General features: G+C 33.6%; 66 protein-coding genes and 2 other annotated features (1 of these 68 running past the window's edge). Of the genes, 10 read left to right on the forward strand and 56 right to left on the reverse strand.

What is annotated here, in order from left to right; translation table 11 throughout:
* Positions 1-233: 233 nt before the first annotated feature.
* The 12 genes from lysS to pth all read right to left on the reverse strand — a co-directional run bounded on the left by lysS (position 234) and on the right by pth (position 14984).
* Positions 234-1721 (reverse strand): lysine--tRNA ligase, encoded by a 1488-nt coding sequence (gene lysS, locus FC55_RS03195; protein ID WP_003701392.1) that lies wholly within the window; start codon positions 1719-1721, stop codon positions 234-236.
* Between the two features lie 93 nt (positions 1722-1814).
* Positions 1815-2807: a tRNA dihydrouridine synthase DusB gene (gene dusB, locus FC55_RS03200; protein ID WP_003701390.1), complete on the reverse strand. Its 993-nt coding sequence runs from the start codon at positions 2805-2807 to the stop codon at positions 1815-1817.
* Between the two features lie 17 nt (positions 2808-2824).
* A complete protein-coding gene (hslO, locus tag FC55_RS03205) occupies positions 2825-3715 on the reverse strand; it encodes an Hsp33 family molecular chaperone HslO (RefSeq protein ID WP_003709730.1) in 891 nt (296 codons plus the stop codon).
* Between the two features lie 132 nt (positions 3716-3847).
* Positions 3848-5926: an ATP-dependent zinc metalloprotease FtsH gene (ftsH, locus tag FC55_RS03210; protein ID WP_003701388.1), complete on the reverse strand. Its 2079-nt coding sequence runs from the start codon at positions 5924-5926 to the stop codon at positions 3848-3850.
* A 140-nt stretch (positions 5927-6066) separates the two neighbouring features.
* On the reverse strand, positions 6067-6606 hold the full coding sequence (hpt, locus tag FC55_RS03215; RefSeq protein WP_003701387.1) for a hypoxanthine phosphoribosyltransferase: 540 nt from the start codon (positions 6604-6606) through the stop codon (positions 6067-6069).
* 16 nt (positions 6607-6622) lie between these two features.
* On the reverse strand, positions 6623-7981 hold the full coding sequence (gene tilS / locus FC55_RS03220; RefSeq protein WP_035150266.1) for a tRNA lysidine(34) synthetase TilS: 1359 nt from the start codon (positions 7979-7981) through the stop codon (positions 6623-6625).
* Positions 7982-8037: 56 nt separating this feature from the next.
* On the reverse strand, positions 8038-8502 hold the full coding sequence (locus FC55_RS03225) for a S1 domain-containing RNA-binding protein (RefSeq protein WP_003701385.1): 465 nt from the start codon (positions 8500-8502) through the stop codon (positions 8038-8040).
* A gap of 88 nt (positions 8503-8590) precedes the next feature.
* Positions 8591-8986 (reverse strand): FtsB family cell division protein, encoded by a 396-nt coding sequence (locus FC55_RS03230; RefSeq protein ID WP_034997743.1) that lies wholly within the window; start codon positions 8984-8986, stop codon positions 8591-8593.
* Positions 8987-9024: 38 nt separating this feature from the next.
* Positions 9025-9294: an RNA-binding S4 domain-containing protein gene (locus FC55_RS03235; RefSeq protein ID WP_003701377.1), complete on the reverse strand. Its 270-nt coding sequence runs from the start codon at positions 9292-9294 to the stop codon at positions 9025-9027.
* A complete protein-coding gene (locus tag FC55_RS03240; protein ID WP_035150216.1) occupies positions 9294-10871 on the reverse strand; it encodes a putative polysaccharide biosynthesis protein in 1578 nt (525 codons plus the stop codon). Before FC55_RS03240 ends, FC55_RS03235 begins: the two co-directional genes overlap by 1 nt.
* A gap of 9 nt (positions 10872-10880) precedes the next feature.
* Complete coding sequence (gene mfd, locus FC55_RS03245) at positions 10881-14405, reverse strand: transcription-repair coupling factor (protein WP_003701375.1); 3525 nt, start codon at positions 14403-14405, stop codon at positions 10881-10883.
* Between the two features lie 21 nt (positions 14406-14426).
* Positions 14427-14984, reverse strand: coding sequence for an aminoacyl-tRNA hydrolase (gene pth / locus FC55_RS03250; RefSeq protein WP_003703198.1), 558 nt, complete (start codon positions 14982-14984; stop codon positions 14427-14429).
* A 248-nt stretch (positions 14985-15232) separates the two neighbouring features.
* On the opposite strand from pth, the gene FC55_RS03255 reads away from it, so the two are divergent.
* From FC55_RS03255 to FC55_RS03265, 3 genes are all read left to right on the forward strand, one after another.
* Positions 15233-16201: an L-lactate dehydrogenase gene (locus FC55_RS03255; RefSeq protein WP_003701372.1), complete on the forward strand. Its 969-nt coding sequence runs from the start codon at positions 15233-15235 to the stop codon at positions 16199-16201.
* A gap of 196 nt (positions 16202-16397) precedes the next feature.
* Positions 16398-17036: a cyclic di-AMP binding protein CbpA gene (gene cbpA / locus FC55_RS03260; protein WP_003701371.1), complete on the forward strand. Its 639-nt coding sequence runs from the start codon at positions 16398-16400 to the stop codon at positions 17034-17036.
* Between the two features lie 104 nt (positions 17037-17140).
* Positions 17141-17375: a binding site (T-box leader), on the forward strand.
* A gap of 66 nt (positions 17376-17441) precedes the next feature.
* Complete coding sequence (locus FC55_RS03265) at positions 17442-18404, forward strand: ketopantoate reductase family protein (protein WP_003701369.1); 963 nt, start codon at positions 17442-17444, stop codon at positions 18402-18404.
* Between the two features lie 62 nt (positions 18405-18466).
* Here FC55_RS03265 and tyrS read toward each other — a convergent pair whose 3' ends face one another.
* The 5 genes from tyrS to FC55_RS03290 form a co-directional block, all read right to left on the reverse strand.
* Complete coding sequence (gene tyrS, locus FC55_RS03270) at positions 18467-19717, reverse strand: tyrosine--tRNA ligase (protein WP_003701368.1); 1251 nt, start codon at positions 19715-19717, stop codon at positions 18467-18469.
* Between the two features lie 53 nt (positions 19718-19770).
* Positions 19771-19958, reverse strand: a binding site (T-box leader).
* 41 nt (positions 19959-19999) lie between these two features.
* A complete protein-coding gene (locus FC55_RS03275) occupies positions 20000-20443 on the reverse strand; it encodes a Fur family transcriptional regulator (RefSeq protein ID WP_003701366.1) in 444 nt (147 codons plus the stop codon).
* Positions 20444-20544: 101 nt separating this feature from the next.
* The gene (locus FC55_RS03280; RefSeq protein ID WP_003701365.1) at positions 20545-21132 is read right to left on the reverse strand and encodes a metal-dependent hydrolase; all 588 of its coding nucleotides are present in this window, start codon (positions 21130-21132) and stop codon (positions 20545-20547) included.
* A gap of 27 nt (positions 21133-21159) precedes the next feature.
* Entirely contained in the window at positions 21160-24261 is a 3102-nt protein-coding gene (locus tag FC55_RS03285) for an AAA family ATPase (protein ID WP_003701364.1), read from the reverse strand.
* A complete protein-coding gene (locus tag FC55_RS03290) occupies positions 24258-25373 on the reverse strand; it encodes an exonuclease SbcCD subunit D (RefSeq protein ID WP_003701362.1) in 1116 nt (371 codons plus the stop codon). The genes FC55_RS03285 and FC55_RS03290 overlap by 4 nt, the downstream gene beginning before the upstream one ends.
* Positions 25374-25856: 483 nt before the next feature.
* On the opposite strand from FC55_RS03290, the gene apf reads away from it, so the two are divergent.
* Positions 25857-26426, forward strand: a complete 570-nt coding sequence (gene apf, locus FC55_RS03295) for an aggregation-promoting factor (protein WP_003701360.1) — start codon at positions 25857-25859, stop codon at positions 26424-26426.
* Positions 26427-26600: 174 nt separating this feature from the next.
* Here the strand turns inward: apf and spxB are convergent, their stop codons facing one another.
* Together spxB and FC55_RS03305 are read right to left on the reverse strand one after the other, a co-directional pair.
* Positions 26601-28409, reverse strand: coding sequence for a pyruvate oxidase (spxB, locus tag FC55_RS03300; protein WP_035150213.1), 1809 nt, complete (start codon positions 28407-28409; stop codon positions 26601-26603).
* Between the two features lie 114 nt (positions 28410-28523).
* The gene (locus FC55_RS03305; RefSeq protein ID WP_003701357.1) at positions 28524-29087 is read right to left on the reverse strand and encodes a M15 family metallopeptidase; all 564 of its coding nucleotides are present in this window, start codon (positions 29085-29087) and stop codon (positions 28524-28526) included.
* A 170-nt stretch (positions 29088-29257) separates the two neighbouring features.
* Here FC55_RS03305 and FC55_RS03310 point away from each other — a divergent pair, with 170 nt between their 5' ends.
* The 4 genes from FC55_RS03310 to FC55_RS03325 all read left to right on the forward strand — a co-directional run bounded on the left by FC55_RS03310 (position 29258) and on the right by FC55_RS03325 (position 32376).
* Positions 29258-29764: a TetR/AcrR family transcriptional regulator gene (locus FC55_RS03310; RefSeq protein ID WP_003701355.1), complete on the forward strand. Its 507-nt coding sequence runs from the start codon at positions 29258-29260 to the stop codon at positions 29762-29764.
* A 15-nt stretch (positions 29765-29779) separates the two neighbouring features.
* Positions 29780-30841, forward strand: coding sequence for an ABC transporter permease (locus FC55_RS03315; protein WP_003701354.1), 1062 nt, complete (start codon positions 29780-29782; stop codon positions 30839-30841).
* A 3-nt stretch (positions 30842-30844) separates the two neighbouring features.
* A complete protein-coding gene (locus tag FC55_RS03320) occupies positions 30845-31519 on the forward strand; it encodes an ABC transporter ATP-binding protein (protein ID WP_003701352.1) in 675 nt (224 codons plus the stop codon).
* 98 nt (positions 31520-31617) lie between these two features.
* Positions 31618-32376, forward strand: coding sequence for an NADPH-dependent oxidoreductase (locus FC55_RS03325; protein WP_003701351.1), 759 nt, complete (start codon positions 31618-31620; stop codon positions 32374-32376).
* Positions 32377-32431: 55 nt separating this feature from the next.
* Here the strand turns inward: FC55_RS03325 and helD are convergent, their stop codons facing one another.
* On the reverse strand, positions 32432-34723 hold the full coding sequence (gene helD, locus FC55_RS03330; protein WP_003701349.1) for an RNA polymerase recycling motor HelD: 2292 nt from the start codon (positions 34721-34723) through the stop codon (positions 32432-32434).
* A gap of 284 nt (positions 34724-35007) precedes the next feature.
* Between helD and FC55_RS03335 the strand changes: the two genes are divergently transcribed.
* Positions 35008-36864: a monovalent cation:proton antiporter family protein gene (locus FC55_RS03335; protein ID WP_003705295.1), complete on the forward strand. Its 1857-nt coding sequence runs from the start codon at positions 35008-35010 to the stop codon at positions 36862-36864.
* Positions 36865-36962: 98 nt separating this feature from the next.
* Here the strand turns inward: FC55_RS03335 and FC55_RS03340 are convergent, their stop codons facing one another.
* The 36 genes from FC55_RS03340 to rpsJ form a co-directional block, all read right to left on the reverse strand.
* A complete protein-coding gene (locus tag FC55_RS03340; protein WP_003701347.1) occupies positions 36963-37556 on the reverse strand; it encodes an alpha/beta hydrolase in 594 nt (197 codons plus the stop codon).
* A gap of 129 nt (positions 37557-37685) precedes the next feature.
* Positions 37686-38078 (reverse strand): 30S ribosomal protein S9, encoded by a 393-nt coding sequence (rpsI, locus tag FC55_RS03345; protein ID WP_003701345.1) that lies wholly within the window; start codon positions 38076-38078, stop codon positions 37686-37688.
* A gap of 13 nt (positions 38079-38091) precedes the next feature.
* Positions 38092-38535, reverse strand: coding sequence for a 50S ribosomal protein L13 (gene rplM, locus FC55_RS03350; RefSeq protein ID WP_014568676.1), 444 nt, complete (start codon positions 38533-38535; stop codon positions 38092-38094).
* Between the two features lie 134 nt (positions 38536-38669).
* A complete protein-coding gene (gene truA / locus FC55_RS03355; RefSeq protein ID WP_003701342.1) occupies positions 38670-39440 on the reverse strand; it encodes a tRNA pseudouridine(38-40) synthase TruA in 771 nt (256 codons plus the stop codon).
* Between the two features lie 15 nt (positions 39441-39455).
* The gene (locus FC55_RS03360) at positions 39456-40250 is read right to left on the reverse strand and encodes an energy-coupling factor transporter transmembrane component T family protein (protein WP_003701341.1); all 795 of its coding nucleotides are present in this window, start codon (positions 40248-40250) and stop codon (positions 39456-39458) included.
* On the reverse strand, positions 40243-41112 hold the full coding sequence (locus tag FC55_RS03365) for an energy-coupling factor ABC transporter ATP-binding protein (protein ID WP_003701340.1): 870 nt from the start codon (positions 41110-41112) through the stop codon (positions 40243-40245). The genes FC55_RS03360 and FC55_RS03365 overlap by 8 nt, the downstream gene beginning before the upstream one ends.
* A complete protein-coding gene (locus tag FC55_RS03370) occupies positions 41088-41936 on the reverse strand; it encodes an energy-coupling factor ABC transporter ATP-binding protein (RefSeq protein ID WP_003701339.1) in 849 nt (282 codons plus the stop codon). Before FC55_RS03370 ends, FC55_RS03365 begins: the two co-directional genes overlap by 25 nt.
* A 314-nt stretch (positions 41937-42250) precedes the next feature.
* Complete coding sequence (gene rplQ / locus FC55_RS03375) at positions 42251-42634, reverse strand: 50S ribosomal protein L17 (protein WP_003701337.1); 384 nt, start codon at positions 42632-42634, stop codon at positions 42251-42253.
* A gap of 33 nt (positions 42635-42667) precedes the next feature.
* A complete protein-coding gene (locus FC55_RS03380; RefSeq protein ID WP_003701335.1) occupies positions 42668-43612 on the reverse strand; it encodes a DNA-directed RNA polymerase subunit alpha in 945 nt (314 codons plus the stop codon).
* Between the two features lie 84 nt (positions 43613-43696).
* Complete coding sequence (gene rpsK, locus FC55_RS03385) at positions 43697-44083, reverse strand: 30S ribosomal protein S11 (protein ID WP_003701334.1); 387 nt, start codon at positions 44081-44083, stop codon at positions 43697-43699.
* Positions 44084-44110: 27 nt separating this feature from the next.
* On the reverse strand, positions 44111-44476 hold the full coding sequence (gene rpsM, locus FC55_RS03390) for a 30S ribosomal protein S13 (RefSeq protein WP_003701333.1): 366 nt from the start codon (positions 44474-44476) through the stop codon (positions 44111-44113).
* A gap of 25 nt (positions 44477-44501) precedes the next feature.
* Positions 44502-44615 (reverse strand): 50S ribosomal protein L36, encoded by a 114-nt coding sequence (rpmJ, locus tag FC55_RS03395; protein WP_003689393.1) that lies wholly within the window; start codon positions 44613-44615, stop codon positions 44502-44504.
* A 35-nt stretch (positions 44616-44650) separates the two neighbouring features.
* Positions 44651-44869: a translation initiation factor IF-1 gene (infA, locus tag FC55_RS03400; protein ID WP_003689399.1), complete on the reverse strand. Its 219-nt coding sequence runs from the start codon at positions 44867-44869 to the stop codon at positions 44651-44653.
* 214 nt (positions 44870-45083) lie between these two features.
* Positions 45084-45743 carry an adenylate kinase gene (locus tag FC55_RS03405; RefSeq protein ID WP_003701331.1) on the reverse strand — a complete coding sequence of 220 codons (660 nt, stop codon included), beginning with the start codon at positions 45741-45743 and terminating at the stop codon, positions 45084-45086.
* 99 nt (positions 45744-45842) lie between these two features.
* On the reverse strand, positions 45843-47141 hold the full coding sequence (gene secY, locus FC55_RS03410; protein WP_003701329.1) for a preprotein translocase subunit SecY: 1299 nt from the start codon (positions 47139-47141) through the stop codon (positions 45843-45845).
* 2 nt (positions 47142-47143) lie between these two features.
* A complete protein-coding gene (gene rplO / locus FC55_RS03415; RefSeq protein ID WP_003701328.1) occupies positions 47144-47578 on the reverse strand; it encodes a 50S ribosomal protein L15 in 435 nt (144 codons plus the stop codon).
* Positions 47579-47613: 35 nt separating this feature from the next.
* Positions 47614-47796, reverse strand: a complete 183-nt coding sequence (rpmD, locus tag FC55_RS03420) for a 50S ribosomal protein L30 (protein ID WP_003701327.1) — start codon at positions 47794-47796, stop codon at positions 47614-47616.
* Positions 47797-47809: 13 nt separating this feature from the next.
* Positions 47810-48310, reverse strand: a complete 501-nt coding sequence (rpsE, locus tag FC55_RS03425) for a 30S ribosomal protein S5 (protein ID WP_003701326.1) — start codon at positions 48308-48310, stop codon at positions 47810-47812.
* 21 nt (positions 48311-48331) lie between these two features.
* A complete protein-coding gene (gene rplR, locus FC55_RS03430) occupies positions 48332-48697 on the reverse strand; it encodes a 50S ribosomal protein L18 (RefSeq protein ID WP_003701325.1) in 366 nt (121 codons plus the stop codon).
* A 35-nt stretch (positions 48698-48732) separates the two neighbouring features.
* Positions 48733-49269 (reverse strand): 50S ribosomal protein L6, encoded by a 537-nt coding sequence (gene rplF, locus FC55_RS03435; protein WP_003701323.1) that lies wholly within the window; start codon positions 49267-49269, stop codon positions 48733-48735.
* Positions 49270-49301: 32 nt separating this feature from the next.
* Complete coding sequence (gene rpsH, locus FC55_RS03440) at positions 49302-49700, reverse strand: 30S ribosomal protein S8 (RefSeq protein WP_003701322.1); 399 nt, start codon at positions 49698-49700, stop codon at positions 49302-49304.
* Between the two features lie 34 nt (positions 49701-49734).
* The gene (locus FC55_RS03445; protein ID WP_003701320.1) at positions 49735-49920 is read right to left on the reverse strand and encodes a type Z 30S ribosomal protein S14; all 186 of its coding nucleotides are present in this window, start codon (positions 49918-49920) and stop codon (positions 49735-49737) included.
* A gap of 12 nt (positions 49921-49932) precedes the next feature.
* A complete protein-coding gene (rplE, locus tag FC55_RS03450; protein ID WP_003701318.1) occupies positions 49933-50475 on the reverse strand; it encodes a 50S ribosomal protein L5 in 543 nt (180 codons plus the stop codon).
* Between the two features lie 24 nt (positions 50476-50499).
* Positions 50500-50805 (reverse strand): 50S ribosomal protein L24, encoded by a 306-nt coding sequence (rplX, locus tag FC55_RS03455; RefSeq protein WP_003701316.1) that lies wholly within the window; start codon positions 50803-50805, stop codon positions 50500-50502.
* 34 nt (positions 50806-50839) lie between these two features.
* Positions 50840-51208 (reverse strand): 50S ribosomal protein L14, encoded by a 369-nt coding sequence (gene rplN / locus FC55_RS03460; RefSeq protein WP_003701315.1) that lies wholly within the window; start codon positions 51206-51208, stop codon positions 50840-50842.
* Positions 51209-51266: 58 nt separating this feature from the next.
* Positions 51267-51533, reverse strand: a complete 267-nt coding sequence (gene rpsQ, locus FC55_RS03465; RefSeq protein ID WP_003701314.1) for a 30S ribosomal protein S17 — start codon at positions 51531-51533, stop codon at positions 51267-51269.
* Positions 51534-51559: 26 nt separating this feature from the next.
* Positions 51560-51754 (reverse strand): 50S ribosomal protein L29, encoded by a 195-nt coding sequence (rpmC, locus tag FC55_RS03470; RefSeq protein ID WP_003701313.1) that lies wholly within the window; start codon positions 51752-51754, stop codon positions 51560-51562.
* Complete coding sequence (gene rplP, locus FC55_RS03475) at positions 51744-52178, reverse strand: 50S ribosomal protein L16 (protein ID WP_003701312.1); 435 nt, start codon at positions 52176-52178, stop codon at positions 51744-51746. Before rplP ends, rpmC begins: the two co-directional genes overlap by 11 nt.
* A 3-nt stretch (positions 52179-52181) precedes the next feature.
* The gene (gene rpsC / locus FC55_RS03480) at positions 52182-52838 is read right to left on the reverse strand and encodes a 30S ribosomal protein S3 (RefSeq protein WP_003701310.1); all 657 of its coding nucleotides are present in this window, start codon (positions 52836-52838) and stop codon (positions 52182-52184) included.
* A gap of 13 nt (positions 52839-52851) precedes the next feature.
* Positions 52852-53199: a 50S ribosomal protein L22 gene (gene rplV / locus FC55_RS03485; RefSeq protein ID WP_003701308.1), complete on the reverse strand. Its 348-nt coding sequence runs from the start codon at positions 53197-53199 to the stop codon at positions 52852-52854.
* Between the two features lie 17 nt (positions 53200-53216).
* Positions 53217-53498 (reverse strand): 30S ribosomal protein S19, encoded by a 282-nt coding sequence (gene rpsS / locus FC55_RS03490; protein ID WP_003705314.1) that lies wholly within the window; start codon positions 53496-53498, stop codon positions 53217-53219.
* A gap of 47 nt (positions 53499-53545) precedes the next feature.
* Complete coding sequence (rplB, locus tag FC55_RS03495) at positions 53546-54379, reverse strand: 50S ribosomal protein L2 (RefSeq protein ID WP_003701306.1); 834 nt, start codon at positions 54377-54379, stop codon at positions 53546-53548.
* Positions 54380-54404: 25 nt separating this feature from the next.
* The gene (gene rplW, locus FC55_RS03500) at positions 54405-54689 is read right to left on the reverse strand and encodes a 50S ribosomal protein L23 (protein WP_003701304.1); all 285 of its coding nucleotides are present in this window, start codon (positions 54687-54689) and stop codon (positions 54405-54407) included.
* A complete protein-coding gene (rplD, locus tag FC55_RS03505) occupies positions 54689-55312 on the reverse strand; it encodes a 50S ribosomal protein L4 (protein ID WP_003701303.1) in 624 nt (207 codons plus the stop codon). Before rplD ends, rplW begins: the two co-directional genes overlap by 1 nt.
* 24 nt (positions 55313-55336) lie before the next feature.
* Entirely contained in the window at positions 55337-55960 is a 624-nt protein-coding gene (gene rplC, locus FC55_RS03510; RefSeq protein WP_003701302.1) for a 50S ribosomal protein L3, read from the reverse strand.
* A gap of 43 nt (positions 55961-56003) precedes the next feature.
* Positions 56004-56312 carry a 30S ribosomal protein S10 gene (gene rpsJ / locus FC55_RS03515; protein ID WP_004563872.1) on the reverse strand — a complete coding sequence of 103 codons (309 nt, stop codon included), beginning with the start codon at positions 56310-56312 and terminating at the stop codon, positions 56004-56006.
* 289 nt (positions 56313-56601) lie between these two features.
* Here rpsJ and hflX point away from each other — a divergent pair, with 289 nt between their 5' ends.
* A protein-coding gene (gene hflX / locus FC55_RS03520) for a GTPase HflX (RefSeq protein WP_003701299.1) crosses the window boundary here: on the forward strand, positions 56602-57671 show its 5' portion. It continues 190 nt past the right edge of the window; only the first 1070 of its 1260 coding nucleotides appear in the window; the start codon lies at positions 56602-56604; its stop codon lies beyond the right edge, outside the window.

The raw sequence follows: 57671 nt of genomic DNA on the forward strand, positions 1-57671 counted from the left end.
CTTTGTTTAGTTTTCAAAGATCATATAACATTCTCATGCAACTATTTAATTATATCACAGTTAAAAAATATGTCAATAAAAAAATTATCAACTTCATAACCTGCAACTTCTTAAGTAGCAGCAACATTTAAATAATATACACGAGTTACATCTCTACGTCAACACTTTTTTTAATAAAATCTAAAAAAAATCAGTTTGCTTATTTACAAACTGATTTTTTATCTTATTTTCTATTATTCTGGTCTCAAAGTTGGGAATAGGAGTACATCACGAATTGATGGTGCATCTGTTAGAAGCATTACCAATCTATCAATTCCTATACCTAATCCCCCTGTTGGAGGCATTCCGTATTCCATAGCTTCAATATAATCTTCATCGATACCTTCAGCTTCATCATTACCAGCTTGACGTTCAGCAACTTGTGCTTCAAAGCGTTGACGTTGGTCAATTGGATCATTCAATTCAGTAAAGGCATTTGCATATTCATTTCCTAAAATGAATAATTCAAAACGATCTGTGAAACGTGGATCATCAGCGTTTTTCTTAGCTAATGGTGAAATTTCTACAGGATGACCATAAACAAAAGTTGGATCAACAATTGTATCTTCACAGAATTGTTCAAAGAATTCATTAATAATATGACCTACTTGCCAGTATGGTTCGTAATGAACTTTATGCTCATCTGCTATCTTTCTAGCTTCTTCAAGAGACATTTCTTTCCAGAAATCTACTCCCGTCTTTTCCTTGATTAAATCTACCATGTGAACACGTTTGAATTCTTTATTAAAATCAACGTCCGTTCCTTGATAGTTAATCTTTCCATCAGATGTTACAACTTTAGCAGCTGCTTTAAAGATACCTTCTGTTTCATCCATAACGTCTTTAAAGTCAAAGTATGCTGCATAAGTTTCAAGCATTGTAAATTCTGGATTGTGCTTAGTATCAATTCCTTCATTACGGAAAACTCTACCGATTTCATAAACACGTTCCATTCCACCAACAATCAAACGTTTGAGGTGTAATTCTAAAGCGATTCGTAAGTAAAGTTGAATATCCAATGCATTATGATGTGTAATAAATGGACGTGCAGCTGCACCACCAGCTTGATTATGTAATACAGGTGTCTCAACTTCTAAAAATCCATTACTATCTAAATAATTACGAACAGCTGTAACAATCTTGCTACGGTTTACAAAACGATTGTAACTTTCACGGTTAGTAATTAAGTCTAAGTAACGTTGACGATAAATTTGTTCTACGTTTTGAAGACCGTGGAATTTATCTGGCAATGGTCTTAGAGCCTTGGATAAGAAAGTAAGTTTAGTTACTTTAATTGTAAGCTCACCCATATCAGTCTTGATAACATCACCAGTTACACCTAAGAAATCTCCTAAATCTGAACGTTTAAAGATATGGTACATTTCTTCGCCAACTTCATCTTTACGAATGTAAAGTTGCATTCTACCTGTCTTATCTTGTAAATCAGCAAAGCCTACCTTACCTTTACCACGCTTTGCTACCATACGTCCTGCGATTGTAGCCTTAACATCTAAGTCAATTAATTCTTCTTTTGTCTTATCTTCAAATTTGTCGTGTAATTCTTTGTTTAAGAAATCACGCTCAAATCTATGACCGAATGGATCAACGCCTTCATCGCGCAATTCTTGCATCTTTTGACGACGAACTCTTAACTGATCATTCATTGATTGTTGATTAGCCATTTAAAATCCTCACTTTCTCAATAATTTATACACTGCTCTTTATTATATCATAGTCAACTGGACATATTAATTACAATATTAACAAAATATCCACTAAACAGCTTGACGTGCTAATGTATCTGCTAAGAAATTATCAAAAATATCGATCATTTCTGCTTCTGTATCTGCAGAATTTAAAGCCGCTTTAGTACGTGCGGAACGTGGGATTCCTTTCAAATAATATGCAGCTTGAGAACGGAATTCCTTTGGCCCAATAACTTCACCTTTAGCTTTAACTAAACGATGTAAATGTTCCTTAGCAACTTTAATCTTTTCTGCAGGTGTAGGTTCTTCCAAAATTTCTCCTGTTTCAAGGTAATGTGTTGTTTGCTTAACAATCCAAGGATTACCTAAAGCTGCACGACCAATCATTACTGCATCTGCTCCAACTTCATCCAACATCTTCTTAGCTTCTTCTGGTGTACGAACATCACCATTCCCCATAAATGGAATCTTAGTTAAATGATCAGCTACTTCTTTTAAAATTCCCCAATCTGCATGTCCTGTATATAATTGCTTTCTAGTACGTCCATGCATTGCTAATGCTTTAGCTCCACCTTCTTCTGCTGCTAATGCATTTTCAACAGCTAAAATATGATCTTCATCCCAACCGGTTCTCATCTTAACTGTTACAGGCTTATCTATAGAACTAGTAACTGCATGAACCATTTCATAAATCTTATCTGGATCTAAAAGCCATCTTGCACCAGCATCAGTCTTTGTAACTTTAGGAACTGGGCAACCCATGTTTATATCGATAATATCAGTCGCAGTATTTTCTGCCACAAATTGAGCAGCTTCAACTAAAGTTTCTTTGCTACCACCGAAAATTTGGACACTAACTGGATGTTCAGTTGGATCAACAAATAGCATATCTAATGTTTTCTTATTTCTAAAATGGATTCCTTTGTCAGAAATCATTTCACAAACAACTAAACCTGCACCAAATTCCTTACAAATCATACGAAAGGCAACGTTTGTAACCCCAGCCATAGGAGCTACTACAACTTGATTAGGGATAACTATATCACCAATTTTCCATTCCATTATTCTCTTCCTCCATTTTAAGCTTGATTAGCTTCATTCATAATTTTAGTTAATTCTTCTTCATTAAATTCATATTTTTTCCCACAAAAATGGCAAACTGCTTCTGCACCTTTATCTTGTTCTATCATTTCTTCAAGATCTTTTTTAGGTAAACTTGCTAGTGCTTCAGCAAATCTTTCTTTTGAACAATCGCATTCATATGCTACTGGCATTTTCTCAAGAATTTTTACTTTGTCTTTTGGGAAAAGTGTATACAAAATTTCTTCAGGAGTCTTACCATCTTTACGCATCATTTCAGATACTAACGGTATTTCTTGTAACTTCTTTTCAATTTCATCTAAAATCTCATCACTAGCTCCTGGTAAAACTTGAATCATAAAACCACCAGCTACACCTATTGTGTTATCATCTTCAACAAAAACAGATAATCCTACGGCTGATGGAATTTGCTCTGACTTAGCTAGATAGTAAGTGAAATCTTCACCTAACTCACCAGATACAAGGGGCACTTGTCCTGTAAAAGGCTCTTTTAATCCTAAATCTTTAGTTACTGATAAAAAGCCTTGAGTACCTACTGCGCCTTTAACATCAATCTTATGTTTTTCATTTAAAGGCAAATGCACATGTGGTTCATGTACGTATCCTTTGACTGTACCTTTAGCATTACCATCTACCACAATAGCCCCAATTGGTCCATCGCCATTGATTTTTACGGTCATTTTTTCATCACCAGATAGTTCCGATGCTGATAATAATAAAGTACCTATCAAACTTCTACCAAAAGCAGCTGAAGCAGCACTCCAAGTATCGTGTAATTTTTGTGCTTCTCCTACAGTTTCAGTAGCATCAACTGCATAAGCTCTAATTGCTCCATCATATACTAAGCTTTTAACTAAATAATCAGACATTTTTCTTACCTCTTTATTTTTATACACAAATTACATACTAACAAATTGTAGTCAATTTTTCTATTATTATCTTTTTTATTTTGTCAAATAAAAAATGGTACTGACAGTTTAAAACCACCAATACCATTTTTGTTATTCATCTTTCTTATCAGAATCTTCATCTGATTCATGAGGATAGAACACTTCTGTTTCTTTATGTTCCTCATCTTTTTCAGCTAATTGTTTTTTAGCTTCTCTACGTTCAACAGCTTGTTTTGCTTCTTCAAAAGTTGCTGCCTTTTCACTAGGAAATTCATCTTCGTTTTCTGCTGGCATCTTACCTGTCTTATACAAACTCAAGATTTGTTTTTCATCTAGAGTTTCATGTTCAAGTAATGCTTCAGCGATTACTTTATGTTGTTCTCTATGAGCTTCGATAATTTCCTTAGCTTGTTGCATACCTTCATTGGCAATACGTTTAACTTCTTCGTCAATGATATTAGCTGTTTGTCCAGAGTAACTATGTTGACCATTGAATTCACCAGGTTGCATATTAGCTTGACCTTCATATTGAACAGGGCCTAACTTGTCACTCATACCAAATTCTGTAACCATTGCTCTAGCTAATTGAGTAGCTTGTTGGAAGTCATTAGAAGCACCAGAAGATTGTTGACCAAAGATAATTTCTTCGGCTGCACGTCCACCCATCAAACCAGCAATTTGTTCCTTAAGGTTCTTCTTGGACATCAACATTTGATCTTCTTTTGGTAACATGATAGCATATCCGCCAGCACGTCCACGAGGTACGATTGTAACCTTATGAACTACACGTGCTTCATTTAATACTAAACCAACAATTGTATGTCCAGCTTCGTGATATGCCACTGTTTCACGTTCATGCTTACTAATTACACGATCACGCTTAGCAGGTCCTGCAATAACTCTATCTTCTGCTTCATCGATATCAGATGCATCAATTTCTTTCTTATCACGACGAGCAGCTTGTAATGCAGCTTCATTCAATAAGTTTTCTAAGTCAGCACCAACAAAACCAGGTGTTTGCTTAGCAATCATCTTCAAATCGACATCTTTTGCTAAAGGCTTGTTCTTAGCGTGAACCTTCAAAATAGCCTCACGACCCTTAACATCAGGACGACCTACTAAAATCTTTCGGTCAAAACGACCTGGACGTAGCAAAGCAGGGTCTAATACATCAGAACGGTTAGTAGCTGCCATAACGATGACACCTTCATCACCTTCGAAACCATCCATTTCAACTAACATTTGGTTAAGTGTTTGTTCACGTTCATCATGTCCACCGCCCATTCCGGCACCACGACGACGACCTACCGCATCAATTTCATCGATAAAGATAATAGATGGTGCGTTCTTTTTAGCATTTTCAAATAAGTCACGCACACGACTAGCACCAACACCGACGAACATTTCAACGAAGTCAGAACCAGAAATTGAGAAGAATGGTACACCAGCTTCACCAGCAACAGCTTTAGCAAGTAAAGTTTTACCAGTTCCTGGAGGTCCTTCCAATAGCACACCAGATGGAATTCTAGCACCTAAAGCTAAGAACTTACGTGGATCACGCAAAAATTCTACAACTTCAACTAATTCTTGCTTTTCTTCTTCAGCACCAGCTACATCTGAAAAACGAACTTTATTGTTCTTTTTGTCAATAGGCTTAGCTTTGGATTTTCCAAAGTTCATAACACGGCCACCGCCACCACCTTGGCCAGCTTGACCCATCATCATGTAGAAGAAGAAAATGAAGAATAGAATTGGAACTACTGAAATTAAAAGTTGAATCCAAATACTACTAGATTCTTCTTCTTTAGCACTATTTTTTATTTTATTTTTTTGTGCATACTCTTGAATTTGTTTTACAGTCGAGTCATTCGTCAATACATTAGTTGTAAAACCAGTTGATTCATCCGCACCACTGGAAGCAATTCCGGCAATACCACTCGAACCAGATGATTTCTTAGCATGACGATAAGTACCCGTTATTTTGTACGTACTTCCAGAAGGTTGCATCGTAAAATCTTTAATATTATTCTTCTTCAATTCTGTTATAAATTGACTAGATTGAATTTGTTGTGTCTGCATACTTTGGCGACTACCAAACATATAATACAAGACACCCATAATACCCAAGAATACTACGATATAAAAGAAACTATTTCTAAGAAGTCCGTTACCATTCCTGTTGTTATTCATAACGTTCCTCCATATCCAAGGATTAAAGAGTCACTTATCACCATTAAATAAGCACTCCATTGTGAATATAATAGCATAATTAATAAATTTTGACTATTATTGACTATTAATTTCACTAAAATAAATTGTTTAAAATTTTATTAACCTTCGTAAACTTCAGGCTTCAAAATTCCAACATATCCTAAGTTACGATAGCGACCTGCAAAGTCTAAACCGTAACCTACTACAAATTCATTAGGAACTTCAAAACCTACATAGTCAGGCTTAACTCCTTCAACACGACGTTCAGGTTTATCAAGTAAAGTACAAATCTTAACAGATTTTGCATTACGATGCTTAAATAGTTCAACTAAACGTTGTAATGTACGACCTGTATCGATAATGTCTTCAACGATTAAAACATCTCTTCCAGTTACAGATGTATCTAAGTCTTTAATAATTTTAACTTCACCAGATGATTCTGTTCCTTCTCCATAACTAGAAACGTCCATAAAATCTAATTCTAAATATGTATCGATTTCACGAATAATATCAGTTGTGAACATAACAGCACCCTTAAGAACACAAACTACTAATGGATTTTTACCTTCAAAATCCTTAGTAATTTGCTTTCCTAGTCTTTTAGTAACTTCAGCGATTTGTTCTTTACTGTATAAAACTTCTTTGATGTCGTTGTTCATAAGATTAACCTCTTTCTTACTTTTTTCTAAATACTAGTATGTAATGAATTTTAGCATTTTGTGGGGCCAGTGACAAATCAGTTTTTTTTGTTTCTAAAATCCAATACACTTCATTTTTATTTTTTGTAATTAGCCAACTCTTATTTCTCTGTTCACTTGGAATTTTTTTATCAATAAAAACTTTTTTAATTTTTTGATTTCCAAAGCTCATTTTTAGTGAATCACCCGGTTGTCTATGTCTAATTACCCAATTTTCATTATCTTCTACAACTAGAGTTTCATCTCCAGGCATTAGTTCTATTTCATCAAGCTTAAATAAGCCTATCTTTTTTCCTTCTTCTAAGTTGTGCCATTGATTCAATTTTAATTCAAAATTTTCTTCTAGATTTAAACTAGTAGTACTTTTAATTCTTATTCCTATTTCGAGATATTCATGATAGAATTCAAATTTTTCATTCAAATCAAACTTTGCTTGAGGTTTCTTCTCATCATTAAGCATCGCTAAAATTTGCTGTACCTGTGTTTCTTTGATTTCTAATCCTTTTACTTCTAAATATCGTTCAAGTAGAATACGTTGCCATAAGGGACTTTCTTTAACAAATTTATCATAGTCCAAAGTTTCTTCTTTAGAAATCTTATTCAGTTTCACATCAGCTACTTCTTGAATTGCTTGTAAATTATTTGTTAATTGCTGAGTATATTCTAATACATGATTTAAAAATTCTGGATTTTCTGCTTTTAATACTGGAATTATATGATGTCGTAACCTATTTCTTTGGTAGTCATCGCTTTTATTAGTTTCATCCTCATAATATTTAATCCCTAATTGTTTAGCATAATCATAAATTTCTTTTTTATTAAAAATTAACATGGGACGAACTATTTGATAATCCTCTCTGAAAATGCGTACAGATTGAATTGCTTGTAATTGTTGAATATTCCCACCTCGAATTAATTTCATTAAAAAAGTTTCTGCTTGGTCATCTCCATGATGCGCCGTTACCAAGTACTCAATATTATTTTCTTTTAGGACTTTTTCAAAAAAGTTATATCTAACTTCTCTGGCTGCAGCTTCAATGCTTTGTACAGGATGTTCTTCTTTTTCCCACCTGTATACATATAAAGGAATATTTCGTGCAAAACAAAACTCTTTAATAAATTTTGTTTCTTCTTTGCTTTGCTCTCGTAATTGATGATCAATATAAGCGACATTAATTTCTATATTTAAAACTTTACTCAATTTCAACATTCCTGATAATAAGACCATAGAATCTACACCTGTAGAAACTGCAAGCAATACTTTTCTATTGGAAATTTTTAAATCCCTAAGTCGCTGTAATAATTGATTTTCAAATTTTTTTACATTCAACTTTATCACTCACTTCAAAAAATAAAAAGGCAAGAAGTAATTACCTCTTGCCTTTTGTTGTATTAGCTGCGACGACCGCCACGACCGCCACGTTTTCCTTCTGTATTACGTTTCAAGGAAGTCAATCTATCTTCACTTTCCTTCAAAAATCCAGCTAATAAGGAATCGAAATCTTTCTTCTTTTCTTCATGCTTTGGCCTAAAAGAAGTATTATGATTTTTCTTTACTTTATCCCTATTATTATGTTGTTCGTGATTATTGTTACGACGTTGGTTGTTTTGCTTTTGAGATTTATCCACTGCTTTCTTGATGGAAAGACCGATCTTACCATCATCACTGACAGATAAAACTTTAACAGTAACTTCATCACCAACAGATAAGACTTCATGGATATCTTTAACAAAAGTATTGGATACTTCACTAATATGAACTAATCCTGTCTTCTTATCCCCTAAATCAACAAATGCACCAAAATCTGTAATTCCTGAAACTTTTCCGGAAAGTTTAGCTCCTACTTCAATCGACATAAAAATTGTCTTCCTCCTCGAAATTCTATACCTCTCAGTATATCACGCACTAAATATTATTAATACTACTAAATTAAACTTTTTTTAATTATTGTCCAATATTTTTTGTAACATCTGTTGGTAAGTTATAAATTATTTCGTTATCTTTAGAATAGGAGTACTTTTCTCGAATTAATTTTCTTAAATAATCTTCATCATTTAATTGCTTAATCTGCTCTTTCAAATCAGCATTTTTAGCTTTTACTTTTTCTAACTTCTTATTAGCTTCTTCCGTTTGAACATTAATATTTTGGGTTTGATAGTGCATTGTAATGAGTCTTATTCCAAACACTATTGTTAATAGTATAGTTAAAGAAATAATACTTACTCTAAACAATCGATAATGTTGATAGTGTTTAGCTTTTAAAGCAGCATTTTTACTTTTAGCTTGTTGCTTACGAAAATAATCATTATCCATGATAGTAATCTTTGATCTTTTCTTCACTGACTATCTAGCCCCTTCCATTCTTTGTCCAAAACGATTTATATAGAAAAATCTTCCTTATATTCTTCAGAGATAACTTCAAACAATTCTTGTGCTTCTTTTTTCTTTGTTGTATCTCTAATATCATTAACTTTGACTGTTAATACTTTATTACCAAAGTTTATCACAATTTCATCGCGAACATTTACATTTGATGATGATTTAGCCACCTTGCCATTAATTGTAATTCTACCTTGACTTGAAATTTCTTTTGCTACTGTTCTTCTTTTAATAATACGTGATATTTTTAAAAACTTGTCTAATCTCATCAACGTCCTCCATTTAATTTGTCAATTATTTTTATAATCTTATTCCCACCTGGCATAGCCATATATTCTTCTTTGGTAAATAAATTAAACTTAATCGCTAAAATTCCAAAAATAAATACTCCTATAGGAATACATATTGCTGAAATTATTCCGACATCTAATCTAGAACTTCCCAATAGATATCCTAATAATATCGAAAGTCCTTTTACTACTATCCCCATAATACATGAAATAAGTAATAATTTTAAGACATAACCATCACTTCTAAATAAAATCTCAAGTTTTATTGAACTAAAGAAAACAATGATAATTGCAGCTAATAATAAACTAGCTGTAGTAGCTATACTTGCTCCAATTATTCCAAATTTACCAATTAAGTAACTATTAAGAATATATTTAGTTAAGAAAGCTACCCCTAATCCAATTAGTAACACTCTGTACTCATCAATGCTTTGTAAAATAGAACTATAGCTATTGATTACTGTCATTAAAATTATGCCCAGTAAATATATTCCAATTACCAAGCTAAGTTCACTATCACCAAATAAAAGTTTATTAACTTCAGGCAATAAGGCTAACAATCCCACTGTAGCAGCACTAGCTATTCCTAAACTAATTCTCAAGATAGATGATGCAGTATTTTCAAAAGTAGTTTTTTCTTTCTTTTCAATTGCGGCTGTTAGGGAAGGTAAAAGCGTTGAAGAAAAACTTACACCTATTACTAATCCTAATTGTATTAGAGGTTGAGCTCTATCGTAAATACCTTTTATATTGCTAGCTTTTATTGAAGATAAGCCATAAATCTCCAAATTATTCTTAATTGTGAAGGAGTCTATTAATTGCAAAAGTACCATCAATGCAGTAAATAAACATATCATGATTCCTTCTGTCATTAGTCTTTTTACTAAATCTCGATAATTGATGCTATGTTTATGGGATTTTCTTGAAAAAAGTCTTATAAAAATACCTACAAAACATAGTAGCGCAACTAAACCTCCTAATGTTGAGCCAAACATAGCCCAAGCTCCCATTTTGTAAATAGACCAATGATGTCTAACCGCATACCATGCAACTCCAATAATAACAATCACTCTTATTAGTTGCTCATACACTTGTGATACAGCAGTGGGCGTCATATTGAATATACCTTGATAAAATCCTCTTCCTACTGATAAAAAAGGCATCAACAAAAACATCCAGGAAACACTCCTGATAATTACTTCCAGCTTTATATCTCCCATGGCTTCAGCAATTTGAGTTGATCCTAATTGTAGAAATAAAAAGCACAAGATAGCCAGTACAACTAAAACGTTGAATATTCTTTTTGAAATCTGGTATTTTGATTCCATATCATCTTGTTCAGCAATAATTTTTGAAATAAATACAGGAAATCCTGATAAAGAAAAAGTCATTCCAATTGCATAAATCGGATAAACTTGCTGATAAACGTAAAATCCTAAATTCCCTACCATATTTTCAAAAGGAATTCGGTACATCGCACTTAAAATTTTAGCTATAAAAGAAGCCCCTGATAGGATTATTGCTCCCTTCATAACATTTCCAAAATTATTTTTCATTACCTTCACCTATGCTGATTTATCAATAGTGACATCCACCATTTTAGCTAATTCTTTGAGTAATTTTTTTAATTCTTCCAAAATCTGATTACTTTCCATGCCAGGTTGGATGTTTAACTTAATCTGAATTTTTTGATTTTTATTTCCCAGAGTCGTACTAAATTTAGTTACCGATAATACTTTAAAAACATCCTTAATGTCTAATTTCCCATTTAACTTATCTGATAACTCAATTTCAATTGTTTTTTTATTCTGGTTAACACTATCTACTAAAGCTGCATCAGCATACATTTTTAATAGGCCAACTTCTAATAAATTGTGTACTTCTATTGGATATTCCCCAAATCTATCAATTAAATCATCTTGAACTTCTATATATTGATCCTCATTTTCAAATTGATGGATTCGTTTATAAATCTCAACCTTTTGTTTAGGATCAGTAATATAGTCCGCTGGCAAATAAGCTTCTAAATCAAGATTGAGTTCAGCATCCGTTTTAACTTTAATCTCTTTACCACGTTTCTTAGCTACAGCATCATTTAACATCTGTGTATACAAATCATATCCAACAGAATCAATAAAACCATGTTGTTGCTTACCTAACAGATTTCCAGCTCCACGAATTGATAAATCTCTCATCGCAATTTTAAATCCTGAGCCCAACTCTGTGAAATCTTTAATAGCTTCCAGACGTTTTTCAGCAACCTCTGTTAACACTTTGTTAGGTTGATACATAAAGTAAGCATATGCAATGCGATTTGATCGTCCAACGCGTCCTCTTAATTGATACAACTGTGATAATCCCATTCTGTCCGCATTATCAACAAACAATGTATTCACGTTAGGAATATCAACACCAGTTTCAATAATTGTTGTTGTGACTAAAACATCATACTCACCATCGATAAAATCTATCAAAATATTTTCTAGTTGCGTTTCGGTCATTCTTCCGTGAATATAAGCTACTTTAGCTTCAGGTACTAAACTTTCTAATTCACTAGCAACTTTTTCAATATCATCAACTCGATTATGCAGATAGAAAACCTGTCCCCCACGCTCTATCTCACGCTTAATTCCATCTACAATTACCCCATAATTTTTTTCAATAACGTAAGTTTGTATTGGATAACGATTCATGGGTGCTGTTTCAATAACTGATAAATCACGTACACCTAACATAGACATGTTTAACGTTCTTGGAATAGGTGTAGCTGTTAATGTTAAAACATCTACACTTGTCTTCAATTCTTTTAATCGTTCCTTATGTTTAACTCCAAAACGTTGTTCCTCATCAATAATTAATAACCCTAAATCTGCAAATTTTACATCTTTTGACAATAACCTATGTGTTCCAACAACAATATCTAACTTACCTGTTTCTAAATTTTCAATAGTCTCTTTAATTTCCTTGGCTGTATTAAATCTAGATAAAATACCAATCTCAACAGGGAAATTTTCAAAACGTTGTTCCATTGTTTCATAATGTTGTTGAGCCAAAACTGTTGTTGGCGCCAAGAAAGCAACTTGTTTACCATCTTGAACCGCTTTAAAAGCCGCTCTTAACGCCACTTCTGTTTTACCATAACCAACATCACCAATTAACAATCGATCCATCGGCTTAAGCTTTTCCATATCTTGTTTAATTTCTTTAGAACTTCGAAGTTGATCTGGTGTTTCTGTATATGGAAATGCATCTTCGAACTCTTTTTGATAGCTATCATCAGGAGTAAATGCGTATCCCTTTTCAGCTTCACGTTTAGCATAAAGATCAACTAACTCATCAGCAATATCTTCAATTTTATTAGCAACACGGCGTTTAGTTTTAGCCCACTCAGAACCACCTAATTTATTAACTCTAGGGGTTTTTGACTCTGAAGACACATATTTTTGTATCTTATCTAATTGAGATACCGGAATAAAAAGTTTCGCATCGTCCTGATAAAGAATGGTCATATAATCATGATGATGTCCACCAACTTCTAAAGTTTGCATCCCCATATAGCGTCCAATCCCATGATTGACATGAACGACATAGTCACCCTTTTTTAACTCAGTATAACTTTTTAGTCGTTCTGCGTTATTCATAGTTAAACGTCTAGGTTGCTTTTTCTTCACGTTAGAAAATAATTCATTTTCGGTTAAAACAACGAGCTTATCCTTAGGAATTTCAAATCCTTCATTTAAGAAACCTTGGACTACTTGTGTAACTCCAACTTGAATTGCGTTCTTATCTGTTATAATCGACTTAATTTCAAAATCATCTAATGTTTGAGAGACCTTTTCCAGTCTTTCTCTATCATTAATCAAAAATACAACTGTTTGTTTTTGTTTTTCCCAACTTGAAACTTCAGTTTTCAAAAGTGGCATCTGTCCAAAGAACTTTTGAACAGCACGTGTCTTTATATCTACAAGTTGGGCAAACTTCATTCTGCCTAGTCCCTTTTGAAATAACGATAAAAAAATTCTAGGCTGTTTAATTTTCTTTTCTACACTTCTAAAATCATGTCCCAACTTTAAATTATCAAATAAACTGTTAGTACGTAGTCTATCCGTTACCCAATCAGCTTCAGAATATTCTAGGTTCTTTTGCTTCTCAGTCAAACGAGAATAGTCATCAAAGATTACTAACCCTTCATCACTCAAGTAATCAATTAAATTTGTACTTTGTGGATAAATATATTCCGCATATGGTAGGTATTCAGCCTTTAAAAAACCATCTTTAAAATCAGCTAACATTTTTTGAATATTTTCAGTTAGCTTTTCTTCTTTTATATTCTTTAATTTTGAAAATTGCTTATTATATTCTTTTTTTATTCTTTCACTAGCCAACTCTAGAACTTCTTTACTAGCAATAAAGTCAGTAGCTGGAATGATAGTTACTTGATCCACATTTTCAATACTTCTTTGATTTGCAATATCAAAAGTCCTCATTGAATCAATTTCAATATCAAAGAAATCTATTCTATACGGATTATCTGCATCTAAAGGAAAAATATCGACAATAGATCCACGAATCGCAAAGTCTCCAGGTGCATTTACCATATTTGACCTAATATATCCCATTTCAAATAATTTTTTCTCTAGTTCGGCTGGATCAACTTCTTTACCAATCTCCAATTGAATTTCATGTTGTTTCCAGTACTCCACACTAGGTAAAAAACGTCTTATCCCAGCTACTGTAGTAATTACAATTACTGGATTTTCTGAAGTTAATGCAGTTAAGGCGCTTACTCTTTGAGCTCTGTATTCTGGAGAACTAGTTGCCATTTCTGCAACTAACATATCTTCTACTGGAAATAACTCAATTCTTGTGTCTTCTATTATATTCTCTAAATCACTTTGCAATTGTTGCGCATGATATAAATCACTTTCCACAATTAATTGTGGTACTTTCTTATCTTTTAATAGTTTAGCTATCATCAATGTCTTGGAAGAGCCTACCAATCCTGTCAACATATGTCGTCCATCAGTAGTTAAATTCTTTTCCCACTCTTTCAATTCCGAGACATTCAAAAAAGTATCTATTAATTCCATTAAATTAGATTCCTCACTTAACTAGTTAAATCTATTCATTGTATTCATAAAATCATCATTTTCTATCCAATCATCTAGAGCAGCAACAGCTCTAGTTAATCCGTCATCTAATTTTGCTTCTTGTTCTTTAGTAAATCTAGACAATACCCAATCTACCACTGACATTTTTTGTGGATGATCAATTCCTACACGGACTCTCTTAAATTTTTCAGTCCCCACATGTGAAATAATAGACTTAATTCCATTATGTCCACCAGCAGATCCTTTTTGTCGTAAACGTAAATGTCCAATTTCCAAATCCATATCGTCATGGCAAATGATAATATCTTCAGTAGTTAGATTAAAATAATCCATCAATGGTCTAACTGCTCTACCAGATTCATTCATATAAGTTGTAGGTTTTATTACTATTATTTTTTCACCATTAATAAATAACTCTGATATCAATGAATCAAATTTTTCTTTGTTAAAATTTCCACCATGTTCTTCCACAAAACGCTCTACTACCATAAATCCAACATTATGTCTTGTACCTTCATACTTTTTCCCTATATTACCTAGACCTACAATCATTTTCATTTTTTTATATCTTCCTTTCAATTTTAGCAAAATAACTTTCATCATTTTCAAAGAATTTTTTATTTATATACGCAAAAAAGGCTGGCTAATTCATCATTACCCAGAAACCTATCACCAAATCTTTAGTCAAGTATAACATATTTTCTCTTAAATCTTAGAAAATTTGTTTGAAAATAATATCACATTTTATGAAAAACGTGTTATACTAGATTTGTAAAAAAAGCTTACTTATGAAAGGATGAAGAACTGTGTCAAAAACACAAAATCATCAAAAAGTTATTTTAGTCGGTGACGGTGCTGTTGGATCTAGCTATGCTTATGCTATGGCTTTACAAGGTACTGCCGAAGAATTTGGTATCGTAGACGTTGTTAAAGAACGTACAGAAGGTGACGCTCTTGACTTATTCGATGCTACAGGTTTCACATTCCCTAAGAAGATTTATGCAGCAGAATACGCTGACTGCAAAGATGCAGATTTAGTTGTTATCACTGCTGGTGCTCCTCAAAAGCCAGGTGAAACTCGTTTAGATCTTGTAAACAAGAACTTGAAGATTTTATCTTCTATCGTAAAACCAGTTGTTGATTCTGGTTTCAACGGTATCTTCTTAGTTGCAGCTAACCCTGTAGATATCTTGACATATGCTACATGGAAATTCTCTGGATTCCCTAAAGAAAAAGTTATCGGTTCCGGTACTTCTTTAGATACAGCACGTTTACGTGTTGCTATGACTGAAATGACAGGCATCAAGGATCCTCGTTCTATGCATGCTTACATCATGGGTGAACATGGTGACTCTGAATTTGCTGCATACTCTGCTGCTACAATCGGTGGTCGTCCATTCTTAGACTGGGCAAAAGAACATGGCGTTTCTAAAGAAGATTTAGATAAGATGGAAGATGACGTTCGTAACAAAGCTTACGAAATCATCAACAAGAAAGGTGCTACATTCTACGGTGTTGCTGCTGCTCTTGCACGTATTTCTAAAGCTATCTTACGTGATGAAAATGCTGTATTACCAGTTTCCGCATACATGGAAGGTCAATATGGTTTGAACGATGTCTTTATCGGTACTCCAGCTGTTGTTAACGGTACTGGTTTACATGAAGTTATCGAAGTTCCTTTGAACGAAGAAGAAAGCAAGAAGATGACAGAATCTGCTGCTACTTTGAAGAAGGTTCTTACAGATGGCTTAAAGGCACTTGAAGAAAACAAGTAATAAGAAAGCTAATTACAAGTTTCTAGAGATTGGATATAATTCCAATCTCTTTTTTTATTATATAAAATACACCCTTTGTGAAATTAAGCACTTCACTTGTAAAATAAGAAATTTTTCTTTCTTTTCTCCTCTATCATTAATCTTACATATATGTTATTATTAATTAGCATATTTTAATTTTAAGGAAGAATTATTAATGATATCAAAATCTTTAATCCAAACTAAAGACGAATTAGTCACAGTTCAAGAAGATGTATCTTTAGCTGAAGCACTAGATATTTTAGAAGATTCCGGTTTTCGTTGCGTCCCAATTCTTGATAAAACTGGCAAAATCTTTAGAGGCAACATCTATAAGATGCATATCTACCGTCATAAATCACGTGGTGGTGATATGACTTTACCCGTCACTTATTTATTAAAAAATGCTACAAAATTCATTTCTATCAATGCTGCATTTTTTAATATATTTTTCACTATTAAGGATTTACCTTATATTACTGTTTTAGATGAAAACAATTACTTTTTCGGTATTTTAACCCATAATCGCTTATTAAAAATGCTATCTCGTTCCTGGAATGTTGAACTTGGAAGTTATGTACTTACTGTTCTTTCTGCTGGTGAACGTGGTGATTTAGTAGAGATGTCTAAGGCTATTACTAAATATTCCGAAATCGCTAGTTGTATCTCTTTAGGATTCCGAAAAAAAGATAATCTCCATCGCACCCTATTTACCTTACCTGCTGGTATTGAGGAACAAAAGCTCAAACGTATTGTATCAAAATTACAACGTAAAGGGTTCGAAATTGAAGAAATTGAAGATTTAAGTAAGATTTAATTTAAGTATTAAGTTGTCTACTGGATGACTTAATACTTTTTTATTTTTTGTCTTGTATTTTATTTTTATTTGTGTATAATTAACATTAAATTAAATATCGGTTATAAAACACAATGAAAAGAAGAGTAACTTTATTAAATACTTCAGAGAATCTCTGGTTGGTGAAAAGAGATAGTTACTAATAAAGCGAATATCACTTTGAGTGCCATAATGAATTTTAGTAGTTATTGGTGGGTTAGCCCATTACAGCTATGTGTAGTTAAAAAACAGCTACATACCGAGTTTATGAGTGCGAATTCATAATAAATATAAGGTGGTATCACGCTAAGCGTCCTTTAGTCTCTACTAGACTAAAGGACGTTTTTATTTTATAACCAAATACTTTAGAGAAATGAGGCTTGAATTATGAAATTTACAGTTGTTGGTGCAGGTGCAATGGGACTTAGATATGGTGTATTACTTCAACAAGCAGGGAATGAAGTTGAATTTGTAGATGCTTGGGAACCACATGTTAATAAAATGAAAGAACAAGGTGGCGTTTATGTTACTAGAGATAAGGAAAATCGTCATTTAGTTCCTGTCAAAGTATATACCCCAGAAGAATATCATAATACAGACTCTGATGTTGTTATTTTCTTCCTAAAACAAATGCAACTTGGTGAAATGCTTGAAAGATGTTCCCATTTCTTTACAGACAAACAATATGCTTTGACTGGCATGAACGGTATGGGTCATATTGAAAAACTACTAAAATACTTTAAACCTGAAAAAGTTTTAGCAGGTACTGCCCTTGTTGCAACAATTCTAAAAGCACCTGGAGAAGTAGATTTCGTTGGTAAGCCTGGAGCTGGATCTATGAATTTAGCTAACTACACAGAGAAACCTGATGAAATGACACATAAAGTTGTAGCTGAATTAGAAAAAGCCAATATAAATCCTACTTTGACTACAAACTTCAGAGGTACTCTTATGGCTAAAGTTGTATTTAACTCAGTGGTCAATACGTTATGTACTTTATTTGAAATAACTATGGGAGAATATGCTAATTTCGAAAAGGCAGATGAACTATCCCGTGCATTAATTGACGAAGCTTATGACGTTTGTGAGCACGATGGCGTAAAAATGCTACAAACTAGAGAAGAAGAATTGGCTACTATCAACTATGTAAGTAAAGTTGCTAATCCACTCCATTATCCTTCAATGTATCAAGATATGAGTAAAAATCGCCCTACTGAAGTAGATTACATCAACGGATATTTAGTAAAACTTGGACGTAAACATAATTACGAAGCTAAAACACATGCCTTCTTAACAAACTTAGTTCATCTAGCAGAACATACTCGTCAAGAAAGATTACGTGAAAAATAATTAAAAAAAGTGTATCTCAATCCAATTTCAACTCGGATAAGAGATACACTTTTTATATTATCTTATTTTACTCTTGCCAAGAAATACTTCTTCTTACCACGTCTAACGATTACAAATTTACCATCAAATTCTGCAGATGGATCAATTGTGAATTCTAAATCTTGAATTCTATCTCCGTTAATTCTAATTGCACCATTTGTTACGTCTTCACGAGCTTGACGCTTGGAACTTTCAATTCCAGTATCTACAAGCCATTCAACGATGTTCTTAGGTTCAGCAGTTACTTCTACACTTGGCATGTTCTTAAATCCTTGTTCAATTTCACTTGCTGTTAAGTCTTTAACTTCACCAGAGAATAATGCTGCAGAAATGTGTTCAGCTTCCTTAACTGCTTCTTTTCCGTGTACAAATTCTACAGTTTCTTCTGCTAATCTTCTTTGAGCTTCACGTTTTTCTGGTTGAGTCTTAACTTTTTCTTCTAAGTCAGCAATTTCTTCCTGAGATAAGAATGTAAAGTACTTCAAGTATTTAATAACATCTCTATCATCTTGGTTTAACCAGAATTGGTAGAATTCATAAGGTGTTGTCTTTTCAGGATCCAACCATACTGCTCCACCAGCTGTTTTACCAAATTTAGTTCCATCAGCTTTTAACATTAATGGGATAGTCAATGCATAAGCTTCAGCCTCGCTACCTTCCATCTTATGAATTAAATCTATACCAGATGTAATATTTCCCCATTGATCAGCTCCACCAATTTGAAGTTGAACATCATTATTCTTCCATAAATGGTGGAAGTCAATAGATTGAAGAATTTGGTATGTAAATTCAGTAAATGAAATACCTACTTCTAAACGACTTGCAACAACTTCTTTATTAAGCATTGTATTTACATTAAATAACTTGCCATAGTCACGCAAAAAACCTAATAAATCAATTTTAGAAAGCCAATCACGGTTGTTCACAATTGTGATATTATCCTTTCCAAACAAATGCTTCATTTGCTTAGTTAAAGCTTCTTCATTATGGTGAACTTGTTCCATTGTTTGTAGTACACGTTCAGATTTTTTACCTGAAGGATCACCAATTGAACCTGTACCCCCACCAATGATGATATGTGCTCGATGTCCAGCTTCTTGGAATCTCTTTAACATCATAAATGGAATTAAATGACCGATATGAAGACTATCTCCAGTTGGATCGACCCCACAGTATAAACCTACTGACTTTTTATCTAATAATTTTCTTAACCCTTCTTCATCAGAAACTTGGTTAATCGCACCACGCCATGCTAATTCATCTAAAATATTCATTAGATACACTCCATTCTTTTGATAATAAAAAAGTCCCTAACGTTAATAATAACATTAGGGACGAAAAATTATTTCCGCGTTACCACCCAGATTGCTTAAAAAGCCGCTCTGTCATCTTTATCGGAATGACCCGGACAAGCTCCATAGTGTAATTCGATTGATAGTTTATCTTGATTCGCAGCACCACCAAGTCTCTTAAAAATTGACTATCAAATCTACTAATCTACTTCATCGCTTTAATATGTCATTAATAATATGATAACTTTCATATAAAGTCAATAGCTAATCAGCTATCTTAGCTTGGCATTCTGGACATAATCCATAGACCTCATATTGACTATTAAAGACTTTAAAGCCTGTTTTCTCAGCCGCATCTTTTTCTAATTTTACATATTCATCATTAGGTACATCGATAATTTTATTACAGTTTACACAAATAACGTGATAGTGTGGTTCTGCAAAATAATCATATCGCATATGTCCTTCATTGTCTGGCGTTACTTCAATAATTAACTTTCTGTCCATAAATAACTCTAATGTATTATAAACAGTTGCCAAACTTACGCTAAAGCCATTTTCCTTAACATATGAATAGATCATTTCAATTGAAGGATGCTCCTTAGATGACATTAAGTATGCTAAAATTACTTGTCTTTGTGGAGTATTCTTAATATGACGCTTCTTTAATTTTTCTGCAGCCATCATTAATTGTTCCTGGTTATTCATACGGTTTCCTCCTCCACTTTATAACTTTTATAAACTAATTTCTCTAACATTATTATGATACAAAAATCAAATTATGTCTAGCAATATATTGTATTAAATTTTTAATAACTATTTAAAATATCTTGCACTTTTAATATCAATGTTTTTAATATATCCGCCACTACGCCAGGTAAAAGCCGGTTTAAATTTCCTAGCCAAAAAAGACGTACTTCCATTAGTAATAAACACAACATGAATCCCATCACTAAATATTCACTTAATTGACCAGTTTTATAGAATGCAAATTTTCCACCAAATGACGAACCTGATTTTGTAAAAGGATATAACCACTTAACGCCTCTTTGAGAAAAACTATCCTCTAACAAATGAAGTAAATATCCTAACATTAACCAAAACACAATATTTTCAATCCTATCAGTCAAATATTGTTTTTGGATAAATTTGACTATTATACCTATCAAGATAAATCCTAGCAAAGAATGTGTAATACCGCGATGACCAAAAGCTTTATTAGTTACACCACTTACCATTTTATGCCTCTTTCCAAGATAAGAACTTGGATGATCAATATCTGGTAATAAACTTCCTACTGCTAATACTCCAACATTTACGAGTGTTAATTCATTTGTCAACGACATCAAGGGTAATCCTAATGCTAAAGTTGTTGTAATATGAGTCTTCGCCTGCATTATTATTCCTCTTTAATGTACTTTTATTTAGAAATCCTTTCTATAACTTATCTTACTTTTTCCATAATTGCTAGATATTTTTACTTGGAATGGTATTTGTTCTTGCAATTCTTTAACATGACTGATAATCCCTATCATCCTATTTTTTCCTTCAATCGTCTGCAAGGCTTCCAATGCTATCTGTAATGCATCGCTATCCAAGGAACCAAATCCTTCGTCTACAAATAAAGCATCCACAAATATTCCACCAGCATTAGCTTGGATAACCTCACCTAAAGCTAGTGCTAGAGCTAAAGCAGCAATAAAACTTTCACCACCTGATAAAGTTTGAACTGGTCTAACTTTCCCAGCGTTATCATCGTATATATTAATCTCTAATCCTGTATTACTACTATAACTACCTTTTTCATCTTTTATTTGGAAACTATATCTTCCTTGAGTTAATTCTTTCAAACGTCCATTAGCAACATTTAACACTCTTTGAAGGTACATTTGTAGCACATATCTTTCCAAACTCAACTTAGTAGCACTTTTACCAGTCATTACATCTGATAATTGTTTCCATTCTGCCATTAACTTATAATTTCCTTTTTGTTCTTGCAGTAATTGTTCTACTTCTTGCTTTATTTTTTGTATATGGTTAATTTCCGTTGTAATATCACTAAATTCTGCTTGGAATGTTAGAAGTTCTTTTCTTTTATCAGCAATCACACTATTACGTTCAACTAAATTTGGCATTTCTCTATTATTAATTGTTTTGTCCAATTCCGATATTTTTGTTTTTACTATTAATATTTGTTTTTCATAACTATTAATTTCATTATTAATAGAATCTAATCGTGCTAGATCCTTAGCTAAGGAAGCTATTTCTTCTAAATTAATCTCACTATTTTCTATTAATGTAGTTATTTCCTTATTAATTTTACTTAGTCCTTTTTTCTTACTTTCTAATTCTTGATGATTGCTATCAATATCAGCTTGAACTTTAATTAATTCTGCTTTAGTATCTTGAAGTTCTTTAGTGATTTTATCCTTATTTATTTGATAATCTTCCACTCTCTTTTTAGTATCTGTAATATATTCTTCAACTTGTTTTACATCTTCAAATTCAGGACTCAACTGCTTTTTTTGTTCTTGTAGAGTAGTTTCGGTCATTTTTAAGCGATAATATACATCATCATATTGTTCTTTTAATTTATCTTTTTCTTTCTCTAAATTAGCTATTTCATTTTTTATTAATTGACTGTCACCTTTTAACTTTTCTTTCAAGCTGACTTTATTTTCAAGATCTTTTGCTTTTTTCTGATACTCATCATTTTTAATCTGAAATATTTCTTGTAGTTCTAATAAAGAATGTTTTTCCCCTAGTTCAAAATCAAGTAATATTTTATCTATGCTTTCTTTTTTATTTTGTTCTAATTCTGTTATTTCGTCTGTTATAGATGTTAGTCTTAACTTAAATTCTTTTGCTTTAGATCTTTCAATTTCAGCTTTCTTATTCGCTAATTTTACATCTTCCTCAGTTACTTGTTCCAATTCATCTATTTTAGCTGGTAATGGATGTTCTTTGGATCCACATACTGGACAAGGTTCTCCTGGTGCTAATTGTTTAGCAAGAAAGTAAATTTGATTTTTTACCCACAAAGTATTTAACTTTTCTTCAGTATCTGTACTTTCTTGTACTAATTCTTCCTGTTCTTGATATTTCTTTTCTAATTTTTCTTTTTGTAATTTCTTTGATTCAATTTCACTATCTAAATGATCTACTAAATCTATTTTTTCGCTCAGTCTAGTTAATTTATTATTCTCATTAACCAACTCAACTTGTTTCTCATCTATATTTTCTAACTTAGCTAGTTCTTTTTCTAAATCATTATAGCTTACTTTTTGTTTTTCTAGTTCTTTTACTGAATTATCAAGCCTATTTTTAGTATCTTGATGATTCTTATCCAAATTATCCAATTTTTCTTGATTTACTTTTACATCTTGATAAATTGGTAATTTTACTTCTAATGTTGAAATCTTATTTTTTAGATTCTCAATATTTTCTTGTTGCTTTTCTAGCTCTTGGGCTTCTATTTTTGCAGATTCATGTTTTTGAATTAAAAATTTACTTTCTTGATTTAGTAATACCAATTTGTCACTTTTTTCTTTTATCTGTAATTCTAAATCAGTTTTATTGTTAAATATTTGTTGATTTTTTTGATACCAAGCCAATTTATAAGCGTAAATTTTCTTTAATTCAATCTTATCTTGATTATTTTCTAGAGATTGTAGTTTATGTATATTGTCCTCTTTTTGCTTAATACTATCTGCTAATACTTTTTCATTTTGATAAGTCTCAACCAAGTTATCAAGTTGCTTTTGACTAATAGTTATATCGTTATTTACTTTTTCTTGTTTTTTCTTTTTTTCTTCAATTTGGTTATTAACTTTAACTATCCATTCTTCGTCATTAATTTCATCATTATCTTCAATTTCTACTTGTTGTCGGATTGTTTGTATTTGTGTTGTTAACTTCTCATTTTCACTTTCATTGATTTTTGCTTGTTCTTGGATTTTCTCTGTCCATTTTTGATATAGACTCGTTCCAAATAATTTTCTTAATATCTTTTCTCTATCAGCACTATTAGTATTCAAGAAATTTCTGAATTTTCCTTGTGGTAATAAAACAATTTGTGTAAACTGCTGTGCATCCAAGCCGATTAAGTCACGTAAAAATTTATCTGCCTGATTTTTTTTAGTAATCTCTATATTTTCTTGTTCTTTATTGATATATTTTACTTTTACAGAAGCCTCAACATCTCTAGTTCCATTTCCTCTCTTTTTAGCTAAATTCATTTTGGGGCTACGAATAACTGTGTACTTTATTCCATTATGCTCAAATACAAATGTCACTTCAGTTGTATCATTAGGTGTAGCAAAATCAGATCTCATCTGCTTAGCGTCTCTTTCATCGCCAGAAGTATGATCGAATAAAGCAAAACTCATAGCATCAAAAATGGTTGTTTTCCCACTACCTGTTTTTCCACTGATTAAAAATAAAGGTGTATTATCAAACTCTGTAAAATTCATTGTTTCATCAATATATGGTCCAAAGTACTTCATTCTTAACTTTAATGGTTTCATTTTTTATTCACATCCTTTAATGCATTTTCTACCCATTTTTGCTGATTTGAAGTTAACTTCTCACCTGTAACTTCAGTAAAAAAGTCACTAACTAATTTCATGGGATCAGTTAAATCTCTTTCTTTATTCTCTTCTACTTTCAGCTCTTGAATTTCACTAACACGCCTCAATTCTAAGATCTTAGGATAGTAATTTCTTAATTTATTAATCACATCTGGAATAACCTTAGTGTCAGTCAATCTAATAGCATAATAGTCTTCCTTGGAATACTTTTCATATACCGATGGAGAAATTAAATTGTCAAACGAATCTTCTAATACATTTATTTCATGAACTGGAACTAATGGAACAAATTTAGGTGCTATTTTTTCAGTATCTACAATCCAAACACCCTTTTGAGATGTCGCTTCTGACACTGAAAATTTTACAGGTGACCCACTATATTTTATAGTCTCTGCTTGACTTGCTCTTGCATCATGTAAATGTCCTAACGCAACATAGTCAAAATCATTCAAATAAGAAGTTGGAATAGCGTCTAAACCACCGACCATAACATTAGTCTCAGAATCAGTTTGTGTACTTCCAGCAGCAAAAAAATGTGCAACCAACACATGTTTCATGTTAGGCTTAAACTTTTCTTTTATTTTTTCTACAATAAGTTGCATCGTTTCTTGAACATTTTTCAAATCTTGCCTGTCAAAATAATTTCTTACCTCTTGTGGTTCAAAATATGGTAAGAGAAAAAATTGTGTTTCTTCTATTTCTACTGGTTCAAATGCTCCAGAAATTTTTGTATTTAAAAATAAATTTGTAGCTTTAAACCATTCACTACCAGTATTTAATCTTGTTGCTGAATCATGGTTCCCACTTATAACTAATAAAGGATACTTATCAACCAGATTTAGCCTCTTTAATTTTTCATTTACACTTTTTACTGCTTCTTCACTTGGTAATGATCTATCATATAAATCACCAGCTATAATAATTGCATCAACCTTTTCTTCCTCTGCAATTCTTTCAATTTGTTTAAACGCGTCATCTTCTTCATAATTCAAGTCAAAATTGTGTAGTTTTTTTCCTATATGCCAGTCTGCAGTATGTAAAAATTTCATATTACCCCTCCGAACATAAGTTTTATATTAATTTTACCATATTATAGTGGTAATAAAAAAAGTAGTAGTTAATTTAATTTTTTTACACACTACTTTCAATCCTAAAAAATCTCTTTAATTTTTCTCGTAACAACTTCTTATACTAAGTAATATCTTCGTAAAATAACCAAAGTTTTATCAATTTTTCGATTTTTATGAATAATTTCTGGATATTTTTTACTTTTTTTGTTACATTTTTCAGTACTTTATATTTTTTTGTAATTCCCATTATATCAACATTTAGATCATTAAATAGTCTAAAATATTACAAAATATTACATAATCATCGAAAAAAGTAATTTATATGCTATATGCCTGTTATATTATTTTTCTATACTTATAAACGTTGATACATAGGAGAACTTATTCAAGTTATTAAGCTATGTATATTATTCTAAGATTTAGATTTTAAATAAGAATTTTTTACAGGAGTGAATATTTTATATGAAAAAAACAGCAGTTATCGCATCAGCCGCAGCATTAACAGGTGTCTTTGCTTCCGCAACAGTTGCAAACGCAGATACAGTTACAGTTAAATCCGGTGATACAGTTTCAAAACTTGCTAAAGATTACAACACAACTGTTGATGCTATTGTTAACACAAACAAATTATCAAATGCTAACTTAATCTTTGTTGGTCAAAAACTTGAAATTGGTGAAGCTACTCAAGCTGATAACAACCAACAAGCAGCTCAAAGTCAACAAAGTCAACAAGTTGCTCCAGCTGCAAGTTCACAACAAGCTACTACAAACTACAATACAAATTCTAATTACACATCCAGTGTTTCTGGTAACGAACAAGCTGCTAAGGAATGGATTGCTGCTCGTGAATCTGGTGGCAATTATGGCGCTCGTAATGGTCAATACATTGGTAGATATCAATTATCTGCTTCTTACTTAGGTGGAGATTACTCCCCTGCTAACCAAGAACGTGTTGCAGATCAATACGTAGCTAGTCGTTATGGTTCTTGGTCAGCTGCTCAATCTCACTGGTTATCTAACGGCTGGTACTAAGATTTAGCCACAATTACTATATTGAAATTAATTTTTAAGTCTCAATCCTCTTAGATTGGGACTTTTTATTTTACCAAAAATCAGCATAATAAAAAGGCATCAACATTTATTCCAATGTCGACGCCTAAGGAGATTCTTATAATAAATTTAGATTGGCTAATTGATTTATATTAATTAAGCTTCTACGCCATATTCTTCAAAATATGCAGTTAAAGGTTTTAATTCAGCACCGTCATAACTTGCGAAGAAATCTTCTACTGTCTTTTCAGCATGTGTTGCTTGATAACCAGCAGAAATTGTTTCAACAAATTTACCATCTTCAACATGTAATTCTAGTTCTTCTACTGGAATTCCACGCTTATCAGTAATCTTAGCATCAATTAATACTGGACGACCAGCCTTTGTAGTAGCTAATGCTTCGTCAAATGCTGCAGGAAGTTTTTCAAGAGTCTTCACTGTAATTCCCTTTACTCCCATTCCTTCTGCAATTTTAGCATAGTCAGCATCTACTAAATCAATACCAGAATGATTCATTTCAAAAATATCATCTTGTTCTGATTTAATAAAGTTTAGTGTTTGGTTAGAAGTTACAATGTTGATCACTGGCAAATTATATTTAACTTCAGTCAATAAGTCTTGCATAACCATTGAGAAAGCTCCGTCACCAGAAATATTGAATACTTGGCGATCTGGATAAGCTAATTGACCAGCAATAGCTGCAGGTACTCCGTATCCCATAGTTGCAAATAATGCAGAAATTGTCCACTTTTTATCGCCTTTAAAGTCTAAGAAACGGAAACTGTTAATAATATTATCACCAGTATCAATACCAAAAACAGCATTTTCTTCAGCAATTCGATTAATTTCACGGTACACTTGTTCAAATGAAAGTGGACCTTCTTCTTTATGCATTAATTTGTTAAGATATTTTTTCCAGTCTTTCATAGCTGCAACACTTGCTTTAAAGAATGCACTTTCTGGAGCAGTTTCACTTCTTTCTAAAGCTTTTGCCAAGAATTCTCCTGAATCTGACCAAATTCCTAGATCTAAGAAATGATGTCTACCAAAATGGGATCTGTCATTATCAATTTGTACAAACTTAAAGTCATGTGTACGATATACCAAGTTAGCAAATGGGAAATCTGCACCTAAAGCAATTACTAAATCTGCTGTTGCAAATGCTTCATCTGCAGCTTTAGAAGCAGCACGATTTAATGTACCTAAATTACCTTCATAGTCATCAGGAACAGAACCTTTTGCTAAACCTGTAATTGTTACTGGAATTTGTAATTTTCTAGATAACTCTATTAACTTATCAGCATTTTCTTTAATACCTGAACCCACATGGAAAATAGGACGTTTAGCATTCTTAACTAATTCTAAGAACTTGTCAACTTCTTCATCTGTTGGTGCTGGCTTAGGTTCAGCTTTATCTAAAATTGTAGTAGATGCATAGTCTACATCTGGAATTTCTACATATCCAAAATCGTTAGGAATTACAACTACTGCTACACCTTTATTCTTATAAGCTTCACGAATTGCTTTATCAACAACATAAGGTAAACTTTCTGGTGTCATTACAATACGATCATATACTGCTACATCTTGGAACATTGGAACTTCAGGAAATTCTTGGAAATAATCATAGTTCATATTAGTATGAGGAACTTGTCCTACTAATGCTAAAACAGGTGCATGATCTTCCTTAGCATCATAAAGTCCATTTAATAAATTAACTGCACCAGGTCCAGCAGAACCAAAAGTCACACCTATTTGTCCTGTTAATTTTGCGTGAGCAGCTGCAGCTAAAGCACCTACTTGTTCATGTCTAACTTGAATATAATTGATATTTTCTTTTTCAATATCTAGCGCTTTCATTGTTGAGTTAAAAGAACCACCTGGATAACCATAAACATCCTTAACTCCCCATGCTTCTAAAACTTTTAACATAGCAACACTTGCTGCAATTTTCTTTTCAGTCATAAATAGAACCTCCATAAAACAAATCTAAATTATATATTGCAAACGTTTTCTTTCGATTACGTTTTATAGTGTACTACTTACTTACTTTTAGTGCAAGTGTTTTGTGCAACTTTTTTATTTTATTTTATATTCATTAGGATCAGCATCTAAAGGTTCATATTCATCCATTTGACTATCGCGGTAATCCCACCATTCATTTTCATATCCTACAAATCCTGCTTCAAGCATCGCATCATTTAGGATCTTATAATTTTTCTCTTGTTCAGGGGTTCTTGGTGCTTTTCTAGCAGCCATTTCAGAGAAATCATCAAATCCAGTTTGCATCTCTACTTCATTTCCTAGATTATCAGTTAGAGTTAAATCAAATGTCACACCTTTTTGATGGCTGAAATTTGGATTAGGTTCAGCCACAAATTTAGGATCAGGATAAACTTCAAATAATTTTTTCTGAGATTTTACAGGACGATAAGCATCCCATACTTTCAATCTATATCCTTGTTTCTTTACAATTGCACTTGCTTCAGCTAGTTTGTATGCGGTTCCGGTTCTGGCTATAGCAGTAGTAAAATCATAAATTACTTTGCCTGTAAAATTATCTTCTGTCGCATATTTTAGATCAACAATAATATCTGGATCTAATTTCTGAATATTAGTAAATCCTGTTAATTTTTTATCCATCTAAATCACCTCTGTCTTAAATTATAACTTATAGATCTATTATTTTCTCTTCCTACTTTTTAACTTATAAATCATTTTAAAGTTGACACCGTGTCACTTTTGGTGTATGATACTTTTTGTAAAGTTGACACCGTGTCACTAATTAATTTAAATCAAAGGAATGATAATTTATGCCTTCATCTACATTTGAACATTTATCTGAAAAAAAGAAAAATACAATTATTCTCGCCTTACTCCATGAATTTTCAAAAGTATCTTTGAGTAAAGCTCAAGTTGCTCCAATTGTTAAAGAAGCTGAGATCGCACGTGGTGCCTTTTATAAATATTTTTCTGATTTAACTGATGCATATATTTTTCTTTATAAGTTAGCAATGAAAGACATCCATACTCCCTTTATTTCTAAGGGCGATCAAACAGCCGATGCTTACGTTCAGCAAACTCTTGATTTTTTGACCAATACTCAAAAAAGTAAATATTATGACTTAATAAGGATGCATATCTTACATAACGAACATCATATTCCTGCCAAACCAATGTCTCCTGACGTTTCCCCTTTAGTTTGGGCAGTTGCTGAGTTATGTCACGCAACAATTAGAGAAAGTATGAGTTCTCCCGATAAACAAGATAAATATCTGGAACAACTTTACGTAGTTTTGACAAAGCTTTTGGAAAAATGAAAGGAATGATACTGTATGTTTCTTGCTTTAAAAGAAATTAAACATGAAAAGTTACGTTATGGCTTAATCATTGCCATGATCGCCCTGATTAGTTATTTAATCTTTATCCTAACAAGTCTTGCATTAGGTCTTGCTCAAGAAAATACTGCTGCTATTGATAGTTGGAAAATAAAGAGTGTTGTCCTTAATAAAGATTCTGATACTAATTTACGTCAATCGTTATTAACTACCGAACAAGTAAATAAACTGACAAAGAACAAAAATAATGCCGTTATTGCTGAGGCTACAGTTGTTGCTAAAGCTACTGATAAAGAAAAGCAATCTGCTTCTTTTATCGGACTAGAGAAAGAACAATTTATTAATCGTGACTTAAAAATAAGTAGTGGTAGAAAATTTACTAATAATCATGAAGTTGTGGTTGACGATTCTTTTAAACAAAAAGGATATAAATTAGGAGATTATCTAACCTTAAATTCAGATAGTACTAAATATAAAATTGTTGGATTCACTCATAATGCTAAAATTAATATTTCACCTATTATTTATGGAACTACTACAACATGGCAAAATTTGCGTGGTATGGGATCTAATTTCGGTGGAAGTGCTATTGTTTCTAAAAAAAATTCAATCAAAAATACTGATACTTCGTTAAAACTTTATACAGTTGAAGAAGTTATTAATAAGTTACCAGGATATTCTGCTCAGAATTCAACTTTTATCTTTATGATTGGATTTTTGATGATCATTTCCCTAATTATCATTGCAGTATTCCTTTATATAATCACGATTCAAAAGATTGGTAACTATGCTGTTCTCAGAGCTCAAGGTAGTCCTGCTAAACTTTTAGTTAATGCTACTTTTTCTCAGTCACTAATCCTAACTATTATTGGTCTTGGAATTAGTATCTTTTTAACTATCGGAACGTCATTTTCAATTCCAAATACTGTTCCTATGTCCTTTAACCTAACTTTTATGTTTGTCGTCTCGTTAGGATTAATTTTAATGGCAATTCTTGGTTCACTAATTCCTATCAGAATTGTTCTTAAAGTAGATCCTGTTTCTGTTATTGGAGGATAAAAAATGTCTGTTATTGAATTAAAAAATATTAATAAGTATTTCGGTAAAGATACTGCTCAAGTACATGTCCTACGTGATTTAAATTTTACTGCTGAAAAAGGAAAGCTCATTTTAATCCTAGGTCCATCTGGTTCTGGCAAAAGTACCTTTTTAACGATTGCTGGTGGGCTTCAATCTGCAGATTCTGGACAAGTAATGATTAATGATAAAGATATTAGTGTTTTTTCTGCTAAAGAACGTGATAATTTACGACTAAATCAAATTGGCTTTATTTTACAAGCTTATAACTTAGTTCCTTACTTAACTGTCGCTGAACAATTTACTTTAGTTGATAAGATTAAAAAAGTAAATAATCTTTCTAAAGAGGCATTAAATCAATTATTAGTTAAACTAGGTATCGATAATTTGATTAATAAATATCCAGATCAACTATCTGGTGGTCAAAAACAAAGAGTGGCCATTGCTCGAGCCTTATATACCAACCCTGAAATTATCTTAGCTGATGAACCAACAGCTGCTTTAGATAGTGTAAAAGTTAAAGAAGTTGGTAGTTTACTGGCCAATCTAGCCCATGACCAGAATAAAGCAATTCTTGTCGTCACACATGATGTTAGATTAGAAAAATTTGCCGATGAAATTTACCAATTAGATGATGGAAATTTAATAAGATCTAAATAATATAATATTAGGCGCAACAATTCATTTCATTTGTTGCGTTTCTTTTTGTGGTGCTATACTTAAATGTATATTTTATCTAGAGAGATAGGAGAACTGTAATGAATTTAAATAATACTATTAAAACGCAACTTAATCATCGCTCTATTAGACATTTCAAGAATCAACAACTTGATAAAGAAACCTTAAATACTCTTTATGAAGTTGCAAATCATACTGCAAGTAGCCAGTTTCTTCAACAATTCTCTATTATTCATGTTACAGACAAGAACAAACGCACTAAGTTAGCCGAAATTTGTAACCAACCACCAGTATCTGAAAATGGTGAACTTTTTATCTTCTTAATCGATCTACATCGCAATGTAAAATTGCGCCAAGAAGCTAACCTTGATGATGGTCGCTTGCATACAATGGATTTGTACCTTCAAGGCTTATCTGATGCTACTTTAGCTGTTCAAAACATGTACCTTGCAGCTGAAAGTTTAGGCCTAGGAGGCGTAATTCTAGGTAGCATTCGCAATGATATTCGTGCTGTCAGTGAATTATTCAATCTTCCTGATATGGTAATTCCTGCTTTAGGTTTGCAAATAGGTATCCCTGATGAAGAAATTCAGCAAAAGCCTCGTTTACCATTATCATTCAAAGTCTTTGAAAATGAATATCAGGATAATCTGTCTACACAAGACTATGAAGATTACGATAAAGAAGTTGAACATTACTATTTAAGTCGTACCTCTAACCCACGTAAAGAGAATTTCACTCAACAAATTATTGGCAAAAATAGCAATCTTAATCGAAAAGTTACCAAACGTGATGAAGTTCTCGAATTAACACATTCTAAAGGTATGCTTTGGAATTAAAAAATTCCTAAGACCTGATTGGCTTACATTTCCAATCAAGTACTCAGGAATTTTTTTATAACATTTCATACAATTCTGGATTTACCCTGTCCATTAATGGTGTTAATTCTTTAACAACGAATATATCTAATCTATGCATCGCTCTAGAACAAATTGTATAAACTAATTGTCTTTCACTTTCATCATGATAATTATTTCTATTAGCATTCCACATTATTACAGCATCAAATTCCAGTCCCTTTGCTAAAAATGCTGGTACCACAATTGTCCCTGGAACTAAGCGTTGGTTTTCAGTCTTAATTAAAGTAACTTGAGCACCTTTTTGCTTTAATTCCTCTGTCAACTTCTCACATTCAGCTAATGTTTTACCAATAATTGCAGTAGTCATCTTTTCTGCATCATTTCTGTGCAATTGCATAACTACATCATTAACTAATTTTTCTTCATCGCTATCAATTGTAATAGTTGGTAATGGTCCTTTGCGAGCAAAAGATGTAACCTTTTCTCCATTTACTAATACTTCTTTTGTAAAGTCTGTTATTTGTTGGGTTGAACGATATGATTGTGTCAATTGGATAACTTTTGTTCTATCTTTATCAAACATTGTGCCTAATTCGTCCAACAATGTATGGCTATTTTCCTTGGTAAAAATAGCTTGATTTAAATCACCTAACATTGTAAATTTAGCACGTGGAAAACCAAATTTTAGATATGCTAATTGATATGCTGTATAATCTTGAATTTCATCAATAAAGACATGCTTAATATCTACTTCGCCACGTTTTCCCGTAATCAAATCATACAAATACAGGTAAATAGTTACATCAGCTATTGTTAATTTATGATTTTTCAAACGACTGATTGTCATATCGACATCATCATTCCACTGTTCTAAAGTTAAATCAAATTTTGCTAAATCAACTAGTTCTGGAATATTACGCATGAAATGAACAAATTGTTTATTAATACTTAAAAAGCGATTACGCACAATAGCTCTTTGAACTGGACGTAATTGTTTCATAACGTAACTGCGGGCTAAGAATTTTAGCTCTTGATCACCATTAACAAAATTACGTGGCTCATCACCATATAATTCATTGAGCTCTTCTCTACTTAAATCTTGTATTTGTTTTTGAACACTATCTTGCTTAGCAAGTTCTCCTACCTTACTATTCAGAATTTTAATAAGTTTTTCTTTAGTAGCAGACAAACGATTACGTAGATTGTAATTACTATTAAAACTATAGTAAATTTTCTTTATATCTTTTTTAGAGAAGAAGATTTCTCCATTATATTTTATATCTCTAAATCTCATTCCAGCAGTATTTAAATAATCACTATAATTAGTTGTCGCATTAAACATTGTTAAGCTGCTTTTTAAAGCTGAAATTTTTCTTCTTAATGGCTGATTATCTTCATCAAATCTTTCTTGTAACGTCTCTACATGTATCTTAGGTAGACGACGTTGTGAATATTGATAGTAAGTCATTTGAACCATATTTTGTTCCCCTAATTCTGGTAGAACTTGATCAATATAGTCATTAAATAACTGGTTTGGTGAAAATAATACCACTTGACTCGAGCTCAAATTTCCACGATAACGATACAATAGATATGCTACTCTTTGTAATACAGCAGATGTTTTACCTGAACCTGCAGCACCTTGAACAAATAGCAAGTCAGACTTAGTATCTCTGATAATCTTATTTTGTTCTTTTTGAATCGTAGTAACAATACTCTTCATCTTAATGTCAGAAGATTCGTCTAGAACTTCCAATAACATTTGATCCCCAACAGTTTCATCAGTGTCAAATAAAGTTATGATCTTGCCATCTTCTACCATAAACTGTCTTTTTAGAGTTAATACTGCTGTTTGTGGGCCATCAGGTGTATCATATGTTACTTCTCCTAATTTACCATCATAGTAAATACTAGAAATTGGAGCACGCCAATCATAAATCATAAAATGGTCTGGGGTATCCGCAAACGAACCTAATCCTATATAAATAGATTCCTGCTTACCATCATTCTCAGTGAAATCTATTCTAGCAAAGTACGGCTTTTTCTCTAACTTTTCAAGAACTTCTAATCTCTGTGTTGCATGTTGCCAACTATTTTCGCGTTCTTGTAAAAGTTGTTGCTGTTGTCTTACAGTTAGACCAGTTTCCATAATTCCAGCATAGGAGCCTGTTTTAATTCTGACATTATTTTTAAAATCATCCATAATGTCTTTTCTATCTTGTTCAACCTTATTAATCTCGGATTGATGTCTCTTTTCAGCTTGCTTTATTTTAGCAACAACATCATCCATATGTTTTTGTTCTAATTCTTTTTCAGTAAGAGCCATTTTTAACAACCCCTTTCAAATTATCAAAAAACTCGTCATACTATTGTATCATTTTTAACTGTTTATAACAAATTTTAAATATTTTTTATAACTATTATCCTTTACTTAATTTATAAAAAAGTAAAAATCATTTAATTTAACCTACAAATAAATCACTCGAGCCTGTATAATAATGTATTGTAATAATACGAATACAGTGTTGAAGGCTAGGATGAATAATTTAATTCATTCTAGCCTTTATGTTATACTTATATAGAAAAAATTTAAGATTAGAAGGTATTACTATGTCAGTTTCATTTTTAATTGTTACACTGGCAGCTTTTATCACACCTATGGTTTTAGCAAGATTCAAAGTATCTTTTCTTCCTACTTCAGTTGCTGAAATTATTATAGGTATTATTATTGGTAAAAGTTGTTTCAATTTAATTCATGCTGATACGCTCTTGAGTTGGTGTTCAACTTTCGGGGTTATACTATTAATGTTTTTAAGTGGTATGGAAATTGATTTTAGCTTATTTAAGAAGAATTCACATACCTTATCCCCGTTAGAAGCAAAAATGGCAGCTAATGAACCTAAAACTTCACCTGTTAGAGCTGCAACTTATGCGTATGCTTTTTCTTTAGTCGCATCGCTAATTTTAGCTTTGCTATTTAAAGTTACAGGCTTATTCTCAGATGTTGGTTTAGCTACTATTTTATTTAGTACTGTTTCTTTAGGAATTATGACTTCATTATTGAAAGAAAATGAGTTACTAAGCCGTCCATTCGGTCAAACTATTCTTTTGTTCTCTGTATTAGGTGAAGTTATTCCTATGATTGCTTTAACCGCTTATTCCTCTATCTATGCAGGAAAAGGTGCTAGTTTATGGTTGATTACATTGCTATTCATAGCTGCAGCGTTCTTATTCAATCGTTTCAGACACTTCTTCTCATTCTTTGATAAAATCAATAAAGCAACTACACAAATTGATATGCGTCTTGCTTTCTTTGTTATCATCGCTTTAGTTTTAGTAGCTGAGACAGTTGGAGCTGAAAATATTCTTGGTGCTTTCGTTGCCGGAATTGTTTTGAAATTATTAGAACCTGCTGAAGAAACAGAACATCGCCTTGATGCAATTGGATATGGTTTCTTTACTCCTTTCTTCTTTATTTTAACAGGGGTAAATTTAGATATTCCATCATTGATGCGTTCGCCTAAAACATTATTATTAATTCCTTTATTCTTTGTAGCCTTTATCCTCGCAAAACTTCCAGGATATTTTGGTTTCCAAAGACGTTTTAGTAAAAAGAACTCCTTTGTTGGTGCTGTTGCAACAAGTACTACTATCACATTAGTAGTAACAACCTTAAAGATTGCTGAACACTTACATGCTATAACTCCACAACAATCTGGTGCTTTTTTACTTGCTGGAATTCTTACTTGTATCGTAGGACCTGTTTTCTTTAATAAACAATATAAACCTGAACCAGAAGATCAAAAGCAAACTTCATTGCATATTATTGGTGTAAATCTAGTTACAGTATCTGCTGCTCAACAACTTTCTAAAGGAATGTATGATGTTCAAATGTATACAGATAATTCTAAGAATTTTACAACCTACAATTCTCAAGCTAATGTACATTTCTTAGATTCTTTAGATCCTGATGAGTTAATTGCTAATCATATTTTTGATACTGATATTCTCGTTTTAGGGTATGCTGATTATAATGTTAATTATAAATTATCTCTTGCAGCTAAAAAGTATGGTGTAAATCGTGTCATTGTTCGTTTTGAAAATCGTAATCCACTTAATGATATGGAAGATGAACTTAAAAAAGCTGGTATTGAATACTTCAGTTATTTCGATATCAATGTAGGTATGATGCGTTCAATGATTGATAGTCCATCTATGCTACAAATTCTTACAAGTTCTGAATCTCGTTTATATGAAGTGGTAGTTAATGATTCAATTTTTGTTGGAGTTGAAGTTAAAGACTTACCACATATTGATAAGATTACAATCAGTAGAATTTATCGTAATGGACATGCTATTGCACCTCATGGTTATACGCAATTACAATTAGGTGATCATATTATCTTCTCTGCTAGTGCTGAAGAAAGTGCTTATTTCAGACGTAAACTTCAAAGAAGGAATGAATAGTTGTTTAAAAGGACTATGCTCAATGCGTAGTCCTTTTTTCATTCTCAATATACATCACTATCTTTTATCTAAATTATTAATCATCACTACTAACAACTTTAATCTTCTAATACAAATTGCATCACTAATTTTTTAAAAGTATCGAGTTTCCCTTTAAAATTATGATCTGCCTTAGAAATAATTTGACTACTACAATCTGTTTCTAGTACTTCCAATCTCTCAATAAGATCTGAATAATCAACACTAGGATCATATTGACCAAAAACCACTTGTACTTTTGCTCCACTAAAGTTAATCAGGCCCTTTTTAATTTTATGCCAATTAATTGCCAGTGGTGGATTAATTGCTAAAATTCGGCTAACTTTAGTATTTAAATATCCTTGTTGCAATACTAATAATCCACCTCGCGAAATTCCAATTAATATAATTTCTTTAATATCTATTAAGTATGTTGAAACTTTTTCCAACTCTTCTTGTAAATTTAGTGGAGAATCAACTGGATTAGCTGAAACAACCACGGCATATCCTCTTTCATTCTGAATTTTACTTGCTAATTCTAAATACTTATTTTTATACCCATAAATTGAACCAGCAGCACCAGTTTTAATAAAAACTAACTTAGACTTTCCAAACATTAAACCATATTGCTGATCAACTTTATCATACTTTATTTTAGTATTTCTTTCCGACATTATCTGCCCCCTATAAAGTTCTAATTTAAAATTTCAATCCCACAGTTAATTCAATTTTACTATCATATTAATGCATAACAAAAAGCACATCCCAACAAGAGATGTGCTTTTCCGATAATATGGTATATATTAACGTTTTGAGAATTGTGAAGCTTTACGAGCTTTCTTAAGACCTGGTTTCTTACGTTCTTTCATACGAGCGTCACGTGTTAATAAACCAGCTGACTTCAATACTCCACGGAAATCTGGATCTACTTCAAGTAAAGCACGTGCAATTCCATGACGAGTTGCACCAGCTTGACCAGAGAATCCACCACCATTTACGTTAACAAAAACGTCGTATTGACCTTTTGTTTCTGTAACGCCAAATGGTTGTACCATATCTTCGCGAATGTTTGCGAATGGAATGTATTCTTCTGCAGGTTTTCCGTTCATTGTGATCTTACCTGTACCTGGTACTAAGCGAACACGAGCAACGGAGTTCTTACGACGGCCTGTGCCTTGATATTGTACTTGAGCCACTTTCTAATTCCTCCTAGATTAATTTGTTAATATCCAATACTTCTGGTTGTTGTGCTTCATGCTTGTGATCTGCACCACGGTATACATGTAACTTCTTAGCTTGTTGACGACCAAGAGTACCCTTTGGAAGCATACCTTTAACAGATAATGCTAATAACTTTTCAGGATCCTTTTCACGGTAGTCACCAGCTGTACGAGCTTTCAAACCACCTGGATGATTTGAGTGGTGGTAGTAAACTTTATCAGAAGCCTTACGACCTGTTAAAGCAACCTTTTCAGCATTGATAACAATTACATAGTCACCTGTATCTACGTTTGGTGTAAATGTTGGTTTATTCTTACCACGTAAAATAGATGCTACAGCTGATGATAAACGTCCCAAAGGAACATCTGTTGCATCAACTACATACCATTTACGTTCTACTTCGCCTGGTTTTGCAATATATGTTGTACGCACGTTTATTTCCTCCATTTGTTGTATACATGTTTGACATACAATAAGATTAACGGGGCTTACTGTGGGGCAAACAATACCAAATACTAGTTTATTACTTGTTTAACAATAAGTCAATATATAATAATTGAGTTTTCTTATAATTTTTCATCCTCTTCATCATAATATACTTCCTTTAAGTATAAGCCACTAGCTGGTGCTGTCTGTCTTGCTTGACTTCTATCCTTAACTTTATACAATCTCAAAAAATCGTGTACTGGTCTTTTTCCATTACCAATTTCCAGAAGTGTTGCCACCATTATCCTAACTTGATTATACAAAAATCCATTTCCATAAAATTCAAAAACTATTTCATCGTTTACCTTATCTTCGTAAACTTTAGCTTCATAAATTGTTCTTACATGACTTTTCGCTTGACTACCAGAAGCAACAAAACTTGAATAATCATGTGTTCCTTCAACATCTGGCATCGCTTCTTTTATTTTTTCTATATCTAAAGGATACTTATAGTGTCCTGTATACAATCTCTTAAAAGGATTTACAAATTCCCCTCTACTAACACGATATAAGTATCTTTTCCCATGAGTTGTATATCTTGAATGAAAATCATTTGGTACTATTTTGCAATCTACTACTTCACAGTCCAGCGGCAACATACTATTTAATCCTCTCAACATACCTTTAGCAGAAATAGGATGCGGAAAATCAAAATGTACAACTTGCCCTAAAGCATGTACTCCAGAATCTGTTCTCCCTGATCCATAAACAGTTATATACTCATCCTTTTTACTCATTTTGTTAATAGCTTTTTCCAGAACAAATTGAACTGTTCTTTGATTGGGTTGAGCTTGAAAACCAGCAAAATTAGTACCATCATAAGCTAACGTTACTTTAAATCTTTGCGTCATATTTCTTCCTTTCAATTAGTTTTTTAGAATAATTAATGCTATTGTTAAAACTGCAAAAGCAATGATAGTCATCGTATCACGCAATTTCCATACATGTACTCTAAATTTAGTTCTACCCTCTCCACCTTTGTATCCTCGAGCTTCCATCGCAGTAGCCAAATCTTCAGCTCGATTGAAAGAAGATACAAACAATGGGATTAGTATAGGAATTACAGCTTTTACTTGCTCAACTAATGAACCTTCACCAAAATTAACACCTCTTGAACGCTGAGCATTCATTATTTTAGCTGTTTCATCCATTAAAGTAGGTACAAATCTTAATGCTATCGAAAGCATTAGAGAAATTTCATATACTGGAACCTTCAAATATTTCAATGGCTTTAACAATGACTCCATAGCATCTGAAATTTCTAATGGCGATGTTGTTAATGTTAATAAGGTAGACATCACTATTATCAAGACAAATCTAAAAAATACATAGACACCATTTACTAGCCCATATTTAGATAATGTAAAAGGCCCCCAATGCCAAAATACATGACCACCATTTGTAAAAAAGACTTGCAATAATACTGTAAATAATATTAACCAAACTAATGGTATTATTCCTCTAATAAAAAAGCTCAATTTAATTTTTGATAATAATACTCCCAAAAAAGTAAAAGCTATCAACAATAAATATGTTTGCCAGTTATTAGCGAGAAAAATTATTCCTATAAAATAGAAACTTAGTGCTAATTTACTTCGAGGATCCATTCTATGAATTAAAGAATTACCATTGATATATCTTCCTAAAAGTAATTTATTCATTCAAATTTCCCCCTAGTATTTTCAAAATTTCATCAGTTAACTCTTCACTTTGTAGTGGAATACTATGTTTAGAAAGAGCTAACTTATCAAACAATTTGTAGGCAAAATCTGTAGTTTGTGGAAGATTTAAATGATGATTTTTTAACCACTCTGGATCACTAAATAGTTCTTTAGGAGTAGAATCAGCAATTACTTTACCTGATTCCAAGACTATTACATGATCAGCATATTCAGCAACATCATTCATTTGGTGTGTTACTAAGATGATTGTTAAGTTTTCATCTTTATGCAATCTATTAAACATTTCCATCATTTGATGGCGTCCCTCAGGATCTAATCCCGCAGTTGGTTCATCTAATACTAAAACTTTTGGTTCCATTGCCAAAATCCCTGCAATTGCTACTCTTCTCATTTGACCACCAGATAATTCAAAAGGTGATTTCTCCAATACTTCTTCAGGAAGAGCTACTAATTTTGCTTTTTCTCTTGCAATTTTTTCGGCTTCATCTTCACTTTTTCCAAAGTTTTTAGGAGCAAATGCTATATCTTTTAGAACTGTTTCTTCAAATAATTGTGCTTCAGGAAATTGAAAAACAAATCCTACTTCTTTTCTTAATTTTCCCAACTCTTTATTTTTAGTGGTATTATCGATTGTATATCCATTGATTGAAATTTCTCCACTAGTAGGTTTCAATAGGCCATTCAAATGCTGTAGCAATGTAGATTTGCCACTACCGGTATGTCCGACTATTGCCGTATAACTACCGTCTTTAATATTTATAGATACATCTTTCAATGCTACATGTTCTAAAGGTGTTCCAATTTGGTAAGTATAATTTAATTTTTTTGCTTGAATTGACATAACCAATCGACCATTTCCTCTTCTGTAAAATATTTATTTGGAATATCTACACCCTTTTTTGTAAGTTCTCTTCTAATTTTCTCAGCAAAAGGAATATCTAATCCAATATTTAATAATTCATCATTCTTTATAAAAATAGATTCTGGCTTACCATCATCAATTATTTTACCGTCATCGAGAACAATAACTCTATCTGCTAAAGTAGCTTCATCAATATCATGTGTAATAGAAATAACAGTGAACTTATACTCATCTTTTAAATCTTTGATAAGAGTAATCAAACCTTTTCTTCCTTCTGGATCAAGCATACTTGTAGCTTCATCAAGGATAATTATTTTAGGTCTCAATGCTAATACTCCAGCAATTGCTACTCTTTGCTTTTGTCCACCAGATAATCTTGCTGGTTCATGAGTAGCAAATTTTTCCATCCCGACAACTTTCAAAGCATCGGCTACACGCGATACCATTTCTTCTCTAGGTACTCCTTGATTTTCTAAACCAAATGCTATATCACTTTCAACATCCGCGCCAACAAACTGATTATCGGGATTTTGGAATACCATTCCTATTTTTTTTCTGATATCCCAAATATTTTTTTCATTCATTTCATAGCCATCAACTTTTATACTGCCAGATTCAGCCTTTAACAGTCCATCTATTAGCCGAGCTAATGTGGATTTTCCACTACCATTATGCCCAATTAAAGCTATCCATTGACCGTCCTTTATATTTAAAGTTAAATTTTTCAGAATGTATTTATTTTGTCGAGCGTATTTGAAAGATAAATTATCAATTTCAATTATATTTCCATCTGTCAAACTCATAAACAATTACTCCTAGATATTATATATACATAGTAATAATATACCATATATAAACTAAGAAAACTTATTTTAGTCATGACGTATTCAAACAAAAAAGACACTCGTAATGAGTGTCTTTAAAATGCTAATATACCAATGATTATGATAAATATCAATTTTATAGAAAACAAAAAATCACTTTTTATAACGAAGATTCACAAGATATCAAATATCTGCTACTTTGGACTAGACTCGGTTAATTTATATCTCCCAACATCATAACACCCAATTATCGTTATAAAAGTGACAATTTCTTTTATTTACTTATCGAAAGTTTAGTCGACTAATTCTAGCACAACCATCTTTGCAGCGTCGCCACGACGTTCACTCATCTTAAGAATACGAGTGTAACCACCATTACGTTCTGCAAAACGAGGTGCAAGATCATCAAATAACTTTTGTAAAGCTGATTGAACAACTACATCGTCGTTTTCTTCTTTTACATCAGCAACAACATTCATTACAAATGCAGCAGCGCGACGACGAGAAGCTAAATCACCTTTTTTACCTAAAGTAATCATCTTTTCAACAAATTTACGAACTTCTTTAGCACGTGTTTCTGTTGTAACGATTTTTTCGTTAACAATTAAATCAGTTGTTAAGTTACGCAACATTGCCTTACGATGTGCACTTGTGCGTCCTAATTTACGGTAAGCCATGAACAGATTCCCTCCCTTTAGTTATAGTAAATTCTAGTCATCATGACGTAAAGACAAGCCAAGATCTGCCAATTTAGCCTTAACTTCGTCTAAGGATTTACGTCCTAAGTTACGTACTTTCATCATGTCAGCTTCAGACTTATTAGTTAATTCTTGAACTGTATTGATACCTGCACGTTTTAGACAGTTATATGAACGAACTGACAAATCAAGCTCTTCAATCGTCATTTCTAACATTTTTTCTTTATGCGTTTCTTCTTTTTCTACCATGATTTCAGCATTCTTAGCTTCATCTGTTAAATCAACAAACAATGCCAAGTGTTCTGTTAAAATCTTAGCAGAAAGACTAATAGCTTCACTAGGAGTGATAGAACCATTTGTCCACACATCAAGAGTTAATTTGTCATAATCATTTTTTTGACCAACACGTGTTTTCTCTACTTGGTAGTTAACGCGTTCGATCGGGGTATAAATAGAGTCGATAGGTAATACACCAATTGGCATATCATCTGCAAGAGCCTTATTATCATTAGCTGAAACATAACCACGACCCTTATTAGCATTCATCCGAACATGAAGTTCAGCCCCATCAGCAACTGTACAAATATATTGTTCTGGATTAAGAACTTCTACATCACTATTACTCTGGATATCTCCAGCAGTCACTTCCATCGGACCAGTAACATTAATTTCTAATGCTTGACTGTCTTCAGATTCCATACTTAAAGCAACTTTCTTCAAATTCAAAATGATTAAAGTAACATCTTCAAGAACACCTGGAATAGTAGAAAATTCATGAAGAACACCATCAATTTGAACGTCTGTAATAGCAGCACCTGGTAATGAAGAAAGTAAGATACGACGTAAAGAGTTACCTAAAGTTGTACCATAACCACGTTCAAGCGGTTCTATAACAAACTTGCCGTAGTTATTATCTTCTTCAATTTTATGAATTTTTGGTTTTTCAAATTCGATCATTCTTATCTTTACCCCTTTCAAAACGTAACGTGTAATCTGGCGAAAACATTATGAGTTTCTCTCAAAAATGAATACTGACCCACATTAAACACGACGGCGTTTTGGAGGACGGCATCCGTTATGAGGAACTGGTGTAACATCCTTGATAGATGTAACTTCCAAACCTGTTGTTTGAAGAGCACGAATTGCTGCTTCACGACCAGAACCTGGTCCTTTAACTGCTACTTCAACTGTCTTCATACCATGTTCCATAGCACCTTTAGCAGCTGCTTCAGAAGCCATTTGTGCTGCAAATGGTGTAGACTTACGAGAACCCTTGAAACCAAGAGAACCAGCTGAAGACCATGCTACTGCGTTACCATGAACATCAGTAATCATAACAAGTGTATTATTGAATGTTGAATGAATATGTGCAACACCGCTCTCTATATTCTTCTTTACACGGCGCTTGCGTGATTTCTTAACTGCCATGAAATAGCTAACCTCCTTTGTTAATTATTATTTCTTTTTACCTGCAATTGAAACTGCTGGGCCTTTACGTGTACGTGCGTTGTTCTTAGTATTTTGACCGCGAACTGGTAAATGACGACGATGACGTAGACCACGGTAAGAGCCAATTTCAGAAAGACGCTTGATGTTTAAGGAAACTTCACGACGAAGATCACCTTCAACTTTGTACTTATCTACAACTGCACGAATCTTATCTTCTTGATCAGCTGTTAAATCACGTACACGAACATCTTCTGAAACACCTGCTTCGCTCAAGATCTTTTGAGCTGTGGAATTACCGATACCATAAATGTAAGTTAATCCGATTACGACACGCTTGTTACGTGGTAAATCGACACCTGCAATACGAGCCATTACAATTACACCTCCTAATTAATTATTATCCTTGACGTTGTTTGTGCTTTGGATTACTGCAAATAACCATAACGCGACCTTTACGCTTAATTACTTTACAGTGTTCACACATTGGTTTAACTGATGGTCTTACTTTCATTAATTATACCTCCTAATATATTCTCGAAGTACAATCTATTTAAAGCGATAGGTAATGCGTCCCTTAGTTAAATCGTAAGGGGACATTTCAACTGTCACTTTATCTCCAGGCAAGATACGAATATAGTGCATTCTAATTTTACCGGAAACATGTGCTAGAATTTCATGTCCGTTTTCGAGTTCAACCTTGAACATCGCATTAGGCAACGTTTCTTTAATCGTGCCTTCAATTTCAATCACATCATCTTTCGCCATGCAAAAGTACCTCCTTAATTGGTTTTAAAACTTTACACGTAAAAATGTGAGAAGCTTTCTTTGGAGTCCCACCTTTTTCCGCAAGTTCATTTGCCTATTTAAAGGCAAACTGAGCCTATTGAAAAGATAAACCTGAATTATAATATCACATATACCTAACTAATTCAAGAAATAATTAAAAAAGAATGCAAAAATATTTGCATCCTTTTAAAATTTATTTTAAGTTATCTAAAATTGCCTTAATATCAGCAAATACTTTGTCAATATCTTGATTGCCATCAACTTCATGTAATAAACCATTTTCTTTATAGTAATCAAGTAATGGTGTATTCATCTTGATATTTACATCCAAACGATTCTTAACTGTTTCTGGCTTGTCATCATCACGTTGGTAAAATTCGTGTTCACCACAACGATCACATGTACCTTCTACTTTAGTTGGATTAAATACTTTATGATATGTAGCACCACAATTACGGCAAATATATCTACCTGTTAATCTTTCCATTAATGATTCAGGATCAACATGAATATTGATAACACCGTTTAATTCTTTTCCTAATTCTTTTCCCATTTCAGTTAATGCTTCTGCTTGAGCCATATTTCTTGGGAATCCATCTAATAAGAAACCTACGTTAGTATCATCTTGTGTCAAACGTTCTTTTACAATTCCGTTTGTTACTTCATCTGGAACTAATTCACCTTTGTTGATATATTTCTTAGCTTCTAATCCCATTGGAGTTTCATTCTTCATAGCAGCGCGGAAAATATCACCAGTAGAAATATGTGGAATCTTATATTCATCAACGATTCTTTCAGCTTGTGTTCCTTTACCAGCACCTGGTAACCCCATCAACATTAAATTCATTGCCATTATAATTACCTCCTAAATTGTACCTGTTAATTATAACTTATTTTTTTAATATGCAAAAGGTCAGAAAGATATAAAATATCTCTCTGACCTTTTCAGTTCTTATTCACGTATAAAGCCTACGTATTCTTGTTTCATCATCATACCATTTAATTGATTAATTGTTTGAATTGTAACACCAACAACAATCAATAAACTAGTACCACCTAGTCCGATTGATTCATCCAATCCCCAAACTGCAGATGCAACTAAAGGAATTAATGAAATAAGACCTAGATACAATGAACCTACTGAACTGAGACGCATCAATAATCTTGATACATATCTTTCAGTTTCTTTTCCTGGCCATACACTAGGTATGTAACTTCCTTGTTTTTGCAAGTTTTCAGAAAGTTTTTCTGGGTTAACTTGAACAAATGCATAGAAGAAAGTAAATACTACAATTAAAACTGTGTAAAGAATCATACCTGGAGTAGATTGCATATTAAAAATACTTGTCATAATCTTATACCATGTATCTTCAGAGTGGTTCTGTGTGAAAGCTAATAGTATTGTTTGAGGTGCTGAAATAAATGAACTAGCAAAAATAACAGGAATAACCCCAGCAACATTAACTTTCAATGGTAAATAAGAATTTTCAGTTGCTCCAGCCAATCTTCTAGTATATTGAATAGGAATTTTATAGCTTGCTTGTTCAACATACGTAACAAATGTAACGATTATTAAAATAACAATCAATAAAATAACTACATATAATATTGGTTCCCATAAATCACTACCAGTAACACCTGAGAACTGATCTTTATAAATCTGTACGATTCCATCTGGAACACGAGATAAAATACCAGCCATAATAATCATAGAGATTCCGTTTCCCAGACCTCTATCAGTTATCATGTCACCCAACCATGTAGTAAACATAGTTCCACCAGTTAAAACAATTCCTACAACTACAAATGTTTTAACACTTGGGTTAGTTACAAGGTTTAAGCTACTCAAAGCATTAAAACCAGCAGTGATTGCGATTGATTGTACAAACGCAAGCACAATAGTTAAATATCTAGTTACTTGATTTAACTTTCTACGCCCTACTTCACCTTGTTTACTCCATTCAACAAATCTAGGAACAATATCCATTTGTAATAACTGAACAACAATTTGCGCAGTAATATATGGAGAAACACCCATAGCAAATAGTGAGAAGTTAGTTAAACCACCACCACTAAAAATATTCAACATATTAATTAACCCTGAAGATGCAACGCTTTGCAGAGCTTTAGCGTTGATCCCAGGGACAGTGATATAAGTGCCTAAGCGAAATACAATCAAGACACCTAAGGTAAATAAGATTTTTTTTCGAATCTCTTTTACAGCTAAGGCGTTCTTCATTGTCTTAAGCATTATTAAATCACCTCAGCTTTACCGCCTTTAGATTCGATTGCTTCCTTAGCAGATGCAGAGAACTTGCTTGCCTTTACAGTCAATTGCTTGTTCAATGTACCATTGCCAAGTACTTTGATACCATCTTTTTCATCTTTAATGATACCAGATTCTACTAATAATGCAGGTGTTACTTCTGCACCATCTTCAAACTTATTTAAAGTTTCCAAGTTTACAATAGCATATTCTTTACGATTGATGTTCTTGAAACCACGTTTTGGCATACGACGGAACAATGGCATTTGTCCACCTTCAAAACCTAAACGTACCTTACCGCGAGCCTTTTGACCTTTTTGACCACGACCAGCAGTCTTACCATTACCAGATGAAGTACCACGACCAACACGATTACGTACTTGGCGTGAACCTTCAGCAGGTTTCAATTCATGTAATTTCATTAGGTTGGCACCTCCTTGTTAATTTATAAAATAGACTATTTAGCCAATTCAACGTCCACTAAATGATTGATTTTTCTAATTGCACCACGCATAGCTGCATTGTCAGGAACAACAACAGAGCTATTTACTCGACCAAGACCTAAGCCTTTTACGATATCGCGTTGGTTTTGAGGACGTCCAATGACAGAACGAATTAAAGTAACTTTTAATTTATCCATGAATATGTCCTCCTTATTCTGCTAAATGTTGAACGGAAACGCCGCGTAATTTTGCGACACTTTCAGCGTCCTTCATATTTACTAAACCATCAAATGTAGCACGTACAACATTAACTGGTGTATTTGAACCTAATGATTTACTTGTAACATCAGCAATACCTGCAAGTTCCATAACGGCACGAACAGCACCACCTGCTGCAACTCCGGAACCGGCAATAGCTGGTTTCAACATAATACGACTACCACTGTATTGACCAATAACTTCGTGAGGAAGTGTCGTTCCAACAGTAGGAACTTCGATTAAGTTCTTACGAGCAGCGTCAACAGCCTTACGAATAGCTTCTGGTACTTCTTGAGCTTTACCAGTACCAAAACCTACGTGGCCGTTGTGGTCACCAACAACAACTAAAGCAGCGAAACGTAGACGACGTCCACCTTTTACAACTTTAGTGATACGGTTAATCGCAACAACGCGATCTTCTAAATCTAATTGAGCTGGATCAATAAAAGCCATAAACGTTATTTCCTCCTTTTCCTAAAAGTCCAAACCATTTTCGCGTGCAGCTTCAGCCAAAGCTTGTACACGACCATGATATAGGTATCCGCCACGGTCAAATACAACTTCTTTGATACCTTTTTCTACAGCACGTTTAGCAACAACAGCACCTACAGAACTAGCTTGTTCTGTCTTTGTGTTGCCACTTACTTCACTGTCTAAAGTAGAGGCACTAACTAGCGTCACACCCGCTACGTCATCAATAACTTGAGCGTAGATGTTTTTGTTTGAACGATAAACATTTAAGCGTGGGCACTCAGCAGTACCAGAGATTTTACCACGGACACGTGCATGACGTTTTTGACGTGTCTTATTCTTGTCTGGTTTTGAAATCACAATTTTCACCTCTTAGATTTATTTATTCAGCAAATTATGCTGCATTATTTACCTGTCTTACCTTCCTTACGACGTACATATTCGCCAACATAGCGAATACCTTTACCCTTGTAAGGTTCAGGTGCACGAGTTGCACGAATACGAGCTGCGCAATCGCCAACTTCTTCCTTGTTGATACCTGATACAATAATTGAAGTTGCGGAAGGTGTTTCGAATGTAATACCTTCTTCTTCTTCAAATTCTACAGGGTGAGAGTAACCAACATTCAATACTAATGTTTTACCCTTCATTTGTGCACGATAACCAACACCACGAAGTTCAAGTTCCTTCTTGAAACCTTCAGATACACCAACTACCATGTTATGGAAGTTTGAACGTGTTGTACCATGTAAAGCTTTTGTTTTGTTATCTTCTGCTGAACGTTCGAAAGAAACTTCATTTCCTTCTACTTTAATAGTAATTTTGTCAGAAAATTCACGTGTCAATTCACCTTTAGGTCCCTTGACAGTTACTACATTACCATCTTGTTTTACTTCAACGCCTTCTGGTAAGTTAACTACTTTATAACCAATACGACTCACGGATTAGGCACCTCCTTACGTTTTATTATTTATTACCAAATGTAAGCTATTACTTCGCCACCAATTTTCTTGGCACGAGCTTCTTTATCAGTGATAACACCTTCAGAAGTGGATAAGATAGCAATTCCTAAACCGTTTAAAACCTTAGGAACAGCATCTGCTTTTACATATGAACGTAAACCTGGTTTTGAAATACGACGGATACCAGAAATAACTCTTTCATTACCCTTACCATACTTCAAAAATACTCTAATGATGCCTTGTTTGTCATCATCGATATATTCAACATCACGTACAAATCCTTCATTCTTAAGGATTTCAGCAATGTCACGTTTGATTTTTGATGCAGGAACTTCTAATGATTCGTGTTTTGCCATGTTAGCATTACGAATACGTGTTAAGAAATCTGCAATAGGATCAGTCATGACCATTGTTCGTTTGCCTCCTTTGCTTATCTTTTATGGATTACCAGCTAGCTTTCTTCATGCCAGGGATTTGACCCTTATGAGCAAGATCACGCAGGCAAACACGGCATAACTTAAATTTACGGTATACAGAATGTGGACGGCCACAACGTTCACAACGTGTATATTCTTGTGTTGAGAACTTTGCAGGACGTTTATTCTTTGCAATTTGCGACTTTTTAGCCAATGTGAAACCCCCTTATTTAGCGAATGGCATTCCAAGTTGTGTTAATAATTCTCTTGATTCTTCGTCTGTATTAGCTGTTGTAACGATAACAATGTCCATACCGCGAACTTTGTTAACATCATCAAAATCAATTTCAGGGAAGATTAATTGTTCACGAATACCCAATGTGTAGTTACCACGACCATCAAAGGCACGCTTGCTTACACCATGGAAGTCACGAACACGAGGTAGTGATACGGATACTAATTTATCTAAGAATTCGTACATACGTTGACCACGTAATGTAACTTTAGCACCAATAGCCATACCTTCACGTAAACGGAAACCAGCGATAGATTTCTTAGCTTTTGTAATAACAGGTTTTTGACCTGCAATCAAAGTTAATTCATCAACAGCTTCATCTAAACGCTTTGCGTTACTTACAGCATCACCAACACCCATGTTGATAACAATCTTATCAACCTTTGGTGCTTGCATGATTGATGTGTAATTGAATTTTTCCATCAAAGATGGAACGATCTCATTATCATATTTTTCTTTTAAACGGTTAACCATGAAGAAAGTATCCTCCTTTCCTTACTATAGAATTTCACCTGATTTTTTAGAAACACGGACTTTCTTACCGTCAACTACTTTAAAGCCTACACGAGTAGCTTCATTGTTAGAAGGATCAATCAACATAACGTTAGAAACGTGGATTGGTGCTTCAACTTCAACAATCCCACCATTTGGATTTGCGTTAGTTGGTTTTTGGTGTTTCTTAACGATATTGATGCCTTTAACGATCACACGGTCTTGAGCAGGAAATACTTTTTCTACTGTACCTTCCTTACCTTTATCCTTACCAGCGATCACTTTAACTTTATCATTTTTCTTAATGAACATTATTACTTCGCACCTCCTTGCTGACGATAATTGATTATAATACTTCAGGTGCTAAGGAAACGATCTTCATGAAGTTTCCGTCACGTAATTCACGAGCAACAGGCCCAAAAATACGTGTACCCTTAGGTGATTTATCTTCACCAATAATTACAGCAGCATTTTCGTCAAACTTGATGTATGAGCCATCTGGACGGTGTGTACCATACTTAGTACGAACAACAACAGCTTTTACAACATCACCTTTTTTGACAACGCCACCTGGTGTTGCTTGTTTAACAGTAGCAACAATGATGTCACCGATATTTGCAGTCTTCACACGGGAACCACCCAAAATCTTAATAACTAAAATTTCACGAGCACCGGAGTTATCAGCGACTTTTAAACGACTCTCTTGTTGGATCACAGTATGTGTCCTCCTTTCGTTATTAGATCAGAATACGAATCAGTGCAAATGTTATTTATTACAAAATAACTGCTTTTTCAACGATTTCTAATAAACGGAAACGTTTTGTAGCTGACAATGGGCGAGTTTCCATAATTTTGACGATATCGCCAACTTTTGCTTCGTTGTTTTCGTCATGTGCTTTAAATTTCTTGGAATACTTAACACGTTTGCCGTAAACTTTGTGATTTTTGTAAGTTTCAACAACAACTGTGATAGTTTTATCCATCTTGTCAGAAACGACACGTCCTTGATAGACTTTGCGTTGGTTACGACTTTCACTCATGCGCGATTAGCCTCCTTTTTCGTATTCTATTTATTTAATTCTTGTTGACGTAATGCAGTCTTGATACGTGCAATGTTCTTACGTACTTCTTTTAAGCGAGCAGTATTTTCTAATTGACCGGTAGCTAATTGGAAGCGTAAGTTAAATAATTCTTCTTTGAATTGCTTTTCTTTTTCTAGCATTTCAGCAGTGGTTAATTCATTAATTTCTTTAGCCTTCATTTGATTCGCCACCTACTTCCTCACGTTGTACAAACTTGGTTTTAACTGGGAGCTTGTGGGAAGCTAAACGTAAAGCTTCGCGAGCTACTTCTTCAGAAACTCCATCGATTTCAAATAAAACTTTACCACGCTTTACAGGTGCTACCCAACCTTCTGGAGCACCTTTCCCGGAACCCATACGAACACCAATAGCTTTAGCTGTATAAGACTTGTGAGGGAAAATCTTAATCCAAACTTTCCCACCACGTTTCATGTAACGAGTCATAGCAATACGAGCAGCTTCGATTTGACGGTTAGTGATCCAGTGAGAATCTAATGCCTTCAAACCATATTTACCAAAAGTAACTTCTTTACCACCCTTAGCTTCGCCACGCATCTTACCACGGAATTCACGACGATGCTTAACACGCTTTGGTACTAACATAGATTATTTCCCTCCTTTACTGTTTTCTTTCTTTGCTGGTAAAACTTCACCACGGTAAATCCATGTCTTAACACCTAATTTACCATATGTAGTGTGAGCTTCAACCCATGAATAATCGATATCTGCACGCAATGTGTGCAAAGGAACTGTTCCTTCAGAGAAACGTTCTACACGGGACATATCAGCACCGTTCAAACGACCTGCAACTTGAACTTTGATACCCTTAGCACCTGCACGCATTGTACGTTGAATAGCTTGCTTCATAGCACGGCGGAAAGCAACACGGTTTTCTAATTGTTCTGCAATGCTTTCACCAACTAATTTTGCATCTAAATCAGGTTTCTTGATTTCAACAATGTTAATGTGAACTCTCTTACCTGTCAAGTTATTTAATTCTTTACGAAGCTTTTCAACTTCAGATCCACCTTTACCAATAACCATACCTGGTTTAGCAGTATGGATTGAAATGTTAACGCGTTTTGCTGCACGTTCAATTTCTACGGTAGAAACAGAAGCGTCGGCTAATTTACTTTCGATATACTTACGGATGCGTAAATCTTCGTGTAAGTTAGAAGCAAAGTCTTTTTCTGCGTACCACTTTGCGTCCCAATCACGAATGATTCCGACACGTAAACCTGTTGGATTTACTTTTTGACCCACGCGTTATCCCTCCTTATTTAACTGATACCACAACAGTGATGTGGCTTGTACGTTTGTTGATTGGAGAAGCGGAACCTTTAGCACGAGGACGGAAGCGTTTCAAAGTTGGTCCTTCATTTACAAAAGCTTCGCTTACATACAAATCTTCAACATCTAAGTCAAAATTGTTTTCTGCATTAGCAACAGCAGACTTTAATACTTTTTCGATTAAGTAAGCACCTGATCTTGGAGTAAACTTCAAGATACCAAATGCTTCAGCAACACTCTTACCACGGATAAGATCGATCACTAGACGTGCTTTACGTGCAGGGATTCGAACTGTCTTGGCAGTTGCTTTTGCTGATGTAACTTGTTCAGCCATTTTTTATCCTCCCTTAACTATCTAACGCCAGTTTTCTTGTCGTCATTTCCATGACCATGGAATGTACGAGTTGGCACGAATTCACCTAATTTATGTCCAACCATATCTTCTTGGATATAAACTGGAACATGCTTACGACCATCATAAACTGCAATCGTATAACCAATAAAACTTGGGAAGATTGTTGAACGACGTGACCATGTTTTAATAACTGACTTCTTTTCTTGATCAGCTTGTGCTTCAACCTTTTTCATCAAATGTTCATCGACAAAAGGTCCTTTTTTCAAACTACGACTCAAAGTGTAATCCTCCTTCCGGATTATATAATCATTAGGCCGCTTTTAAATTATTTCTTGTTACGGCTACGTACGATAAACTTATTGGATCTTGCTTTCTTAGAACGAGTCTTAAGACCTGTAGTCTTCTTACCCCATGGTGACATAGGACTTGGACGACCAACAGGAGCTTTACCTTCACCACCACCATGAGGGTGATCGTTAGGGTTCATTACAGAACCACGAGATTGTGGACGCTTGCCTGCCCAACGAGCACGACCAGCTTTACCAACCTTGATTAATTCGTGTTGTTCATTACCAACAGCACCAATTGTTGCACGGCAAGTTACAAGAATCATACGAACTTCACCAGAAGTTAAACGAATGATAGCATACTTACCTTCTTTACCAAGTAATTGAGCTGATGTACCAGCAGAACGAACTAATTGTCCACCTTTACCTGGTTTTAATTCGATATTGTGAATAACTGTACCAACAGGAATGTTTGCAAGTGGTAATGTGTTACCTACCTTGATATCAACATCTTTACCTGATTCTACAACTTGGCCTACTTTCAAGCCCTTAGGTGCAAGGATGTATGATTTAACACCATCAGCATAAACAAGCAAAGCAATGTTAGCAGAACGGTTTGGATCATATTCGATTGCCTTAACAGTTGCAGGTACATTATCTTTAACACGTTTGAAATCGATCAAACGATACTTACGTTTGTGTCCACCACCACGGTGACGAACTGTGATACGGCCATAAGCGTTACGACCAGCTGTTTTGCTCTTAGAAACTAACAAAGATTTTTCAGGCTTTGTTTTTGTGATTTCAGCAAAATCAGAACCAGTCATATTACGACGACCGTTAGTGGTTGGTTTGAATTTTTTGATCCCCACAGTGTTTCCCTCCTATTACAAAGAATTATTCTTCAAATAATTTAATTTCTTTAGATTCAGCAGTTAAAGTAACGATAGCCTTACGACGCTTCTTTGTGTAGCCTTCGTAGCGACCCATACGCTTCTTTTTGCCTTTAACATTCATAACGTTAACTTTAGCAACTTTAACTTCAAAAATGTCTTCAACAGCATCTTTGATTTGACTCTTTGTTGCACGTGTGTCTACGTCAAATGTATAACGTTTATTGTCCAATTCAGCCATAGAAGCTTCTGTGATAACTGGACGTAAAATTACATCGCGTGATTCCATTATGCAAGAACCTCCTCTACTTGAGAAAGAGCTCCTTGAGTGATGACTAACTTATCATTGTTGATAACGTCTAATACGTTTAATCCCTTAGCAGGAATAACTGTAACATTCTTCAAGTTACGAGCTGCTAATGCTGCAGTTGTATTGTCATCTTCAAGAACTACTAACACTTTAGAATTTACATTTAAGTTACTTAATACTTCAGCAAATGCCTTTGTCTTTGGTGCATCAAAATTCAATGCATCAACTACTACCAAGCTTTCATCTGCAACTTTTTGAGAAAGAACAGATTTAATAGCTAAGCGACGAACTTTGCGTGGAAGTTTGTAGCTGTATGAACGAGGTGTTGGACCAAATACGGTACCACCACCAACCCATTGTGGTGAACGAATAGAACCTTGACGAGCACGACCTGTACCCTTTTGACGCCATGGCTTCTTACCACCACCACGAACTGCACTTCTATTCTTTACAGCATGTGTTCCTTGACGTAATGATGCACGTTGCATGATAACTGCATCAAAAACAACATTATTGTTTGGTTCAATACCAAAAATAGCTTCGTTTAATTGAACTTCACCATTTTGGTTACCATCTTGTTTGAATAATGCAACTGTTGGCATGTGTTATTTCCTCCCTTCCTCGATTTATTTTACTGTACTTTTGATTGTTACTAAGGATTTGTTTGCGCCTGGCACATTACCCTTGATCAAAAGTACGCCATTTTCTGTATCAGCTTTAACGATTTCCAAGTTTTGGATCGTAACTCTGTTGCCACCCATACGTCCTGGGAGTAATTTACCCTTCATAACACGGTTGATAATAACACCCATAGAACCTGGACGACGATGGTAACGAGAACCGTGAGCCATAGGTCCACGATGTTGACCATTACGTTTGATAGATCCTTGGAAACCATGTCCTTTAGACGTACCTGTTACATCCACGAAGTCTCCAGCTTCGAAAATATCTGCCTTAACTTCGTCTCCAACTTTATATTCTCCAAGCTCAACATCGCGAATTTCACGAACGAAGCGCTTAGGAGTAGTATTTGCTTTTGCCGCATGACCTTTAGCAGGTTTGTTTGTTAAAACTTCGCGCAAGTCATCAAAACCTAATTGGATAGCTTCGTAACCGTCGTTTTCCATTGTCTTAACTTGTAATACAACGTTAGAATCAACTTTAACAACTGTTACAGGAACTAATTCACCATTTTCAGTGAAGACTTGAGTCATACCTACTTTTTTTCCTAAGATTCCTTTAGTGGTCATGAGTACACCTCCAATATTTTTATTTTCTATATATAATTAATAATTAAAGTTTGATTTCGATATCTACACCAGAAGGTAAGTCAAGTTTCATCAATGAATCAACTGTCTTTGGTGTTGGATTAACGATGTCAATCAAACGCTTGTGAGTACGCATTTCGAATTGTTCACGTGAATCCTTGTATTTGTGTGGTGAACGGATCACTGTGTAAAGTGTACGTTCTGTTGGCAATGGAATAGGACCAGAAATTGTAGCACCTGTTCTCTTTGCTGTTTCCACAATCTTATCTGCGGATTGATCTAAAATGCGATGTTCGTATGCCTTTAAACGAATACGAATTTTTTGTTTTGCCATCTTGTTCCCTCCTTCGTCTATTTTAAAAATAAGACTAGCTCCGTGGAAATTACCGATCCACTCGTGGCAAAGCGGCCGGGTGTGTCGCAACCTTCCACATCAAAGCTGAAAAATAAACAACTAAACTATACTCGTCCCCTTGAACAAGTACTTTTCTATATTATTATAAAATAGAAGGCAAATCAAGTACTTTTTTCAATTTTTTCATTTTTTATTTTCATCTGACTTTCTTTACTCTAAAAACTACTATACTATAATATAGTAGAAATAATTTTTAGGAGGCTTATGTGTGATACCTGTTATTATTGCCGGTTTAGAAAATGACTATGAAAATTTCGAATATAAAATGGATGAACTTTCATCTTTAGCCTACGCTAATAATATGGAAGTTATCGTTTCTGTGAAGCAAAAATTAGAACATCCAATTGCTGCTACTTACTTTGGTAAAGGAAAGGCTGAGGAAATTCGTCATGTGGGAGAAATTAATGATATTGACACTTTAATTGTAAATGCAGAGCTAACCCCTACTCAGTTACGTAACCTCGAAGATATTACCGGGCTTCAAGTTATTGATAGAACAGCTTTAATTCTAGAGATATTTGCTTCTCGAGCTCAAACAAAAGAAGCTAAACTTCAAGTTCAAATCGCAAAATTACAATATCAATTACCTAGATTAAGAACTTCTAGTATCAACCGTATGGACCAACAAACTGCTGGTAATACTGGCGGTGGTTATACCAACCGTGGTTCCGGGGAAACAAAATTAGAACTTAATAAACGTGTTATCGAAAAAAGGATTAGCAATCTTTCCAAAGAACTCAAAGAAATAGAGAGCGTGCATGAAAATCAACGTCGTGCAAGAGAACGTTCTAGCATTAAAACTGTTGCTCTAGTTGGTTATACAAATGTCGGAAAGTCAACTACTATGAATGGTTTATTAAAACTACTGGAACAACCTACTAACAAGGAAGTTTTTGAAAAAGACATGCTTTTCGCCACTCTTGACACTTCTATTAGAAAAATTAAATTACCCGATAACAAGGAATTTTTCTTAAGCGATACTGTTGGTTTCGTTTCTGACTTGCCTCATCAATTGGTTAAAGCATTCCGTACTACCCTTTCCGAAGCTAATCAAGCTGACTTATTGATTCAAGTTATTGATGGTAGTGATGAACACGCAAAAGATATGATTGAAACAACTAAACAAACCTTGGATGAAATCGGAGTTAAGGATATCCCTATGATATATGCTTATAACAAATCTGATTTAACAAGTACGCCTTACCCAAGTTCTGTTGGTAATCAATTTTACTATAGCGCTAAGGATAAAAAGTCTATTGAAATGTTAAGTAACTTAAT

It is taken from the genome of Ligilactobacillus salivarius DSM 20555 = ATCC 11741 (genome assembly GCF_001435955.1).
In the GTDB taxonomy this organism is placed as follows: Bacteria; Bacillota; Bacilli; order Lactobacillales; family Lactobacillaceae; genus Ligilactobacillus; species Ligilactobacillus salivarius.

What these genes read in the sequence shown, in the direction of transcription:
- rplQ (WP_003701337.1), bottom strand. Translation starts at nt 42,634, where the DNA reads ATGGCTTACCGTAAATTAGGACGCACAAGTGCACATCGTAAGGCAATG.
- rplE (WP_003701318.1), bottom strand. Translation starts at nt 50,475, where the DNA reads ATGGTTAACCGTTTAAAAGAAAAATATGATAATGAGATCGTTCCATCT.
- FC55_RS03315 (WP_003701354.1), top strand. Translation starts at nt 29,780, where the DNA reads ATGTTTCTTGCTTTAAAAGAAATTAAACATGAAAAGTTACGTTATGGC.
- FC55_RS03275 (WP_003701366.1), bottom strand. Translation starts at nt 20,443, where the DNA reads ATGAATAACCAGGAACAATTAATGATGGCTGCAGAAAAATTAAAGAAG.
- rpsH (WP_003701322.1), bottom strand. Translation starts at nt 49,700, where the DNA reads ATGGTCATGACTGATCCTATTGCAGATTTCTTAACACGTATTCGTAAT.
- rplP (WP_003701312.1), bottom strand. Translation starts at nt 52,178, where the DNA reads ATGTTAGTACCAAAGCGTGTTAAGCATCGTCGTGAATTCCGTGGTAAG.
- dusB (WP_003701390.1), bottom strand. Translation starts at nt 2,807, where the DNA reads ATGGAATGGAAAATTGGTGATATAGTTATCCCTAATCAAGTTGTAGTA.
- rpsJ (WP_004563872.1), bottom strand. Translation starts at nt 56,312, where the DNA reads ATGGCAAAACAAAAAATTCGTATTCGTTTAAAGGCATACGAACATCGC.
- rplD (WP_003701303.1), bottom strand. Translation starts at nt 55,312, where the DNA reads ATGCCAACAGTTGCATTATTCAAACAAGATGGTAACCAAAATGGTGAA.
- FC55_RS03365 (WP_003701340.1), bottom strand. Translation starts at nt 41,112, where the DNA reads ATGTCAATTCAAGCAAAAAAATTAAATTATACTTACCAAATTGGAACA.
- rpsM (WP_003701333.1), bottom strand. Translation starts at nt 44,476, where the DNA reads ATGGCTCGTATTGCAGGTGTCGATTTACCACGTAACAAGCGTGTCGTA.
- FC55_RS03280 (WP_003701365.1), bottom strand. Translation starts at nt 21,132, where the DNA reads ATGCAGGCGAAGACTCATATTACAACAACTTTAGCATTAGGATTACCC.
- rplO (WP_003701328.1), bottom strand. Translation starts at nt 47,578, where the DNA reads ATGAAATTACATGAATTGAAACCTGCTGAAGGTTCACGCCAAGTACGT.
- spxB (WP_035150213.1), bottom strand. Translation starts at nt 28,409, where the DNA reads ATGACTGAAAAGAAAATTGCAGCAAGTGTTGCTATGTTAAAAGTTTTA.
- FC55_RS03370 (WP_003701339.1), bottom strand. Translation starts at nt 41,936, where the DNA reads ATGAGTTTGACAGATGGAAATATAATTGAAATTGATAATTTATCTTTC.
- FC55_RS03310 (WP_003701355.1), top strand. Translation starts at nt 29,258, where the DNA reads ATGCCTTCATCTACATTTGAACATTTATCTGAAAAAAAGAAAAATACA.
- FC55_RS03290 (WP_003701362.1), bottom strand. Translation starts at nt 25,373, where the DNA reads ATGAAATTTTTACATACTGCAGACTGGCATATAGGAAAAAAACTACAC.
- secY (WP_003701329.1), bottom strand. Translation starts at nt 47,141, where the DNA reads ATGCTTAAGACAATGAAGAACGCCTTAGCTGTAAAAGAGATTCGAAAA.
- rplV (WP_003701308.1), bottom strand. Translation starts at nt 53,199, where the DNA reads ATGGCTGAACAAGTTACATCAGCAAAAGCAACTGCCAAGACAGTTCGA.
- mfd (WP_003701375.1), bottom strand. Translation starts at nt 14,405, where the DNA reads ATGGAATTAATAGATACTTTTTTGAATGTCTCGGAATTGAAAGAGTGG.
- rplX (WP_003701316.1), bottom strand. Translation starts at nt 50,805, where the DNA reads ATGTTCATTAAGAAAAATGATAAAGTTAAAGTGATCGCTGGTAAGGAT.
- rpmD (WP_003701327.1), bottom strand. Translation starts at nt 47,796, where the DNA reads ATGGATAAATTAAAAGTTACTTTAATTCGTTCTGTCATTGGACGTCCT.
- FC55_RS03320 (WP_003701352.1), top strand. Translation starts at nt 30,845, where the DNA reads ATGTCTGTTATTGAATTAAAAAATATTAATAAGTATTTCGGTAAAGAT.
- rplW (WP_003701304.1), bottom strand. Translation starts at nt 54,689, where the DNA reads ATGGAATCACGCGATGTAATTTTACGTCCAGTTATCACAGAAGCTTCT.
- FC55_RS03305 (WP_003701357.1), bottom strand. Translation starts at nt 29,087, where the DNA reads ATGGATAAAAAATTAACAGGATTTACTAATATTCAGAAATTAGATCCA.
- FC55_RS03235 (WP_003701377.1), bottom strand. Translation starts at nt 9,294, where the DNA reads ATGAGATTAGACAAGTTTTTAAAAATATCACGTATTATTAAAAGAAGA.
- rpmJ (WP_003689393.1), bottom strand. Translation starts at nt 44,615, where the DNA reads ATGAAAGTAAGACCATCAGTTAAACCAATGTGTGAACACTGTAAAGTA.
- pth (WP_003703198.1), bottom strand. Translation starts at nt 14,984, where the DNA reads ATGAAAATGATTGTAGGTCTAGGTAATATAGGGAAAAAGTATGAAGGT.
- cbpA (WP_003701371.1), top strand. Translation starts at nt 16,398, where the DNA reads ATGATATCAAAATCTTTAATCCAAACTAAAGACGAATTAGTCACAGTT.
- rpmC (WP_003701313.1), bottom strand. Translation starts at nt 51,754, where the DNA reads ATGAAGGCTAAAGAAATTAATGAATTAACCACTGCTGAAATGCTAGAA.
- helD (WP_003701349.1), bottom strand. Translation starts at nt 34,723, where the DNA reads ATGGCTCTTACTGAAAAAGAATTAGAACAAAAACATATGGATGATGTT.
- lysS (WP_003701392.1), bottom strand. Translation starts at nt 1,721, where the DNA reads ATGGCTAATCAACAATCAATGAATGATCAGTTAAGAGTTCGTCGTCAA.
- FC55_RS03285 (WP_003701364.1), bottom strand. Translation starts at nt 24,261, where the DNA reads ATGAAACCATTAAAGTTAAGAATGAAGTACTTTGGACCATATATTGAT.
- truA (WP_003701342.1), bottom strand. Translation starts at nt 39,440, where the DNA reads ATGACGCAAAGATTTAAAGTAACGTTAGCTTATGATGGTACTAATTTT.
- rpsE (WP_003701326.1), bottom strand. Translation starts at nt 48,310, where the DNA reads ATGGCTTTTATTGATCCAGCTCAATTAGATTTAGAAGATCGCGTTGTT.
- ftsH (WP_003701388.1), bottom strand. Translation starts at nt 5,926, where the DNA reads ATGAATAACAACAGGAATGGTAACGGACTTCTTAGAAATAGTTTCTTT.
- FC55_RS03360 (WP_003701341.1), bottom strand. Translation starts at nt 40,250, where the DNA reads ATGAATAAATTACTTTTAGGAAGATATATCAATGGTAATTCTTTAATT.
- hslO (WP_003709730.1), bottom strand. Translation starts at nt 3,715, where the DNA reads ATGTCTGATTATTTAGTTAAAAGCTTAGTATATGATGGAGCAATTAGA.
- hpt (WP_003701387.1), bottom strand. Translation starts at nt 6,606, where the DNA reads ATGAACAACGACATCAAAGAAGTTTTATACAGTAAAGAACAAATCGCT.
- FC55_RS03405 (WP_003701331.1), bottom strand. Translation starts at nt 45,743, where the DNA reads ATGGCAATGAATTTAATGTTGATGGGGTTACCAGGTGCTGGTAAAGGA.
- FC55_RS03225 (WP_003701385.1), bottom strand. Translation starts at nt 8,502, where the DNA reads ATGTCGATTGAAGTAGGAGCTAAACTTTCCGGAAAAGTTTCAGGAATT.
- apf (WP_003701360.1), top strand. Translation starts at nt 25,857, where the DNA reads ATGAAAAAAACAGCAGTTATCGCATCAGCCGCAGCATTAACAGGTGTC.
- infA (WP_003689399.1), bottom strand. Translation starts at nt 44,869, where the DNA reads ATGGCGAAAGATGATGTGATTGAAATTGAAGGCACGATTAAAGAAACG.
- rpsQ (WP_003701314.1), bottom strand. Translation starts at nt 51,533, where the DNA reads ATGAGTGAAAGTCGTAACCAACGCAAAGTCTATCAAGGACGTGTCGTT.
- rplC (WP_003701302.1), bottom strand. Translation starts at nt 55,960, where the DNA reads ATGACCACTAAAGGAATCTTAGGAAAAAAAGTAGGTATGACTCAAGTC.
- FC55_RS03380 (WP_003701335.1), bottom strand. Translation starts at nt 43,612, where the DNA reads ATGATCGAATTTGAAAAACCAAAAATTCATAAAATTGAAGAAGATAAT.
- FC55_RS03325 (WP_003701351.1), top strand. Translation starts at nt 31,618, where the DNA reads ATGAATTTAAATAATACTATTAAAACGCAACTTAATCATCGCTCTATT.
- FC55_RS03340 (WP_003701347.1), bottom strand. Translation starts at nt 37,556, where the DNA reads ATGTCGGAAAGAAATACTAAAATAAAGTATGATAAAGTTGATCAGCAA.
- tyrS (WP_003701368.1), bottom strand. Translation starts at nt 19,717, where the DNA reads ATGAATATTTTAGATGAATTAGCATGGCGTGGTGCGATTAACCAAGTT.
- FC55_RS03240 (WP_035150216.1), bottom strand. Translation starts at nt 10,871, where the DNA reads ATGAAAAATAATTTTGGAAATGTTATGAAGGGAGCAATAATCCTATCA.
- FC55_RS03335 (WP_003705295.1), top strand. Translation starts at nt 35,008, where the DNA reads ATGTCAGTTTCATTTTTAATTGTTACACTGGCAGCTTTTATCACACCT.
- rpsK (WP_003701334.1), bottom strand. Translation starts at nt 44,083, where the DNA reads ATGGCAGTTAAGAAATCACGCAAGCGCCGTGTAAAGAAGAATATAGAG.
- FC55_RS03265 (WP_003701369.1), top strand. Translation starts at nt 17,442, where the DNA reads ATGAAATTTACAGTTGTTGGTGCAGGTGCAATGGGACTTAGATATGGT.